Annotated in this window: 34 protein-coding genes and 2 pseudogenes (1 of these 36 running past the window's edge); 12 read left to right on the top strand and 24 right to left on the bottom strand. The window is 70.1% G+C overall.

Annotated features, from left to right (window positions below):
* The 4 genes from CU044_RS13725 to CU044_RS13710 form a co-directional block, all read left to right on the top strand.
* On the top strand, window positions 1-308 hold the 3' end of the coding sequence (locus tag CU044_RS13725) for a response regulator transcription factor (RefSeq protein WP_030350743.1). It extends 352 nt beyond the left edge of the window; only the last 308 of its 660 coding nucleotides appear in the window; the start codon falls outside the window, past its left edge; the stop codon is at window positions 306-308.
* 76 nt (window positions 309-384) lie between these two features.
* Window positions 385-1683, top strand: a complete 1299-nt coding sequence (locus CU044_RS13720; RefSeq protein WP_129768837.1) for a ribonuclease D — start codon at window positions 385-387, stop codon at window positions 1681-1683.
* Between the two features lie 440 nt (window positions 1684-2123).
* The gene (locus CU044_RS13715) at window positions 2124-3344 is read left to right on the top strand and encodes an acetyl-CoA C-acyltransferase (RefSeq protein ID WP_129768836.1); all 1221 of its coding nucleotides are present in this window, start codon (window positions 2124-2126) and stop codon (window positions 3342-3344) included.
* The gene (locus CU044_RS13710) at window positions 3341-5473 is read left to right on the top strand and encodes a 3-hydroxyacyl-CoA dehydrogenase NAD-binding domain-containing protein (protein ID WP_129768835.1); all 2133 of its coding nucleotides are present in this window, start codon (window positions 3341-3343) and stop codon (window positions 5471-5473) included. Before CU044_RS13715 ends, CU044_RS13710 begins: the two co-directional genes overlap by 4 nt.
* Window positions 5474-5590: 117 nt before the next feature.
* On the opposite strand, the gene CU044_RS13705 is transcribed toward CU044_RS13710, so the two are convergent.
* Window positions 5591-6751: a hypothetical protein gene (locus tag CU044_RS13705; RefSeq protein ID WP_240045569.1), complete on the bottom strand. Its 1161-nt coding sequence runs from the start codon at window positions 6749-6751 to the stop codon at window positions 5591-5593.
* A gap of 117 nt (window positions 6752-6868) precedes the next feature.
* On the opposite strand from CU044_RS13705, the pseudogene CU044_RS13700 reads away from it, so the two are divergent.
* Window positions 6869-7231 (top strand): annotated as a pseudogene (locus CU044_RS13700) (NTP pyrophosphohydrolase); the annotation flags it as partial.
* Between the two features lie 59 nt (window positions 7232-7290).
* Here CU044_RS13700 and CU044_RS13695 read toward each other — a convergent pair.
* The 10 genes from CU044_RS13695 to ngcE all read right to left on the bottom strand — a co-directional run bounded on the left by CU044_RS13695 (window position 7291) and on the right by ngcE (window position 21221).
* A complete protein-coding gene (locus CU044_RS13695; protein ID WP_129768834.1) occupies window positions 7291-8928 on the bottom strand; it encodes a glycosyltransferase family 39 protein in 1638 nt (545 codons plus the stop codon).
* A 92-nt stretch (window positions 8929-9020) separates the two neighbouring features.
* Window positions 9021-10520 (bottom strand): amino acid permease, encoded by a 1500-nt coding sequence (locus tag CU044_RS13690; RefSeq protein ID WP_129768833.1) that lies wholly within the window; start codon window positions 10518-10520, stop codon window positions 9021-9023.
* 168 nt (window positions 10521-10688) lie between these two features.
* Window positions 10689-12602 (bottom strand): 1-deoxy-D-xylulose-5-phosphate synthase, encoded by a 1914-nt coding sequence (dxs, locus tag CU044_RS13685; RefSeq protein WP_129768832.1) that lies wholly within the window; start codon window positions 12600-12602, stop codon window positions 10689-10691.
* A gap of 215 nt (window positions 12603-12817) precedes the next feature.
* A complete protein-coding gene (locus tag CU044_RS13680; protein WP_129768831.1) occupies window positions 12818-14131 on the bottom strand; it encodes a sugar ABC transporter permease in 1314 nt (437 codons plus the stop codon).
* On the bottom strand, window positions 14128-14916 hold the full coding sequence (locus CU044_RS13675; RefSeq protein ID WP_129768830.1) for an ATP-binding cassette domain-containing protein: 789 nt from the start codon (window positions 14914-14916) through the stop codon (window positions 14128-14130). The genes CU044_RS13680 and CU044_RS13675 overlap by 4 nt, the downstream gene beginning before the upstream one ends.
* 245 nt (window positions 14917-15161) lie before the next feature.
* On the bottom strand, window positions 15162-16262 hold the full coding sequence (locus CU044_RS13670; RefSeq protein WP_193563970.1) for a substrate-binding domain-containing protein: 1101 nt from the start codon (window positions 16260-16262) through the stop codon (window positions 15162-15164).
* Window positions 16263-16395: 133 nt separating this feature from the next.
* Complete coding sequence (locus CU044_RS13665; RefSeq protein WP_129768829.1) at window positions 16396-17595, bottom strand: ROK family transcriptional regulator; 1200 nt, start codon at window positions 17593-17595, stop codon at window positions 16396-16398.
* A 215-nt stretch (window positions 17596-17810) separates the two neighbouring features.
* Entirely contained in the window at window positions 17811-18746 is a 936-nt protein-coding gene (locus CU044_RS13660; protein WP_193563963.1) for a carbohydrate ABC transporter permease, read from the bottom strand.
* Window positions 18746-19669, bottom strand: coding sequence for a sugar ABC transporter permease (locus CU044_RS13655; RefSeq protein ID WP_129768828.1), 924 nt, complete (start codon window positions 19667-19669; stop codon window positions 18746-18748). The genes CU044_RS13660 and CU044_RS13655 overlap by 1 nt, the downstream gene beginning before the upstream one ends.
* Before the next feature lie 106 nt (window positions 19670-19775).
* The gene (gene ngcE, locus CU044_RS13650) at window positions 19776-21221 is read right to left on the bottom strand and encodes an N-acetylglucosamine/diacetylchitobiose ABC transporter substrate-binding protein (protein WP_129768827.1); all 1446 of its coding nucleotides are present in this window, start codon (window positions 21219-21221) and stop codon (window positions 19776-19778) included.
* Window positions 21222-21645: 424 nt separating this feature from the next.
* Between ngcE and CU044_RS13645 the strand changes: the two genes are divergently transcribed.
* Window positions 21646-25491: a GH92 family glycosyl hydrolase gene (locus tag CU044_RS13645; protein ID WP_129768826.1), complete on the top strand. Its 3846-nt coding sequence runs from the start codon at window positions 21646-21648 to the stop codon at window positions 25489-25491.
* Between the two features lie 97 nt (window positions 25492-25588).
* On the opposite strand, the gene CU044_RS13640 is transcribed toward CU044_RS13645, so the two are convergent.
* The 6 genes from CU044_RS13640 to CU044_RS13615 form a co-directional block, all read right to left on the bottom strand.
* A complete protein-coding gene (locus tag CU044_RS13640; protein WP_240045567.1) occupies window positions 25589-27907 on the bottom strand; it encodes a tetratricopeptide repeat protein in 2319 nt (772 codons plus the stop codon).
* A 94-nt stretch (window positions 27908-28001) separates the two neighbouring features.
* Window positions 28002-28631, bottom strand: coding sequence for a DUF6879 family protein (locus CU044_RS13635; protein ID WP_129768825.1), 630 nt, complete (start codon window positions 28629-28631; stop codon window positions 28002-28004).
* The gene (locus CU044_RS13630; protein ID WP_129768824.1) at window positions 28624-28893 is read right to left on the bottom strand and encodes a hypothetical protein; all 270 of its coding nucleotides are present in this window, start codon (window positions 28891-28893) and stop codon (window positions 28624-28626) included. The genes CU044_RS13635 and CU044_RS13630 overlap by 8 nt, the downstream gene beginning before the upstream one ends.
* A 171-nt stretch (window positions 28894-29064) precedes the next feature.
* Entirely contained in the window at window positions 29065-31779 is a 2715-nt protein-coding gene (gene acnA / locus CU044_RS13625) for an aconitate hydratase AcnA (RefSeq protein ID WP_129768823.1), read from the bottom strand.
* 283 nt (window positions 31780-32062) lie between these two features.
* On the bottom strand, window positions 32063-32695 hold the full coding sequence (locus tag CU044_RS13620; protein ID WP_129768822.1) for a histidine phosphatase family protein: 633 nt from the start codon (window positions 32693-32695) through the stop codon (window positions 32063-32065).
* On the bottom strand, window positions 32692-34203 hold the full coding sequence (locus tag CU044_RS13615; RefSeq protein WP_129768935.1) for an FGGY family carbohydrate kinase: 1512 nt from the start codon (window positions 34201-34203) through the stop codon (window positions 32692-32694). Before CU044_RS13615 ends, CU044_RS13620 begins: the two co-directional genes overlap by 4 nt.
* Window positions 34204-34517: 314 nt before the next feature.
* Here CU044_RS13615 and CU044_RS13610 point away from each other — a divergent pair, with 314 nt between their 5' ends.
* From CU044_RS13610 to CU044_RS13600, 3 genes are all read left to right on the top strand, one after another.
* The gene (locus CU044_RS13610; protein WP_129768821.1) at window positions 34518-35303 is read left to right on the top strand and encodes a DeoR/GlpR family DNA-binding transcription regulator; all 786 of its coding nucleotides are present in this window, start codon (window positions 34518-34520) and stop codon (window positions 35301-35303) included.
* Between the two features lie 108 nt (window positions 35304-35411).
* Window positions 35412-36428: a 2-hydroxyacid dehydrogenase gene (locus tag CU044_RS13605; protein WP_129768820.1), complete on the top strand. Its 1017-nt coding sequence runs from the start codon at window positions 35412-35414 to the stop codon at window positions 36426-36428.
* 110 nt (window positions 36429-36538) lie between these two features.
* Window positions 36539-37990 carry an FGGY-family carbohydrate kinase gene (locus CU044_RS13600; protein ID WP_129768819.1) on the top strand — a complete coding sequence of 484 codons (1452 nt, stop codon included), beginning with the start codon at window positions 36539-36541 and terminating at the stop codon, window positions 37988-37990.
* Between the two features lie 67 nt (window positions 37991-38057).
* On the opposite strand, the gene CU044_RS13595 is transcribed toward CU044_RS13600, so the two are convergent.
* The 5 genes from CU044_RS13595 to CU044_RS13575 form a co-directional block, all read right to left on the bottom strand.
* Window positions 38058-42230, bottom strand: coding sequence for a glycosyl hydrolase (locus CU044_RS13595; RefSeq protein WP_205124072.1), 4173 nt, complete (start codon window positions 42228-42230; stop codon window positions 38058-38060).
* A 99-nt stretch (window positions 42231-42329) separates the two neighbouring features.
* Window positions 42330-43202: a carbohydrate ABC transporter permease gene (locus CU044_RS13590; RefSeq protein ID WP_240045566.1), complete on the bottom strand. Its 873-nt coding sequence runs from the start codon at window positions 43200-43202 to the stop codon at window positions 42330-42332.
* The gene (locus CU044_RS13585; RefSeq protein ID WP_240045564.1) at window positions 43199-44185 is read right to left on the bottom strand and encodes a sugar ABC transporter permease; all 987 of its coding nucleotides are present in this window, start codon (window positions 44183-44185) and stop codon (window positions 43199-43201) included. Before CU044_RS13585 ends, CU044_RS13590 begins: the two co-directional genes overlap by 4 nt.
* Window positions 44182-45492 carry an extracellular solute-binding protein gene (locus CU044_RS13580; RefSeq protein WP_129768818.1) on the bottom strand — a complete coding sequence of 437 codons (1311 nt, stop codon included), beginning with the start codon at window positions 45490-45492 and terminating at the stop codon, window positions 44182-44184. The genes CU044_RS13585 and CU044_RS13580 overlap by 4 nt, the downstream gene beginning before the upstream one ends.
* On the bottom strand, window positions 45489-48581 hold the full coding sequence (locus CU044_RS13575; protein ID WP_165371885.1) for an alpha-L-rhamnosidase: 3093 nt from the start codon (window positions 48579-48581) through the stop codon (window positions 45489-45491). Before CU044_RS13575 ends, CU044_RS13580 begins: the two co-directional genes overlap by 4 nt.
* A gap of 404 nt (window positions 48582-48985) precedes the next feature.
* Between CU044_RS13575 and CU044_RS13570 the strand changes: the two genes are divergently transcribed.
* Both CU044_RS13570 and CU044_RS13565 read left to right on the top strand, forming a co-directional pair.
* A complete protein-coding gene (locus CU044_RS13570; protein ID WP_129768816.1) occupies window positions 48986-50596 on the top strand; it encodes an alkaline phosphatase D family protein in 1611 nt (536 codons plus the stop codon).
* A gap of 251 nt (window positions 50597-50847) precedes the next feature.
* Window positions 50848-52377 (top strand): UDP-N-acetylglucosamine 1-carboxyvinyltransferase, encoded by a 1530-nt coding sequence (locus CU044_RS13565; protein ID WP_129768815.1) that lies wholly within the window; start codon window positions 50848-50850, stop codon window positions 52375-52377.
* Between the two features lie 107 nt (window positions 52378-52484).
* On the opposite strand, the gene CU044_RS13560 is transcribed toward CU044_RS13565, so the two are convergent.
* Window positions 52485-52685, bottom strand: coding sequence for a hypothetical protein (locus CU044_RS13560; protein WP_129768814.1), 201 nt, complete (start codon window positions 52683-52685; stop codon window positions 52485-52487).
* A 402-nt stretch (window positions 52686-53087) separates the two neighbouring features.
* A complete protein-coding gene (locus CU044_RS13555; RefSeq protein ID WP_240045562.1) occupies window positions 53088-56450 on the bottom strand; it encodes a S8 family peptidase in 3363 nt (1120 codons plus the stop codon).
* A 304-nt stretch (window positions 56451-56754) separates the two neighbouring features.
* On the opposite strand from CU044_RS13555, the pseudogene CU044_RS13550 reads away from it, so the two are divergent.
* Window positions 56755-57671, top strand: a pseudogene (locus tag CU044_RS13550) (hypothetical protein); the annotation flags it as partial.

The following is a 57671-nucleotide window of genomic DNA, read 5'->3' as shown; positions in this document are numbered from 1 at the left end:
CCGGTACCCGTACGAACATCGGCCACCCGGGCCGGCCCGGCGCCGCCCCCATCGGCGCCGGACAGCGGATGCACCGCCGTCCTCCGGGCGCCCCGAGCCATCCGGGCGGTTACCGGGAGCTCTCCGGCCGTGAGGTCGAGGTGCTCCGGCTGGTCGCCGAAGGCCAGTCCAACAAGGCCATCGGCGTCTCGATGGGCCTGTCCGCACTCACCGTCAAGAGCCATCTCGCCCGGATCGCGCGCAAGCTCGGCACGGGCGACCGGGCGGGGATGGTCGCCGTGGCCCTCCGTACCGGAATCATCCACTGACCACTTCTCGCCCCCACCGCCCGTCGACGGAACGTTCCGTCGACGGGCGCCTTCCGTTCACGGATACCCTTGACAGGTGACCGACGCCCAAGAGACCGCAGCAGAGCCAGCACTGCGAACCACCGGGGGCCAGCGGCGGCAGCCGCTCATGTCGCTGCCCCCGGACGACGTCGACTCGGCGCCGATTCCCTTGCTGGAGCCCCGCGAGGGCATTCCGCCGGTGGTTGCCACCGATGAGGCGCTCGCCGAGGTGATCGCGGCCTTCGCCGCGGGCACCGGCCCCGTGGCCGTCGACGCCGAGCGGGCGTCCGGTTACCGGTACGGCCAGCGCGCCTATCTCGTCCAGCTGCGCCGCGAGGGCGCGGGCTCGGCGCTGATCGATCCCGTCGGCTGCCCCGATCTCTCCGGTCTCGGCGACGCGCTCGCCGGGACCGAGTGGATCCTGCACGCGGCGACACAGGATCTCCCCTGTCTGCGCGAAATAGGCATGATGCCCACCCGGCTGTTCGACACGGAACTGGCAGGCCGGCTGGCGGGCTTCCCCCGGGTCGGCCTCGGGGCGATGGTCGAGAACGTCCTCGGCTACGCCCTGGAGAAGGGCCACTCCGCCGTCGACTGGTCGACCCGTCCGCTCCCCGAGCCGTGGCTGCGCTACGCCGCGCTCGATGTGGAGCTGCTCGTCGATCTGCGGGACGCGCTGGAGAAGGAACTGGACCGCCAGGGCAAGCTCGACTGGGCTCACCAGGAGTTCGACGCGATCGCCTCGGCCCCGCCGCCGCCCCCGCGCAAGGACCCGTGGCGCCGTACGTCGGGGATGCACAAGGTGCGCCGCCGCCGTCAGATGGCGGTCGTACGGGAGCTGTGGACCACCCGCGACCGGGTCGCGCAGCGGCGCGACGTCTCCCCCGGCAAGGTGCTGAGCGACGCCGCGATCATCGAGGCGGCACTGGCCCTGCCGGTGAACGTGCACGCGCTGACCGCGCTGCCCGGTTTCGGCCACCGGATGGGACGCCGGCAGCTGGAGCAGTGGCAGGCGGCGGTCGACCGGGCCAGGGCGCTGCCCGACACGGAGCTGCCCCAGCCGGGGCAGCAGGTGGCGGGACCGCCGCCGCCGCGCTCCTGGGCGGACAAGGACCCGGAGGCGGCGGCCCGGCTGTCGGCGGCCCGCGCGGCGGTCTCGGAGCTGGCCGAGCGGCTGAACATGCCGCAGGAGAACCTGATCACGCCGGACACGGTGCGCCGGGTCTGCTGGGAGCCGCCGCACGAGCCGACGGTGGAGAAGGTGGCGGAGGCGCTCGCGGGCCACGGGGCGCGGGCCTGGCAGGTCGAACAGGTGGCGCCGCTGCTGACGCGCGCGCTGTCGGTGTCGGACTGACCCGCCGCGTCGTCCTGACCCGCCGCGTCGTCCTGACCTGTCATGTCGTACTGACGGAGCGCCCCGCCTCCCGGCGGGCCGCCTCCCGGCGGAGGTACGGGCGGGCGGGCCCGCGGGTCCGGTGCGGGCCCCACTCGGTGGTTCGCGGCGCCTGGGACGTCCCGGGTGCCCGCGCCCGCCGGCGAGTGAGCCGAAGGGCGCGCCGCTGTCGTAAGGGAGGCTGTGCTCGTATGCGGCTCCGCGCGCGGGCGGAGGCCCCCGAGGAACGAGGGATCGAGCACGGTCGACCGTCGGCAGTGGCATAGAGCGCCCGGAGGCGAACCGAGCCCTCAAAATCGGAGGGGGACTGGGCAGCGTGGTTACCCACAAGTAGCATAGAAGTGGAAGCGCGTCCCAAGCGCGCCCCGCAGTGCCACCCCGCACCCTGGAGGAGAGCCATCGTGCCTCGTACCGTCAGGGATGTCGTCTTCGTCGACGGCGTCCGCACCCCGTTCGGCAAGGCGGGCCCGAAGGGCATGTACCACGAGACCCGTGCCGACGATCTCGTCGTGAAGGCGATCCGGGAGCTGCTGCGCCGCAACCCGGACCTCGACCCGGCCCGGATCGACGAGGTCGCCATCGCCGCCACCACCCAGATCGGTGACCAGGGCCTCACACTCGGCCGCACCGCGGGGATCCTCGCCGGGCTGCCGCAGTCCGTGCCCGGGTACTCGATCGACCGGATGTGCGCGGGCGCGCTGACCGCGGTGACCAGCACCGCGGGCTCCATCGCGTTCGGCGCGTACGACATCGTCGTGGCCGGCGGTGTCGAGCACATGGGCCGTCACCCCATGGGCGAGGGCGTCGACCCGAACCCGCGCTTCGTCTCCGAGAAGCTCGTGGACGACTCCGCGCTCTTCATGGGAATGACCGCCGAGAATCTGCACGACCGCTTCCCGCGGCTGACCAAGGCGCGTGCCGACGAGTACGCGGTGCGTTCGCAGGAGAAGGCCGCCAAGGCGTACGCGAACGGCACGATCCAGCAGGACCTGGTGCCGATCTCCATCCGCCGCACCTCCCCCGAGGCGGGAGAGACCGGCTGGGGGCTCGCGACCGCCGACGAGCCGATGCGGCCGGGGACGACGCTGGAGATGCTGGCCGGGCTGAAGACCCCGTTCCGGCCGCACGGCCGGGTCACCGCGGGCAACGCCGCGGGGCTCAACGACGGCGCGACCGCCTCGCTGATCGCCGCCGAGGACTTCGCGCGCGAGCAGGGCCTTCCGGTCAGGATGCGGCTGGTCTCGTACGCGTTCGCCGGCGTCGAGCCGGAGGTCATGGGGTACGGCCCGATCCCGTCGACGGAGAAGGCACTCGCCAAGGCGGGGCTGTCGATCTCCGACATCGGTCTGTTCGAGATCAACGAGGCCTTCGCCGTACAGGTGCTGGCCTTCCTGGAGCACTACGGCATCGCCGACGACGACGAGCGCGTCAACCAGTACGGCGGCGCCATCGCGTTCGGCCACCCGCTGGCCTCCTCCGGTGTCCGGCTGATGACGCAGCTGGCGCGGCAGTTCGAGTCGCACCCGCACGTCCGCTACGGGCTGACCACCATGTGCGTCGGCTTCGGCATGGGCGCGTCGGTCATCTGGGAGAACCCGCACTTCGACGGAGGCACCAAGTGAGCACCAGCACCGCCGAACTCCTGAAGGGCGCGGCCGAACTGTTCCCCGGCGAGGTCGTCACGCAGGCGCACGTACGCCATCTCGACCTGCCCTCGGGCGTCGGGCGCTTCGCGCTCATCACGCTGGACAACGGCCTGGACCACACCAAGCCGACCACCTTCGGCCCGCAGTCGCTGGCGAACCTCAACGCCGCCATCGACCAGGTCGAGAAGGAGGCCGCCGACGGTACGGTCGTCGGCGTCGGGATCACCGGCAAGCCGTTCATCTTCGCGGTCGGCGCCGACCTCAAGGGCGTGGAGCTGCTGGGGCGCCACGAGGACGCGCTGGCGATCGGCAGGGGCGGCCACGAGGTCTTCAAGCGGATCGCCGCGCTGGCCGTGCCGACCTTCGCGTACTACAACGGCGCGGCCATGGGCGGCGGTGTCGAGATCGGTCTGCACTGCCAGTACCGCACCGTGTCGGCCGCGCTGCCCGCGTTCTCGCTGCCGGAGGTCTTCCTCGGTCTCGTGCCCGGCTGGGGCGGCTGCACGCTGCTGCCGAACCTGATCGGCGCGGAGCGCGCGGTCTCGGTCGTCATCGAGAACTCGCTCAACCAGAACAAGCAGCTCAAGGGCGTCCAGGTGCACGAACTGGGCATCGCGGACGCGATCTTCGACGGCGCCGACTTCCTGGAGCAGTCGCTGATCTGGACCGCGTCCGTGCTGAAGGGCGAGCTGGCCGTCGTGCGCCCCGAGGTGGACCGCGGCGAGGCGTGGGACCGCGCGGTGGAGCGCGGCCGGCAGATCGCCGACTCCAAGGTGCACGGCGCGGCTCCGGCCGCCTACCGCGCGCTGGACATCATCGCCGCCGTCAAGGACGGCGACCTCCAGGCCGGCTTCGACGCCGAGGACCGGGCCCTCGCGGACCTGATCATGGGCGGCGAACTGCGCTCCGGCATCTACGCGTTCAATCTGGTGCAGCGGCGCGCCAAGCGGCCCGCCGGGGCTCCCGACAAGTCGCTGGCGCGGCCGGTCACCAAGGTCGGTGTCGTCGGCGCGGGGCTGATGGCCTCTCAGCTGGCGCTGCTCTTCCTGCGCCGTCTCGAAGTCCCGGTCGTCCTGACGGACATCGACCAGGAGCGGGTCGACAAGGGCGTCGGTTACGTCCACGGCGAGATCGACAAGCTGCTGCTGAAGTCCCGTATCAACCAGGACAAGGCCAACCGGCTCAAGGGTCTGGTCTCGGGTGTGCTGGACAAGGCCGAGGGCTTCTCGGACGCGGACTTCATCATCGAGGCCGTCTTCGAGGAGATGGGCGTCAAGCAGAAGGTGTTCGCGGAGGTCGAGGCGGTGGCCCCGGCGCACGCGATCCTCGCCACCAACACCTCGTCGCTGTCGGTCTCCGAGATGGCGTCGAAGCTGAAGCACCCCGAGCGGGTCGTCGGCTTCCACTTCTTCAACCCGGTCGCGATCCTCCCGCTGCTGGAAATCGTGCGCGGGGAGCGGACCGACGACGCGTCGCTCGCCACGGCGTTCGGGGTGGCGAAGAAGCTGAAGAAGAGCGCGGTGCTGGTGAAGGACGCCCCGGCGTTCGTCGTCAACCGCATCCTCACCCGCTTCATGGGCGAGATCCAGAACGTCATCGACGAGGGCACTCCGGTCGCGGTGGCGGAGCGCGCGGTCGAGCCGCTGGGGCTGCCGATGTCCCCGCTGGTGCTGCTCGAACTGGTCGGCCCCGCCATCGGGCTGCATGTCTCGGAGACCCTGCACGGCGCGTTCCCCGACCGCTTCACGGTCTCCGGGAACCTCGCGGCGGTCGTCAAGGCGGGCAAGCGCGGCTTCTACGTCTACGACTCCGGAAAGCCCGAGCTGGACCCGGAGGTGGCCGCGCTCCTCCAGCAGGGGGACGTCGTCCTCGCCGAGGAGCAGACGCGCGCCCGGGTGCTGGACGCGGTGGCCCAGGAGATCGGTCTGATGCTGGACGAGGGCGTCGTGGCCGAGGCGCAGGACATCGACCTCTGTCTGCTCACGGGCGCGGGCTGGCCCTTCCACCTGGGCGGCATCACGCCGTACCTGGACAGGGAAGGCGTCTCGGAGCGGGTGAACGGCAAGCGGTTCCTGGCGCCGGGCGTGGCGAGCGTCCCGGCGTAGACGAAGACGGCGGGCGCGTACGGCGACCGGGCCGGTGCGGAAGGGGACTTCCGTACCGGCCCGGTCCGTTGTGACGTCCGTGCGTGCCAGGTGCGGTACATGGCCGCCGTACACCGCTCAGATCCGGGTCCAGGCCTCCAGCGCCAGGCCGGGCTCCGCCTTCTGACGGGCCGTCCGCAGGCTGCCGTCCTCGCCGATCATCGCCAGGATCACCCGCCCCCGTCCGTCCAGCGCCAGCGCGGGCGCGCCGGCGCAGCGTTCCCCGGTCGGGGTCCAGTGGAGGCCCGCCGTCTCGTTCTCCGTCGGATAGGCGGCGATGTGCGGGCGGCCGTCGGTGCCGCGCTGGGCCAGGATCGTGCAGTCGTGGCCGTCCACGGGCGTACGCAGCAGGGCGAGCGGGCCGGTGCCGGGACCGCCCAGCCGGGCGGGTTCCGTCCCGGGGCGCCAGGCGCGTACGGTGCCGTCGCCGGCGTCGCGCCAGAAGTGGGTGAGCCGTCCGCCGCCGGTGCGGCAGGCGGTGATCGTGCCGGGCGCGACCCCGGCCTCCGGTTCGTCCTCGGCGCGCTCCAGTTTGGCGTCGGGTTTCGGGCGCAGCCAGCGCACCACGGCGGCCCCGGCCGGGACGAGGACATCGATCAGTCCGTGGTCGGTGACGGCCGCGGCGGTCTCACCGGTGAGCTCCGTGTCCTCGGCGTTGGCGCCGCCCCAGGGCTGCCAACGGCCGGTGGGCGACTGGTGCTTGGCCGAGAGTCCGCCGTTCGCGTTGCGGAGGAACAGATGCACCGAGCCGGTGGTGTCCAGGACCGCGGACGGCAGGCCGATGTCCACGGCCTTCTCGCGGTCCTTCCCGTGCGGGTTGCCCAGCGACTGCCAGTCCCTGAGCGGGCGGCCCGTCTGGTACTGGACGGCGTGGACGAGATCGGTGTCAGCGGGCCCGTCGGCGCGCGGACGTTTCCGTACCCCCACCAGATGGACGAAGCCCTCGGCGCTCTGCGCGACCGACAGATACGGCAGCAGGCCCCGGGCGGCCAGCGGCTCGGGCCCCGACCAGTCGGGGCCGCCCGGCCGCGTCTCCGTCCAGCGGAGCACGCCGTCGGCGGTCGGCGCGTACGCGGTGAGCCTGCCGTCCTTGCCGCGCAGCAGCCAGCCGGTGGTCGCGGGGACGGTGTCGTCCATGAGGGGCGCGGGGGGCGTACGGCGTGGCTTCGCACCCCGGTCGGGGGCCAGGCCCGCGCTGTCCCCCGACCGCTTCGACGTCCGTCCGGACCGCGGTGTCATGGCCCACTGCCACCTTCCCGAGCGCGGAAAACCCAGAGCCCGATAGTACTCAGGGGCGGCGGCGGGGGCTCCGGGAGGCCGTACCGGCCGGCGTTGTGCGAGGCTGCGGATGTGCTGATGCGGTTGATCGTCGACGCGGCCAATGTGGTCGGCTCCGTTCCCGACGGGTGGTGGCGGGACCGGCGCGGTGCCACCGAGCGGCTGCGCGACTCCCTGGTGCCGTACGCCGCGGTCGGCGCGGCCGGGCGTCCGGGGCCGGTCGAGGTCGTGCTCGTCGTGGAGGGCGCCGCGCGGGGCGTGGAGTCCGTCCCGGGGGTACGGGTGGAGGCGGCGGCCGGTGGCGGGGACGATCTGATCGTGGAGCTGGCCGCGCGGGCGGCGGCGGACGGCGCGGACTGTGTGGTGGTCACGGCCGACCGTGAACTGCGCCGGCGGGTGGCGGCGCACGGTGCGGAGTGCGCCGGGCCCAGGACCGTACGCCGGCCACCGGAGCGCCGGCCGGCACCACGTCGGCCGTCGGAGGCTCGGCCCCGGGAGGCTCAGCCGCCGGACGCGGGCCCGGACCAGACCGGGGACAGGACCGCGGACCGGAGCACGGACGGGCCGCCGGACGGGCCGCCCGGAGGGCTCTCGGACGGGCCCTCGGAGGGTTCGCCCGGCGAGGGGACGTAGAGCACCGCTCCGTCGACCGTCCCCGGCAGCGGTTCGTAGCCCCGGGCGAGCAGCCCGCGCAGCGTGGGCAGCCGGTCGGGGGCGAAGGGCTTGCCTCGTGAGTCGTCGACGACCAGGGCGGGCGGGCGCGCGCGCAGTTCACCGACGAGTACCGGCCAGGTGCCCGCCATCGCGTACTTCTCGCCGACCCGGGGACCGTCCCTGCCGCCGCTGTAGTTGGTCAGCAGACCGGCCGTCAGATAGCGGCTGGCCGGGGCGCGGTCGGCGAGCCAGTAGATCTCCGGGTGTATCCCCCACACGAGGACCCGGTCCGCGGGCGCCGTACGGGCCCGTACGGCGTCCGCGAGGCGCTGGGCGTGGGCGAGTTCCGGCCGGGGCGCGAGGAGGCCCCAGGTGAGGAACAGCGCGCACGCGCAGGCCGAGGTGAGCAGCGCGGAGGCGAGCCGGTCCCGGGGCAGCGGGCGCAGCGCGGCGGTCGCCAGGAGCACCAGCGGCGGCATGAGCTGCAGGAAGTAGTGGCCGAAGAAGTGGAACCCGAGCAGGACGGCGGCGGACGAGGACGCGAGCCATACCCAGAGGTCGGCGCCCGGTCCGCCGGGGCCGCCGCGGGCGCGCAAAGCGCGGACGACGGGGGGCAGCAGTCCCGCGCAGGCGAGGCAGAGCAGGGCGGTGTTCGCCAAGGCCCGGGAGAGCACATGGAGTTCGGAGCCGGTGAGGGTGGCGTACGCGCCCGATCCGGTCACCGCCCAGAAGAGGAAGCCGGACGGTGAGGTGAGCAGGGCCACGGCCAGTACGGGCAGCACGAGCCCGGCGGAGAGCCTCCCGAGGGCGGCCCGGACGAGAGGGGCGGGCGCGGTGCGCGAGTCGTTCCAGAGCAGCCACAGGACCGGGGCGAGGACGGCGCCGCCGGTCTGTTTGGTCAGCAGCGCCCCGGCGACGGCGAGCCCGGCGGCGCCCCAGCGGCCCCGGCCCGCCCATCGGACCGCCGCGACGGTGAACGGCAGTATGAAGACCTCGAAGGTGGCCGCCTGGGCGTCCTCGGGGTTGAGCCCGATGGAGACCAGCGGGTGGAGGACCCCGGCGGTACGGCCCGCCCGGTCGCCCCAGCGCTCCCGGGCGATGGCGGCGAGCAGCGCCGCGGTGGTCAGCTGGGCGAGAACGGCGAGCGCCTTCACCGCGTACAGGGATTCGTCGCCGAAGAGCGCGAACGCCGATTCGTAGAGCCAGGGCAGCAGCGGCGGTTTCCGGTCGACGACGGTGTCGTACAGCGCTCCCCCGGCGGCCAGTATCCGGGCCTGGACGGCGAGATAGCCCTCGTCGGGGCTCCACAGCGGCGGGCGGAAGGAGGGCAGCCGGGTGACGAGCGTCAGCAGCGCGAGAACGGGGAGGAGCCGGCGCCAGTAGCCGGTGGTGGGGCGGACCGGCCGGGCGGGGGCCGGTGCGGGGCGCGGTGCGGGACGCCGCGGGGGCGTGACGTACCGGAGGGCGGGCGGCTCGACGACCATGCGCGGCACAGTAACCGGCCCCGCCGCCCGTGCCGGAGCAGGACATACGGGGCCGGGCCGCGTGGCGGACCTCCCCGTGGGGTGACGGGCCGTCAGCCGTCCACGTTGAGGCGGCTGTGCGCGCGTCCGTACAGGGCGTACACGACGACGCCGATGACCATCCAGGCACCGAAGCGGAGCCAGGTCTCCGCGGGCAGGTTGAGCATCAGCCAGAGGGAGGCGAGCACGGACGCGATCGGCAGGTACGGCACCAGCGGGGTGCGGAACGAGCGCGGCAGGTCGGGGCGCTTCCTGCGCAGGATGATGACGCCGAGCGCCACCACGACGAAGGCGAACAGCGTGCCGATGTTGACCAGTTCGGCCAGTTCCTCGATGGAGGTGAAGCCGGCGACGACCGCGACGATCAGCCCGAGCAGGACGGTGGAGCGGTACGGCGTGCCGAAGCGGTGGTGGACACGGGAGAAGGTACGCGGCAGCAGTCCGTCACGGCTCATCGCGAAGAACACGCGGGTCTGGCCGAGCAGCAGGATCATGCAGACCGAGGTGAGTCCGACGGCCGCGCCGAAACTGATCACCCCTGCCCAGAAGGGGTGGCCGACCGACTTGAAGGCGTCGGCGAGCGGGGCGTCCACCGTCAGCTGACTGTAATGCTGCATTCCGGTGACGACGAGCGAGACGGCGACATAGAGCACGGTGCAGATGAAGAGGGAGCCGAGGATGCCGCGGGGGACGTCGCGCTGCGGGTTGACGGTCTCCTCGGCGGCGGTCGCGACGATGTCGAAGCCGATGAAGGCGAAGAAGACGACGGCCGCGGCGGTGAAGATGCCCAGGACGCCGAAGTTGGTGGGGGTGTAACCGGCCATCAGCTGGATGAGCGGGGCCCTGAGCCCGCCGCCGCCTGCGGCGGGCTCGGACGGCGGGATGAACGGCTGGTAGTTGGCGCCGTTGACGAAGAACGCTCCGACGATGATCACGAGCAGGACGACGGTGACCTTGACGCCGACGATGATGCTGGTGACGCGCGAGGAGAGCTTGACGCCGACGACGAGGATGCAGGTCAGGACGAGGACGAGCAGGAACGCGAGCAGATCGAAGCCGAACCTCCCATGCTGCGTGCCGGAGAGGAAGTCCGGCAGACTCGCCCCGGCGTTGCCCAGCAGCGAGCGCACATAGCCGGACCAGCCGACCGCGACGACCGCGCAGCCCAGCGCCAGTTCCAGCACGAGGTCCCAGCCGATGATCCAGGCGGGCAGTTCACCGAGCGAGGCGTACGAGAAGGTGTAGGCGGATCCGGCGACCGGCACCGTCGAGGCGAACTCGGCGTAGCAGAGGGCGGCCAGCGCGCAGACGACCCCGGCGACGACGAAGGCGATGGCGGTGGCGGGCCCGGCCGTCTGCCTGGCCACGACACCGGTCAGGACGAAGATGCCGGTGCCGATGATCACACCGACGCCGAAGACCGTCAGATCGAGCGCGGAGAGGGACTTTCTGAGCGCGAACTCGGGGTCCTCGGTGTCACGGATCGACTGCTCGACGTCCTTGGTGCGGAAGACGCCGTTTCCGGCTGGTCCCGAGTCCTGCTGCGTACTCACCGGCGTACCTCCGTGTGCGCGTTCATCCGGCCATGATCGAGAGGCGTACTCCCGCCAAGCACCCGATATAGGCGGATTTCACACGGATGGGCCGATTGGACCACCCTTACAGGGCGGCCCCACCGGCCCATCAGCCACGTCGGTACGTCAGCGCGTGGGTACGACGGTTCAGTCGCGGGCGGCCTCCGTGGGCGAGTCCACCAGCCGGCCGTCCAGCCGCGCGACCAGGCCGGTGACCTGGCGCGCGATGTCCGGCGCGGTCAGCCCGATCTCGGCCATGACCTCCTTGCGGGAGGCATGGTCGAGGAAGCGCGGCGGAATGCCGAAGTCCCGCAGCGGCACGTCGACCCCGGCGTCGCGCAGCGCCTGGGCGACCGCCGAGCCGACGCCGCCGACGCGGCTGTTGTCCTCGACGGTGACGACCACGCGGTGCTGCTCGGCGAGCGGCGCGAGCGCCTCGTCGACCGGCTTGACCCAGCGCGGGTCGACCACCGTCGTCGAGATGCCCTGTTTGTCGAGAAGGTCGGCGATGTCCAGGCACATCGGGGCGAGCGCGCCGATGGAGACCAGCAGGACGTCCGCCGTGCCCTCCTCGGTCCTGCGCAGCACGTCCATGCCGCCGACCCGGCCGACGGCGGCGACCGCCGGGCCGACCGCGCCCTTGGAGTAACGGACCACGGTCGGGGCGTTCTCCACCGCGACGGCCTCGCGCAGCTGGGCACGGACCTGGTCGGCGTCGCGGGGGGCGGCGATCCGCAGCCCCGGCACGCACTGGAGCATCGACAGATCCCACATACCGTTGTGCGAGGCGCCGTCGGTGCCGGTGACCCCGGCCCGGTCCAGGACGAACGTCACCCCGCAGCGGTGCAGGGCGACATCCATCAGCAGCTGGTCGAAGGCGCGGTTGAGGAAGGTCGCGTAGAGCGCGAACACCGGGTGCACCCCGCCGGTGGCGAGGCCCGCGGCGGAGACCGCGCCGTGCTGCTCCGCGATCCCGACGTCGTACACGCGGTCGGGGAAGGCCTTCGCGAACTTCTCCAGACCGACCGGCTGGAGCATGGCCGCCGTGATGGCGACGATGTCCTCGCGCTCGTGCCCGAGCTTGACCATCTCCTCGCCGAACACCGAGGTCCAGTCCATGCCGGCGGCGGCGATGGGCAGACCGGTGTCGGGGTGGATGGGACCGATGCCGTGGAAGTGGTCGGCCTCGTCCTGCTCGGCGGGCTTGTAGCCGCGGCCCTTCTCGGTGATGCAGTGCACGATGACCGGGCCGCCGAAGCGCTTGGCGCGCAGCAGCGCGGACTCCAGGGCCTCGATGTCATGGCCGTCGATCGGGCCCACGTACTTCAGGCCGAGGTCCTCGAACATGCCCTGCGGGGCGATGAAGTCCTTCAGGCCCTTCTTGGCGCCGTGCAGGGTGTCGTAGAGGGGCCTGCCCACGACCGGTGTGCGGTCCAGGATCTCCTTGCCGCGGGCCAGGAAGCGCTCGTAGCCGTCGGTCGTGCGCAGGGTCGCGAGATGGTTCGCGAGACCGCCGATGGTCGGCGCGTACGAACGCTCGTTGTCGTTGACGACGATGACGAGCGGACGGTCCTTGGCGGCGGCGATGTTGTTCAGCGCCTCCCAGGCCATACCACCGGTCAGCGCGCCGTCACCGATCACCGCGACCACATGGTCGTCCTTCTTCAGGACCTCGTTGGCCTTCGCGAGACCGTCGGCCCAGCCCAGCACGGTGGAGGCGTGGGAGTTCTCGATGATGTCGTGGTCGGACTCGGCACGGGACGGATAGCCGGAGAGTCCGTTCCTGCTCCTGAGCTTCGAGAAGTCCTGACGGCCGGTGAGCAGCTTGTGGACGTACGACTGGTGCCCGGTGTCGAAGAGGACCTTGTCCTTGGGGGAGTCGTAGACACGGTGCAGGGCGATGGTCAGCTCGACGACACCGAGGTTGGGACCGAGGTGGCCACCGGTCTTGGAGACCGCGTCCACGAGGAAGGACCGGATCTCTCCGGCCAGCTGCTCCAGCTGCTCCGGGCCGAGCCGGTCCAGATCGCGCGGTCCCCTGATGCGGGTCAGCAACGCCACCCGTGCCTCCTAAGCGTTTGAGCTGTCGAGCATGCCGATCTGGCGAGTCTAATGTTCCACTCGCGCGGGTGGTCGGCGGGCGGTGGGTTCTACGTCACCCGATCGACGGTACGTACGTCATATCGGCTGTCCCCGGGCCAGGGCTGTGCCCGCCCCGGAGCGCAGCCGTGCCCGGCACCCCGTGAGGGTGCCGGGCACGGCGCGCGGGACCGCGGTCAGGCGCGACCCGCGGTCTTCTGGGTCTTGCGGGTGACGGAGTCGATGACGACGGTGGCCAGCAGCACACCACCGGTGATCATGTACTGGATCGGGGTGGCGATGCCCTCCAGGGCCAGTCCGTACTGGATCGAGGTGATGACCATGACACCGAGCAGCGCGTTCCAGGTGCGGCCCCGGCCACCGAAGAGGCTGGTGCCGCCGATGACGGCCGCCGCGATCGCGTTCATCAGCAGGTCGCCGGTGCCGGCGCCCTGGTTGGCCGCGGCGATCTTGGAGGCGATGAAGAGACCGCCGATGGCCGCGAACGTACCGGCGATCGAGTAGACCGAGACCCGGATCAGGGTGACGTTGATACCGGCGCGGCGGGACGCCTCGACGCTGCCGCCGAGCGCGAAGACCTTGCGGCCGTAGGTGGTGCGGCGCAGCACGAAGTCGGTCGCCACCAGGATCAGCAGGAAGATGACCGGCGCGAGGGGCAGACCCTTGTACTGGTTGAACATGAACGCCGCGGCGAAGGCGACGACCGCCAGGACCACCGTGCGCAACGCCGTCTCGCTGACCGGCCGGGACGGGACCCCGGCCGCCTCACGGCGGCGGTTCTCCAGGAAGGACGTCAGGAAGAACGCCACGACCGCGACGAGGGCGAGACCGTAGGCGGCCGCGACATCGGTGAAGTAGTAGGTGGTGAGCTTGGCGACCAGGCCGTCGGGGTTCAGGTTGATGGTGCCGTTGTCGCCCAGGATCTGCAGCATGAAGCCGAGCCAGAACAGCAGACCGGCCAGGGTGACGGCGAACGCGGGCGCGCCCACGCGGGCGAAGAAGAACCCGTGGATCGCGCCGATGACCGCGCCGCTGACGATGGCGACCACCAGGGCCAGCCACTCGTTCATCCCGTGAGTGACGCTCAGCACGGCGACGATCGCGCCGGACACGCCGCTGACCGAGCCGACCGAGAGGTCGATCTCGCCGAGCAGCAGGACGAAGACGATACCGACGGCGATCATGCCGGTGCCGACCATGGCGACGGAGATGTTGCTGAGGTTCTCCGCGGACAGGAAGTTCGAGTTCAGGCTCTGGAAGACCACGCAGATGATGAGCAGACCGATGACGACCGGGAGGGAGCCCAGGTCACCGGCGCGTATCTTGCGCTTGAACTCGGAGAGATAGCCCGCGAACCCCTGCTCGCGCACCAGCAGCCGGGGGTCCACCGCGGTGACGGCGCCTTCCGCCGCGGCGGGGGCGTCGACCGGGGCCGGGATCTGCTCTCCCGGGGTCTTCTCAAGAGACGTGGAGGTGTTGTCCGTACTCACTTCTGAACCTCCACGGTGCGCGACGCGCGGCGGGTCACGGCATTGTCCGTGGCGCCGGTGATGGCGGCGATGATCTCTTCCTGAGAGGTGGACGCGACGTCGAAGACGCCGTTGTTGCTGCCCAGCCTGAGCACGGCCACCTTGTCGGCGACGGCCTTGACGTCGGCCATGTTGTGGCTGATGAGGAGCACGGCGAGACCGCGCTCCCGGAGCCGCTCGACGAGGTCGAGCACCTGGGCGGTCTGCTCGACGCCGAGCGCCGCCGTCGGCTCGTCGAGGATCACGAGCTTGGGGTCGCCGAGCATCGACCGGGCGATGGCCACGGTCTGCCGCTGGCCGCCGGAGAGCGAGGCGATCGGGATACGGACACTGGGTATCCGGATCGAGAGTGTGGTGAGCAGTTCGCGCGAGCGGCGCTCCATCTCGACCTCGTTGAGGACGCCCCAGCTGCGGAGCTCCCTGCCGAGGTAGAGGTTGCCGACGACGTCGATGTTGTCGCAGAGCGCCAGGTCCTGGTAGACGGTCGCGATGCCCAGGTTCTGGGCGTCGTGCGGCCGGCCGATCGAGACGGGGCCGCCCTCCCACTCGATGACGCCGTCATCGATGGGGTGTACGCCGGCGATGGTCTTCACCAGCGTTGATTTCCCGGCGCCGTTGTCGCCCACGAGGGCGACCACCTCACCGGAGTGGACCTCAAGCTCTACGTCGGTGAGCGCCTGGACGGCACCGAATCGCTTGGAGACCCCTCGCAACGCCAGCACGGGCGTAGCGGTCACGTGAACCATCTCCTTCGCCGCCTGACCGGCGGGGATGCCGCGCCGGGGGGAGGCGCGGAGGTCGAGCAGAAGAGACAAGCAAGGGGGCCGGCCGCGCGGGACCGGTCATGGACGTCGCGCGGCACGGCACGCGGGACGCACCGGATGGGCCGGAGTGGTTCCGTCCGGCACCCCGCCCCAGCCGCGGGGCATTGACGGTCGGGGTGCCGGACAGGCTTTCACCGGGGGAGGTCACCGGGCGGTCCCTGAACGGGCTACTTCAGGCCGATCGCGTCGCAGCCGGCCTTGTACTTGGCGGTGCAGATCTCACCGGCCGTGTAGATGCCCTCCTTGATGACCGTGTCGCTGATGTTGTCCTTCGTCAGCGAGACGACCGGGACGAGCACGGACGGGACACCCTTGGTGGTCGGGCTGTCCACGGTCTGCTTCGCGATGGAGTCGAGCTTCTCGCCCTTGGCGAGCGCGACGGCCATCTCGGCGGCCACGGCCGCCTCCTGCGGGTAGGACTTGTAGACGCTCATGAACTGCTCGCCCGTGACGATGCGCTGCACACCGGCGAGTTCGGCGTCCTGGCCGGTGACCGGCGGGAGCTTGCTGAACCCGGCGCCCTTGAGCGCGGTGATGATGCCGCCCGCCATGCTGTCATTGGCGGAGTAGACGCCGATGATCTTGTCCTTGCCGATGGCGGAGATGGCGCCCTCCATGTTGGCGTTGGCGTTCTCCGGCTTCCACTCCTTGGTGTCGTACTCCTTGCCGATGTTCACCTTGCCGTCGAGCTCGGAGTGCGCGCCCTTCTTGAACAGGGCGGCGTTCGGGTCGGTGACGGCACCGTTCATCATCACGATCTGACCGGACTTGGCCTTGGAGCCCAGCGCTTCGAGGAGCGCCTTGCCCTGGACCCGGCCGACCTCTTCGTTGTCGAAGGAGGTGTACGCGTCGATCGGCCCCTCGGCGAGACGGTCGTACGCCACGACCGGTATGCCCGATTCCTTGGCCTTCTTCACCGAGCTGGCGATGGCCTTGGAGTCGACCGCGTCCACGACCAGCACGTCGACCTTGTTGGTGACCATGGTGTCGACCTGCTGGTTCTGCAGCGTCGCGTCCTGCTTGGCGTTGGCGTAGACGACCTTGCCCGTGCCGTCGGTCAGCTCGCTGACCTTCTTCTCGATCAGCGGCTTGTCGAACTTCTCGTACCGCGCCGTCTGGTTCTCCGGCAGCAGCAGGCCGACCGTGATCGGGCCCTTCTTGTCCGACGTGGACGCTTCGGCCTTGTCTCCGGACTCCTTCGCACTGCCACAGGCGGCGAGGGAGACGGCCATAGCGGTAGCGGCGGTGGCCACGGCAGCACGACGCATCTTCGCGTTCACTTCAAAAACCTCCCTGACGAGGCCGCGTCGTTGCGGCCGAGGTGGCAGGAAGTCAACTCCGGCCCGGGGCCAGCGTCAAGGAGTAAATCCTTAACGAGATGACAACGGTGCCATTCGTTATCTAAGTGAAGGCAGGCGTTCCCGCCGGAAGGGCGCTCTCCAGAAGGGTCGAATCACCCATCTCGCTCAGGACGAGGGCGAGTGCGCCGAGCACCTCGGCCCGGCCGCCGAGCGCCCCCGGAAGCACCGACAACTGCCGTGCCGCGCTGGGGATCGCGTACCGGGAGACGGACTCGCGGATGGGCCCGAGCACCAGTTCCCCAGCCTCCGCCAGATCCCCGCCGAGCACCACCCGGCTGGGGTTCAGGAGATTGCACAGATTGGCCACGCCGCTGCCGATGTGCCGGCCGACATCGGCGATCACCCGGCGGCAGCCCGGATCGCCCTCCCTGGCGAGCTGGACGACGCGCTCCAGGGTGAGGTCCGCGCCATGGCTGGGCTGGAGCAGCGGCAGTACGTAGCGGGCCGCCGTGAAGGTCTCCAGGCAGCCGCGGTTGCCGCAGCGGCAGACGGGGCCCGACTCGTCGAGCGTGATGTGCCCGATCTCGCCGGCCGTACCGCCGGGACCGCGGTAGATCTGGCCGGCTATCACCAGCCCGGCGCCGACCCCGCTGGCGACCTTGATGTACGCGAGGTCCTTCACCCCGCGACCGCTCCCCCAGACCAGCTCGCCGAGGGCGCCGAGGTTGGCGTCGTTGTCGACGTACACCGGTACGCCGAGCCGCCCGGCCAGCTCGTCGCTGGGGTTGATGCCGGTCCATCCGGGGAGGATCGAGGTGGAGCCGAGCGTGCCCGATTCGACGTCTATCGGCCCGGGGACGCCGAGGCCGACTCCGATCACCTTCTGACGGCTGACGCCGGTGGTGACGATCAGCCGCTCGACGAGTTCCTCGGCCCGCCCGAAGCCCTGGGCGGACGAGGCGTCCACGTCGAGGGGCTCCGACTCCTCCGCGAGCACCTGGTGGGCGAGGTTGCCGATCGCCACCCGCAGATGCGTATGGCCGAAATCCACCCCGATGACCGTGCCCGCGTCCCCGCTGAGCGAGACGCTGCGGGCCCGGCGGCCCCCCGCCGAGGTGGGCGTGACCTGGACCGTCCCGCCGTCCTTCAGCTCACGGACGATATTGGAGACCGTGGCCGCCGACAGTCCCGTGCTTCTGGCGATCTCCGCCTGGGTGAGCGAACCGGCCATACGCACCGCGCGTACGACCCGTTCGAGGTTGGCCCGGTGCAGAGACGACTGCGACCCCGGAGTCTCCACGACTCATCCACTCCTGCCCTTGGCAGGCGGCACGACCACCGCCCCCGGCCGGGGCCGCGCCAATGAGACCCCGACGTATCTCCAACTTGTGAACCCTAAGCTCAGCCCTCGGGGCACCTCCCCGTCAAGACCTTGAGCAATGGGAACACGCCGAACCGCCCGCCGACCGGGGTCGGCGGGCGGTTCGTCCGGATCTCGGTTCCGGAACGAGCGGACTACTTGAGCGCTCCGGCCGTCAGTCCGGCCACCACCTGACGCTGGAAGATGATGTACGCGGCGAGTACGGGCAGCATCGCCATCACGAGGCCGGCGAAGAGACCGGACCAGTCCCCCTTGTACCCCTGGCTGACGGCGAGCTGCACCAGCCCCTGGGAGAGGACCTTGTTGTCCGGGTCGGTGTTGAGCACCGTGGGCAGCAGGTACTGGTTCCACTGCCCCAGGAAGTTGAAGATCCCGACGCTGATCAGACCCGGCTTGGCCATCGGCAGCATCACCTGGAAGAAGGTCCGGGTGTGCGAGGCCCCGTCGATGATCGCCGCTTCCGCCACCGAGGTCGGCAGCGTTCTGAAGAACGAGGTCAGGAAGAAGACCGTGAACGGCAGCGAGTAGGCGATGTAGACCAGGATCAGACCGTGGATCGTGTTCAGCAGGCCCATGTTGTTCATGACATAGAACAACGGGACCAGCGCGAGGATGATCGGGAAGCTCATCCCGCCGATGAACAAGTAATAGATGAACCGGTTCCCCGGGAACTCGAAGCGGGCCAGTACGTACGCGGCCATCGAGCCGAGCAGCAGCGTGCCGACCAGTGAACCCGCCACCACCAGAACGGTGTTGAGGAAGTAGTCGCTCATATGCGCCTGGGTCCAGGCACGCGACCAGTTCTCGAAGCGCAGCGTGTCCGGCAGCGACCACGGCGAGGTGAAGATCGACTTGTCGTCCTTGAAGGACGTCATGACCGCCCACAGCAGCGGCATCGCGACCAGGAAGGCCCAGATGACGAGCACGCCGTGGGAGAAGACGTTGAGGACGCCGCCGGTCCTCGACTCCTTGTCGGGCGGGGCGGCCGTCTTGGTCACGGCGGGCCGGGTCCGTACCGCGTCGGCCGGCGGAGGCGTGTCGGCGGGGGGAGGGGTCTCAGTGGTCTTCATCAGAACTCCAGCCGCTCACGTCGACCCAGCCGCATCACGATGGCGGCGAAGGCCAGCGTGACGATGAGGAGGGCGACACCGATCGTGGTCGCATAGGCCGCCTGACCGTCACGGAACGCCTTCTGGTAGACGAGCAACGTCAGCACATTGGTGGAATCGGCGGGACCGCCCGGTCCCACGGTCATGATCTGGACCACCGCGAAGGACTCCGCGCCCAGGGCGAGGATGCCCATATAGACCCAGCCGGACTGCACGGTGTCCCACAGCAGCGGCAGGGTGATCCGGAAGAAGGTGGTGAAGCGGCTCGCGCCGTCCAGCAGCGCCGCCTCGTAGAAGTCCTTCGGGATGGAGGCCATGCCCGCGGAGAAGAGGACCACGAAGAAGCCGGTCGTACTCCACACCAGGACGGCCATCACACACCACAGCGCGAGCTTCGGATCGCCCAGCCACTCCGGCTTCACACTGTCCAGGCCGACCGCGCCGAGCGCGGAGTTGATGGCGCCGCTGTTCGGGTTGTACGCGAACTGGAAGAGCAGGGCGACGATCGCGATCGAGAGCACTTGCGGGAAGAAGTAGACGATCTTGTAGAACGAGGATCCGCGGACCCCCGAGATGGCCGCCCCCTTCCGGCTGCGCCCGCCGACATTCAGCATGAAGGCGAAGAACAGCGCGAGACCGAGGACCACCACGGGCAGCAGGAGCGCGAAGGTCAGACTGTGCTGGAGGGAACTCCAGAAGGTGTCGTCATCGAGCATCCGGATGTAGTTGTCGAAGCCCACCATCGCGAAGTCGGGGCTGAGACCGGTCCAGTCCGTGAACGAGTAATAGATGGACTGGATGAATGGCCATACGACAAAGAGCGCGTATATCGCCAGGGGGAATACCAGAAACCCCACAATGAACCGGTATTTGCCGTGCTGCATGTCTCCCGACCCCGAATCTCCGGCGGGTATCGCCGTGCTGCCTTGGGGGGCCCGTGCGCCGGGCCGGAACCGGAAGCCCCGGCGGGGCCTCCGGTCACTTCCACTCCTACTGGTGCTTGTAGTGCTTGATGGAGGTGTCCTTGGCGGCCGCGTCGGCGTACTCCTGGCACTTCTTGATGGCCTCGGCGGGGGTCAGGCGTCCGGCCATCATCTCGCCGAGCGCGCCCACTCCGATCTTTTCCTTCTGGAGGGCCACGTACCAGTCCTGGAGCCGCGGGTTGAGCACGTTGGCGCCGGCCTTGGCCAGCGCGTCCACCCCGGACTGCAGCGCGGTGGAGAGGGTGAGTCCGTCGGTGCCGCCGTTGAAGGAGCTCAGCGACTTCACCTTGGACGTGAAGTTCTTCGACGACGCCTCGCTCAGCATGATGCGCAGCTGCTCCATGCCGCCGTCGGGGTTCTTGGCGTTCGCCGGTACGACGAAGGGCTCGCCGCCGGACGCCCAGAGCGTGCCGAACGGGAGCTTGTCCGAGCTGTCCAGGCTGGACGGCGCGGCCACCTTCATCTGGAAGTCCTTCGGCGTCGTCTTCGCCGCCTCGTTCTCCACCCAGGAGCCGTTCGGGATGAACAGGGCCTTGCCCTCGGTCCAGGCGGTCTGCGACTGGATGTGGTCGAGACCCGGGGTGCCCTGGAGGATGTAGCCCTTCTTGAACAGCTCGAAGTACGCCTCGAAGGCGGACTTCACGGCAGGGTGCTTCCAGGCGTTGGGCTCCAGGTTGTCAATGGCGTCGAGGACCTCGCGGCCACCGATCTTGCCGATGAACGGGTAGAGCGAGAAGGGCACGTAGTACGGGTACTTGCCGGCGTACGTCCACCCCGCGATGCCCTGCTTCTTGGCCTTCGCGCAGAGGGCCAGCATCGCGTCCCAGTCCTCGGGGTACTCCGCGTCGAGCCTGTCCAGCGCGGTCTGCGAGTACCACACGCCGTAGACGGTGTACGCGTAGTAGAGGATCCACACCGGGTCGCCGTCGAACTGGCCCATCTCCACGACGCCGGGGCGCAGCGTGTCGCGGACCTTCTTGGCCGGGTCGTCGACGGAGGGGGCGTCCAGCAGCGGGGTGAGGTCGGCGAGCTGCTTCTTGCCGACGAGAACGCCCATGTCCATCTGCTCGGCGCCCGAGTTGTCGATCAGGTCGGGCGGGGTGCCGCCGTTGAAGCGCGGCTGGAGCTCGGACTGGATCTTCTGGGTCGGGGTGAACTTCACCTCCGCGTCGGGGAAGGCCTTCTCGTACTGCTTGACGGCGTCCGTCGCGTACTCCGTACCGAATCCGCCGTCGAACAGGACGAAGTCGAGAGGCGCGCTCGCGTTCACGCCGAGCGGGTTCTTCTCGGTCGCCTTGCCCTTCTCGACCTTCTTGTCGCTCCCGCTGTCGCTGCTGGCGCACGAGGCCAGGAAGCTCATCGTCGGGACGGTGATCAGACCGATCGCGGCGGACCGCTTGATCACATCGCGACGGCCGAGGCCCTCGCTGTTCTGAGCGGAGGTGGATCCCATGCTCAAGTCCTCGCCTTCTCCAGGACTCAGGCGGTGTACCGGTCGCCCGTCCTTCTCTTCTGAGGCGAAGGGCCCCGCCACCGCGGTCAAATGTAGCTGGGTCGTGCGGAATTGCTGCGCTCGATCGTGCCCGATCGTGCTCGATCGCATCGCTTGGGGGGACGCCGACAGGTATAGTCCACTTCCCGCCGACGGGGCAAGATCGAAAGCAGGTTTGGACGGCAGTCTTTCCCGAGTTGAGACCTCGTGGATATCTGAGCCGGGTGTGTACTCATTCGACCACCTCGGTCTCTCCAGAATGAGCCATTCCGAACACGCCATCCCTGCAACACCCTTGACACCACACGACACTTGGCCCCTACTGGACCCTGCGCTCCCGTTTGACAACGTTGTCCAACTTGGTACGCAGGACGAAAGGCTCGGTATGCGGCAGAGAACCGGACCCCGGCGCAGACAATGGCATACGGCCGCCCTCGTGGCGGCGGCCTCACTGCTCGTCGTAACAGCACAGTCGGCGGCTATAGCACAACCCGCTCAACCAAAGTCGGCGGAAAGGGAATTCGCCTCCTCCTTCGAAGCGGACGAACCCCAGCCGGAGTGGCGCAACACCGTCGAAGTGGGACCCGACGGAGAGAAACGGGCATCCGGTGTCGACGGCGGCTTCACCAACGGAATTCCGGGCAATGTCACGGACCGGGTCGTCGAGCTGCGGGCCAGCGACGAGAACACCGGCGGCGGTGAGACCAAGGAGAACCTCGTCGACGTCCAGCCGGCCACGAAGTGGCTGGCGTTCGAGCCCACCGCCTGGATCGAGTTCGATCTCGACGAGCCGGTCAAGGTCGTCACGTACGCGCTGACCTCCGCGAACGACCATGCCGAGCGCGACCCCAAGGACTGGACGCTCCAGGGCTCCACCGACGGCAAGGAGTGGAAGGAGCTGGACTCCCGGAAGGGAGAGACCTTCACGGAGCGGTTCCAGACCAAGTCCTACGACGCCGCCGTCGAGGCCCCGGCCGCCTACCAGCACTTCCGGCTGGACATCACGGCGAACAACGGCGCCTCGGACGCGACCCAGCTCGCCGACGTGCAGTTCTCCGACGGCGACACGAGCACGCCCGCGCCGCAGGACATGCGCACCCAGGTGGACCGCGGCCCCTCCGGCTCCCCCACCGCCAAGGCCGGCGCCGGATTCACCGGCACACGAGCACTGAAGTACGCCGGTACGCACCAGCCGGAAGGGCGGGCGTACTCGTACAACAAGGTCTTCGACGTCCAGACGGCCGTGCGGCGCGACACCGCGCTCTCGTACCGGATCTATCCCTCCCTCCCGGAGACGGATCTGAACTATCCGGCCACGAACGTCTCGGTCGATCTCGCCTTCACCGACGGCACCTATCTGAGCGATCTGAAGGCGACCGACGCCCATGGCGGGCTGCTGACCCCGCAGGGCCAGGGCGACGCCAAGCGGCTCTATGTCAACCAGTGGAACCAGGTGGACGCCCGGATCGGCGCCGTGGCGGCCGGCAGGACCGTCGACCGGATCCTGGTGGCGTACGACTCCCGCACCGGCCCCGCGAAGTTCCAGGGCTGGATCGATGACATCAGCCTGGCGCCCAAGGCCGCCGAGAAGCGGCTCGCGCATCTGTCGGACTACGCCTCCACCACCCGGGGCACCAACTCCAGCGGCTCCTTCTCACGCGGCAACACCTTCCCCGCGACCGCCGTGCCGAACGGCTTCAACTTCTGGACGCCGGTGACCAACGCCGGTTCCACCAGCTGGCTCTACGAGTACAGCCGCGCCAACAACGCCGACAACCTGCCGACCGTGCAGGCCTTCAGCGCCAGCCATGAGCCGAGCCCCTGGATGGGCGACCGGCAGACCTTCCAGCTGATGCCGTCGGTGGCCGCCGAGACGCCCGAGGCGTCCCGTACGGCGCGGGCGCTGCCCTTCCGGCACGAGAACGAGACCGCGAGGCCGCACTACTACGGCGTGACGTTCGAGAACGGTCTCAAGACCGAGATGACCCCGACCGACCACGCGGCGATGATGCGGTTCACCTACCCCGGCGACAACGCCAGCGTGGTGTTCGACAACATCTCCAACGCGGGCGGGCTCACGCTCGATCCGGCGACCCGCTCCTTCTCCGGCTTCTCCGATGTCAAGAGCGGACTGTCGACCGGCGCGACACGGCTTTTCGTATACGGCGTCTTCGACGCGCCCGTCACCGCGAGCGGCAAGCTCACCGGCGGCGGGGGCGCCGACGTCACGGGCTATCTGCGCTTCGACGCCGGCAAGGACCGTACGGTCACCCTGCGCCTGGCGACCTCGCTGATCAGCCTCGACCAGGCGAAGAAGAACCTCTCCGACGAGATCCCCGCCACCACCCGCTTCGAGCGGGTCGAGGACCGGGCGCAGAGCGCCTGGGACGCCATCCTCGGACGGGTGGAGGTGGAGGGCGCGGACCACGACCAGCTGACGACGCTCTACTCCAGCCTCTACCGGCTGTATCTGTATCCCAACTCCGGCTTCGAGAACACCGGGACGAAGTCCCGCCCGAAGCAGCAGTACGCCAGCCCGTTCTCGCCGCAGACCGGGCCCGACACCCCGACGCACACCGGCGCGAAGATCGTCGACGGCGAGGTGTACGTCAACAACGGCTTCTGGGACACGTACCGCACGACCTGGCCCGCGTACTCCCTCCTCACCCCGAAGAAGGCGGGCGAGCTGGTGGACGGCTTCGTCCAGCAGTACAAGGACGGCGGCTGGATCTCCCGCTGGTCCTCCCCCGGCTACGCGGATCTGATGACCGGCACCAGCTCGGACGTGGCCTTCGCCGACGCCTATGTCAAGGGGGTCGACTTCGACGCGGAGGCGGCGTACGAGGCGGCGCTGAAGAACGCGACGGTGGTACCGCCCAGCTCGGGAGTGGGCCGCAAGGGCATGGAGACGTCGCCGTTCCTCGGCTATGCCTCCACGGAGACCCATGAGGGCCTGTCCTGGTCGCTGGAGGGCTACCTCAACGACTACGGCCTGTCGAAGATGGGCGAGGCGCTCTACAAGAAGACGAAGAAGGCGCGGTACAAGGAGGAGTCCGACTACTTCCGCAACCGCGCCCAGAGCTATGTCTCGCTCTTCGACTCGAAGGCCGGCTTCTTCCAGGGCCGTAACCTCAAGGGCGACTGGCGGGTCCCCTCCGGCTCGTTCGACCCGCGCGTATGGGGTTACGACTACACCGAGACGAACGCGTGGGGCTACGCCTTCACTGCGGTGCAGGACAGCCGCGGGCTCGCCAACCTCTACGGCGGACGCCCCGGTCTCGGGGACAAGCTGGACACCTACTTCTCGACCCCCGAGACGGCCGGCCCCGAGTTCGTCGGCTCGTACGGCGGCGTGATCCACGAGATGACGGAGGCGCGTGACGTACGGATGGGCATGTACGGCCACTCCAACCAGGTCGCCCACCACGCCGCGTACATGTACAACGCGGCCTCGCAGCCCTGGAAGACCCAGGAGAAGGTGCGCGAGGTCCTGGGGCGGCTGTACGTCGGCAGCGAGATCGGCCAGGGCTACCACGGCGACGAGGACAACGGCGAGCAGTCGGGGTGGTACCTCTTCTCGGCGCTCGGCTTCTATCCGCTGGTGATGGGCAGCGGGGAGTACGCGGTCGGCTCGCCGCTCTTCACCAAGGCGACCCTCCGTCTGGACAACGGCCGCACGCTGGTCGTCAAGGCGCCGAAGAACAGCGACAAGAACATCTACGTCCAGGGGCTGAAGGTCAACGGCAAGTCCTGGAACTCCACGGCGCTCCCGCACGATCTGCTGGCGCGCGGCGGGCAGCTGGAGTTCGCGATGGGCCCGAAGCCGTCGTCCTGGGGCACGGGCAAGGACGCGGCGCCTGTCTCGATCCAGCAGGACGACAAGGCCCCGTCACCGCGCACGGACGCCCTGACCGCGTCGGGCCCGCTCTCCGACAACTCCTCGGGCACCTCGGCGCCGGTCGGGTCCGTGGAGCTGCCGGTGGCATCGGCGACGAAGGCGGTCCAGTACACGCTGACGTCGTCCACGGCCGCGAAGGCCCCGGCCGGCTGGACACTGCAGGGCTCGGCGGACGGCACGAACTGGCGGACGCTGGACACGAGGACGGCGCAGTCCTTCGCCTGGGACCGGCAGACCCGGGCCTTCACCATCGCCAAGCCGGGCACGTACGCGAAGTACCGCCTGGTGAGCGACGCTCCGTCGACCCTGGCGGAGGTGGAACTGCTCCGCTAGCGGAGTGAGCCGAACAGCCGGAACGGGTCACCCGCGAGTGCGGGTGACCCGTTCCGCCGCGCCGGGGTCCAGATTCCACCGGACACGGGAACAGGCTCTAACGGCCCGACCGACGCTCGATCCGGCCCCGCACGGCGACCGCCCGGGGGTCGTCGTGGCCGGCGAGGAGCGCCAGCGCCTCCGTCCAGTGCCCGAGCGCCGCTTCCGGATCGTCGGCGAACAGCGCCTCGGCCAGACCGTCGAGGGCCATGGCCTCGTCCCAGGTGTCACCGAGTTCACGGTGGACGGCGACGGCCCGCCGGTGGAAGTGCGCCGCCTCCTCGTCCCGGCCCAGCCGCCGGTACACCTCGGCCGTGCTGTTCCAGGCGAGGGCTTCCCGGCTCTGGTTTCCCAGCCGGCGGTGGAGGGTCGCGGACCGCTGGTAGGAGGTGAGCGCGTCCGCCGGCCGGCCGTTGGCCCGCTGGGCGTCGCCCAGCGCGAGGAGCCAGTAGCCTTCGAGCCGGTGATCGCGCAGTGTGAGAGCGATGTCCACGGCGTCGCGGGCCGTGCCGAGCGCCTTCTCCGCTTCTCCCTGTTCCAGCTCCAGGTGACTGAGGAGTCGCAGGATGTTGCCCTCGCCCCGTGGGTTGTTCAGGGCGCGGTGGGACGCCAGCGCCCGCCGGGCGGCGGTGAACGCCTCGGGGAGACGGCCGGCGCGGTAGTGGGCTCCGGCGAGATTGGAGAGCACCGTCGCCTCCCAGTGGGCGGCGTCCTGCTCCCGGAAGGCCGTGATGGCCTGCTCGAAGAGGTCGGCGGCCCGGGTGAGCTCCCTCCTGTGGAGATGAACCAGTCCGATCAGGTTGAGCGAGTGTGCCTCCCCGGCCCTGTCCCCCAGCTCACGCCAGATCCGCAGGGCCGCGCTGTGGTTCTCGTGGCTCTCGCCGAGGCGGTTGTTCCGGGTGTGACTCATCCCCAGCTCGGTGAGCAGCTGAGCCTCTCCCCGGCGGTCACCCAGCCGGCGCGCCGCCGCCAGGCCGATGCGACCGACCGTCGGCCAGTCGGCGACGGGAGCGGAGGGAGAGTACGCGTTGGCCAGAACCGCTGACAGGTGCCAGGCGAGCCGGTCGTCTCCCGTATGGGCGGCGACGCGCACGGCCTGGAGCAGATTGGTGTGCTCGCGCTCCGCCCAGTCCACGGCGGCGTCGAAGTCGGCGAAGGACAGAGGCCGTACCTCCGCCGCGGGCGGGGACAGCTCCAGATGGAGTTCGGCGGGGCTGATCCAGCTCTGCGCGGCGTCCGCGGTGTGCAGATACCAGTCCAGTATCCGGCGAAGCGCCGCCGTCCGTCCCTCGGGCGGTTCCTCATGCTGCGCCTGATCGGTGGCATAGGCCCGCAACAGGTCGTGGAACTGGTAACGGTCCGGCGCGGTCTGTTCCAGGAGATGGGCGCCGACGAGTGAGTCCAGCAGCTGCCGGGCACGAGGGGCGGTCAGTCCGGCGAGAGCGGCGGCGGCATGAAGCCCGAACTCGGGACCGGGGTGCAGACCGAGCAACCGGAACAGACGGGCCGCGCTGTCGGGCAGAGCACGGTAGGACCAGGCGAAGACGGTGCGGACCGCTTCGGCCTCCTCGTCGTCCCCCGTGCTGAGGGCGTCCCAGAGGCCGCTCTCGTCCCGCAGATCCGCGATCAGGTCGTCCAATTTCATATGCGGTCGGCTGGCGGCGCGTTCGGCGGCGATCCGCAGGGCCAGTGGCAGCCGGGCGCAGAGTCCGGCCAGTTCGGTGAGCTTCTCCAGATCGTCTTCCGGCCGGTAGCCCGCGGTGACGGCCCGCAGCAGGGCCACGGCTTCCGGCTGTGGCAGCGTCCCCAGGGTCAGTCGGCGTGCCCCGTCTCTGACAGCGAGTCCGGACAACCGGCTGCGGCTGGTGACGACCACCAGACAGCCCGCGCTGCCCGGCAGCAACGGGCGGACCTGGCCGACCGTGGCAGCGTTGTCAAGGACGATCAGCATCCGGCGGTCGGCCAGAAAGGAGCGGTACAGCGCGGCGGCGGCATCGACGTCCTGTGGTACCGACCGGGGCCGTACACCGAGCGCGCCGAGAAAGCGGTGCAGAGCTTCCGGCGCCGTGACCGGCTCGCCCGGGTCGTAGCCACGCAGATTGACATAGAGCTGACCGTCGGGAAAGCGGTCCTGTACCTGATGGGCCCAGCGCAGGGCGAGCGAGGTCTTTCCCGCACCGGCGGTACCGGCGATCACGCAGACGGAGATGACGAGCGGATGACCGTCCTCATCGGCCAGAACGGCGTTCAGCTCGTCGAGTTCATGCGCGCGATTCACAAACCCCCGCACATCAGCGGGGAGTTGCCGGGGTGTGGTGTTCGTGGAACTGTCCTCGGTCTCCGCGGCGTGCTCATGGAAATGGATTCCCCCGCTCACGCTTCCGGCCTGGACAACATCGCGTGAAGTGCCCGACAGGTCGTTGTGCGACCTGCCGGGGCGCTTCTCGTCTCTGCCGTGCTCGTTGATCGTCCTACTCCGCGTTCGTCGTCGGCGGGGGAAGATGCGCTACCTCGCGAGCGAAGTAGCTCTCCACGTCCTCGCCCGCTCCGTAGATTTCCTTGATGTAGCTCTCCCAGCGTCCGACGATCCCGCTGTCGGAATAGCGGATCGCTCCTTGCGAAGCGCCGGACTCGTCATAGAGCACCTGGTAGAGCGTGCTTCCGCCGAGGATGACCACTTCCGGCAGGGGTCCTTCGCTCTCCGCCGCGGCTAACACTTCGGCACTTACCGTACGGATTCTCTCACCGTATTCCGCTCGCTGCCGCAGTGAATGCAGCTCCCATTGCAGATAGGGCGTCAGCGGCCGTTCCACTACACGCACCCGGTGGAAGACGAAGCCACGACGTTCGTCGTCACGGGCGGACTCGAGGAGATCATCGCGTCGTTCGTCGATGAGCCGCAGCGCCTCTTCCCACTCGCCTCGGGAGAGCGCGTCCCGGCTGGCACTGCCCTGTTCCCGGAAGTGCTGCCGCCGTTCGAGCTTCCAGGACTCAGCGTCGCGAATCGCCGCATCCCGTTCCCGGAAGTCCCGCTTGTAGACATCTCGTACGAGCCTCTCGCCCCGCTCGGGCGGGAGAGTCGGAGCGCGCAGGTCAAGCATCCGCGATATCCGTCTTGGCGGCGCTGAGCATGTTTCCGGGGATGACGACCAGCCGTTCGTCCGCGGCGAGAGTGACGCCCTTCGGCAGTCGCGGACCGTAAGAGGAGGTGAGGTCCCGGCCGATCACCGCGATATCACCGTTGTCGAGCTGCCAGATGTCCGGGCAATCGTCGCGTCCATCGGAATGGCCTAATTCCTCGGCCGACTTTCCGAGTCGCCGCTCGAATAACGCGGACGGATCTGCCTCCCAGGCACGTGCCATGCCTGCCTCCACTCAGGGTTGATTGAGTGCGCGACTGAGCCACAGTCTATGTGTGCCCGATTACTCAGAGCAACGTCCTGTGGGGGCGGGTTCTCGCCATAGAACGCGGCGAGGGCTGTGCCCCGTACGCGTACGTACGGGGCACAGCCCTCAACTGACCGTGATAAAGCCCTACTTGCGGATCAGGCTGCGCAGCACGTACTGCATGATGCCGCCGTTGCGGTAGTAGTCCGCCTCACCCGGGGTGTCGATACGGACGACCGCGTCGAACTCGACGCCCGTGTCCGTCGTCACCTTGACCGTGCGCGGGGTGGTGCCGTTGTTCAGCTCCGTCACGCCGGTGAAGGAGAAGGTCTCCTCGCCGGTCAGGCCCAGGGCCTGCGCCGAGGCGCCCTCCGGGTACTGGAGCGGCAGCACGCCCATGCCGATCAGGTTCGAGCGGTGGATGCGCTCGTACGACTCGGCGATGACGGCCTTCACGCCGAGCAGCGCGGTGCCCTTGGCGGCCCAGTCGCGGGACGAGCCCGAGCCGTACTCCTTGCCCGCCAGGACGACCAGCGGGGTGCCGGCGGCCTGGTAGTTCTGGGAGGCGTCGTAGATGAAGGAGACCGGGGCGCCCTCGACCGTGAAGTCGCGGGTGAAGCCGCCCTCCGTGCCCGGGGCGATCTGGTTGCGCAGCCGGATGTTGGCGAACGTACCGCGGATCATGACCTCGTGGTTGCCGCGGCGGGAACCGTACGAGTTGAAGTCGCGGCGCTCGACGCCGTGCTCCGTGAGGTACGTGCCGGCCGGGGTGTCGGCCTTGATCGCACCCGCCGGGGAGATGTGGTCGGTGGTGACCGAGTCGCCGAGCTTCGCCAGCACGCGGGCGCCGGTGATGTCCTCGACCGGGGACGTCTCCATCGTCATGCCCTCGAAGTACGGGGGCTTGCGGACGTAGGTGGACTGCGGGTCCCACTCGAAGGTGTTGCCGGTCGGGATCGGCAGCGCCTGCCACTGCGCGTCGCCCGCGAAGACGTCCGCGTAGGACTTGTTGAACATGTCCTCGCCGATGGCGTTGGCCACGACGTCGTTGACCTCGGCCTCGGTGGGCCAGATGTCCGCGAGGTGGACCGGCTTGCCGTCCTGGTCGACGCCCAGGGCGTCCTTGGTGATGTCCACCTTCATGGAGCCGGCCAGGGCGTACGCGACGACCAGCGGCGGCGACGCCAGGTAGTTCATCTTGACGTCCGGGTTGATCCGGCCCTCGAAGTTGCGGTTGCCGGAGAGCACAGAGGTGACCGCGAGGTCGTGCTCGTTGACGGCCTTGGAGACCTCCTCGGGCAGCGGGCCCGAGTTGCCGATGCAGGTGGTGCAGCCGTAACCGACGAGGTTGAAGCCGACCTTGTCGAGGTACGGGGTGAGACCCGCCTTGTCGAAGTAGTCGGTGACGACCTTCGAGCCCGGGGCGAGCGTGGTCTTGACCCACGGCTTGCGGGTCAGGCCCTTCTCGACCGCCTTCTTGGCCACCAGCGCGGCGGCGACCATGACGTACGGGTTCGAGGTGTTGGTGCAGGAGGTGATCGCGGCGACGGTGACGGCGCCGTGGTCGATCTCGTACGTCGTACCGTCGGGGGCCGTGACCAGGGTCGGCCGGGTCGGCACGCCGTTGGCGGAGGCCGGGGCGTCGGAGGCCGGGAAGGACTCCTTGCCCGCCTCCTCGTCCTCGGAGACGTAGTTGCGTACGTCCTCGGCGAACTTCTGCTTGGCCTCGGCCAGGATGATGCGGTCCTGGGGGCGCTTCGGGCCCGCGATGGACGGGACGACCGTCGCGAGGTCCAGCTCCAGCTTCTCGGAGAAGTCGGGCTCGGCGGCCGGGTCGAGCCAGAGGCCCTGCTCCTTGGCGTACGCCTCGACGAGGGCGACCTGCTGGTCGCTGCGGCCGGTCAGGCGCAGGTACTTCAGCGTCTCGTCGTCGATCGGGAAGATCGCGGCGGTCGAGCCGAACTCCGGGGACATGTTGCCGATGGTGGCGCGGTTCGCGAGGGAGGTGGCGGCGACGCCCTCACCGTAGAACTCGACGAACTTGCCGACGACGCCGTGCTTGCGCAGCATCTCGGTGATCGTCAGGACCAGGTCGGTGGCGGTGGTGCCGGCCGGCAGCTCGCCGGTCAGCTTGAAGCCGACGACGCGCGGGATGAGCATGGAGACGGGCTGGCCGAGCATCGCGGCCTCGGCCTCGATGCCGCCGACGCCCCAGCCCAGCACACCGAGGCCGTTGACCATGGTGGTGTGCGAGTCGGTGCCGACGAGGGTGTCGGGGTACGCCTGGCCGCCGCGGACCATGACCGTACGGGCCAGGTGCTCGATGTTGACCTGGTGGACGATGCCGGTGCCCGGCGGGACGACCTTGAACTCGTCGAAGGCGGTCTGGCCCCAGCGCAGGAACTGGTACCGCTCCTTGTTGCGGCCGTACTCCAGCTCCACGTTCTGCGCGAAGGACTCCGGCGTGCCGAACTTGTCGGCGATGACGGAGTGGTCGATGACCAGCTCGGCCGGGGCCAGCGGGTTGATCTTCGCCGGGTCGCCGCCCAGCTCCTTCACGGCCTCACGCATGGTGGCGAGGTCCACGACACACGGCACACCGGTGAAGTCCTGCATGATCACGCGGGCGGGGGTGAACTGGATCTCCTGGCTCGGCTGTGCCTGCGAGTCCCAGGAGCCGATGGAGCGGATGTGGTCGGCGGTGATGTTCGCGCCGTCCTCGGTGCGGAGCAGATTCTCCAGCAGCACCTTCAGGCTGTAAGGGAGGCGTGCGGAGCCCTCGACCTTGTCCAGCCGGAAGATCTCGTACGACTCGTCGCCCACCTGCAGCGTGCTGCGGGCGTCGAAGCTGTTCGCCGACACGACAGTCTCCTTCATCAATGTGCGCGTACTACCGTCATGCTGCCGCCACGACTCCTCGCCGATCCGCTAAGGTAAGGCTTAGTTAGGTCACCCTTACCGGCTGGCGGCCGCGGTACGCCTTCGGCAGATATCTCGATGTCGAGATAACTCTAGTACATGACCGCCGCGCGGTCATGCGCGGGTACGGCGCGGCCCGTTCCCGGGGCAGTGGGCCGGGGCAGCGCGGCGGGTCGGCGGGGCAGATCAGCGGGGCAGATCGATTGCGTCTGACCCGTGAGCCCGGTCAGTGGGTCGGCACGTTGTACGACATCAGGGCGACCTGCCGCGGCCGGCCGGCCGGGGCCACGGGCACGCGCAGTTCGGTGATCGCGCAGTTGCGCATCGCCGGGAACACGCGCCGGTACTCGCTCCCGGGGATGCCCAGCAGACGGCACAGGACCAGCCGGAACAGCGTGTTGTGCGCGACCGTCAGCACGCGCTCCCCCCGGCGGGCGTCCGCGAGCCGGAGCAGGGCCCCGGCGCCGCGGGCCGCCGCGGCCGTCGGGTCCTCGCCGTCCGGCAGCGGGTGGGCGGCCGGGTCACGGCGGAACGCCGCCACCTCGCGGGGATGGGTCGCTTCGAGTTCGGCGATGGTCCGGCCCTCGGCGATTCCGAAGTCGACTTCGAGCAGGTCCGGTTCGACGACGGCCTCCAGCCCCGTCATCCGGGCGGCGGGCTCCGCCGTGCGCCGGGCACGGGAGAGAGGAGAGGTCACGATCGCGTCGAGTCCGGCGCCCGCGGCCCACACCCCGAGCGCCTCGGCCTGCACCAGGCCGCGCGGGGTCAGATCGATGTCGCTGATACCGGTGTAGCGGTTCTCGTCGTGCCAGACGGTCTCGCCGTGGCGGGCGAGGAAAAGGGTGGTGCTGGTCGTCATCCGTGCTCCCGTGCGTAGGCGGCCACGTCCGAGGGCAGCCAGCCGCGCTGTTCGAGGGCGTCGACCAGGGTCACGAAGGGCCCGTCGAAGCGCCGGCCGGCCTCCGGGCGCGGTTCCAGAATCGTACGGATACGCACCATGCGGCGGGCCGCGTCGCCGCCCGTCACCGCGTGGGCGGCGAGCACCGCCATGCCGAGGGCGGAGTCGGCCTGTTCGGGGAGGGCGGCGGGCCGGCCCAGGACATCCGCGCGCAGCTGGTTCCAGTAGCCGCTGCGGGTGGCACCGCCGGTGAATGTGACCGGTCCGTCGATCGGGGCACCCAGGAAACGTACGTACGCCAGACAGAGCCGCTCGGCGAGCGCGACGCCCTGGAGCAGCGACGCGTGGTGATCGGCGTCGTCGGAGGGGCGGCCGAGCGTGAACGCCTCGGCGTCCGGGGCCAGGAACGGGAAGCGTTCGCCGCGCGAGACCAGGGGGTACGAGACGACGCTCGCCGGCTCACGGTCCGCGGCGAGACGGTCGAGGCGCGCGAGATCGGCTCCGGGGAACGCGTGGGTCAGGGCGCCGGCGCCGACGCTGGAAGCCCCGCCGGGGAGCCAGTGCCCGTCCGGGGAGCGGTGGTTGTAGAGGACACCGGCGGGGTCGCGGAGGGGGGTGGCGGTGACGCCCTTGAGGACGAGTGTGGTGCCCAGGACGGTGTTCCACCGGCCCACCTCCCAGGCGCCCGAACCGAGTTGGGCCGCACAGCCGTCCGTCATGCCCGCGATGACCGGGGTGCCTTCGGCCAGGCCCGTGTCGGCCGCCGCCTCGGCGCACACCGTGCCGAGCGGGGTGCCGGGGGCCACCACGGCGGGGAAGTCGAGGCCGGACAGGCCGAGCCGGTCGTGGACGGCGGTGGGCCAGGAGCGGGTGTGGAGGTCGTAGCCGGCCTTGAGGGCATGGCTGGAGTCGGTCGCCACGGGCCGCCCGACCAGGCGTGCGGTGATGAAGTCCGGCTGGTGGCAGACGCGGGCGCCCCGGAGGGTGCCGGTGCCGCCGAGGCCCTGCGCGCCGACGCCCACGCGCGCGCCCGCGCCGGTGAGCCAGAGCAGTTTGGCCAGCGCCCAGCTCGGCTGGATACGGAGGCCGAGCGCGTCCCATACCTCGGCGCCGGTCTCCTGCGCGTACCGCGCCTCGGCCCCGGCCCGGCCGTCGTCGTACATCAGCGCGGGGGTCAGGGGCACCCCGCGCGCGTCGGTCAGCAGGACGGTGCCCGACGTACCGCACACCGCGACTCCCCGTACGCGCGCACGCCCCCGCGCGGAAGCGGACGCGGGAGTGGAGGCGGACAGGGCGCTCAGCGTCTGGCGGATGGCGTCACCGGCGCCCCGCCACCAGTCGGCGGGCAGTTGTTCATGGCGGTCCCCCTCACGATGACCGGTGAGGGGGGCGGAGCCGCGGCCGAGTACCCGCCCGTCGTCGGTGACAGCCAGAGCGCGTACGCTCTGCGTCCCCAGGTCGACTCCCATCCACACGTCCTGGTGGCGTACGTCCTGGTGGCGTGGGTCCGTCACGGGTTCCCGCCTTCTTGTCGTCGTCCGGTGTTCTCGCGGATGTTGATCTCACGATGCATTTCACACCCTGGATGCGGATTCCATTGAGGGCTTCGGCGCGGCTTCATGGCTCCGGACTCCACGTCTCACCTGGTAAGGAACGGGCTGACGCGGTGCCGGACGGGTTGACCAGGCCATCGACCGTGGTGAAGACTGCCGAACGGTACCTCAACAATCTATGTTATAACCTCAGGGCTTCATGTTATTCATGAGGTGAACAGGACCGGGGAATGTCACAGGACAAGAGCCAGCGGGGGCCCATAGAGCGCCGCCGGGAGATCTCCGACCATGTGCTGACCGAGGGCTCGGCATCGGCGTCGGACCTGGCGGAGCGGTTCGGCGTGAGCGTGATGACGATCTACCGCGATATCGACGAGCTGGAGAGCGAGGGCGTCCTGCGGAAGTTCCGCGGGGGTGTCACCGCGCAGCCCTCCGGGGTGTTCGAGAGCAATGTCGCCTACCGCAAGAAGTCCATGCGGCCGGAGAAGGAGGCGCTCGCCGCGAAGGCCGCGACGCTGATCGACCCGGGGATGTCGGTGATGATCGATGACTCGACCACCGTGCTGGAACTGGCCAGGCTCCTGCCCCGTATCGAACCGCTGACCGTCGTCACCAACTTCCGGGAAGCGCTCAATCTGCTCGCCGGTGAACGCGGCATCCATCTGATGGCCCTGGGCGGCGACTACGACCCCCTGCACGACTCCTTCCTCGGGGTGCCCTGTGTGGAGGCCGTCGAGGCCCTGCGGGTCGACATGTGTTTCGTCTCCACCTCGTCCGTCTACGGCGACTTCGCCTTCCACCAGGAACAGCGCATCGTCGCCGTCAAGCGCGCGATGCTCAAGGCCGCGGGCCGCAATGTGCTGATGATCGACCACTCCAAACTCGGCCGCACCGCGCTGCACCGGCTGACCCCGCTCTCGACGTTCGACCTGATACTGGTCGACGACCGCACCCCGCCCGAGGTGCTGCGCTCCCTCGACGAGAGCGGCGTCCACTACGAGGTCGCCGAGACCTGAGCCCGGCCCCGGTCGCCTCCTGCCCCTCCCGTCCCCGAGCACCGTTCGCTCCAGTACCCGGCCCACCTCCGTACCCGTCCCGCCCTGATCGTCAAGGAGACCTCAACGATGAGAATCCTCGCCGCCGGCGACCACTTCGTCGCCCCCGATCTGTTCACCCGGGAGCTGACGGCCGAGATCGGCACGGACCACACCATCGGCCAACTGCGCCTCCCCTGGCCGCTGACGCCGTTCGGGCCGGTCTCCGAGGTCGACGAGGCGTCCGGTGACGAGGACACCCTCCTCACCGCGCTGCGCGGGGCGCGGGTGTGTGTCACGCAGATGGCTCCGGTGACCCGCAAGGTGCTGGACGGCTCGCCCGATCTGCGGCTGGTCGTCGTCGGCAGGGGCGGCCCGGTCAACGTCAACCTCGACGCGGCGAAGGAGCGCGGCGTCCAGGTCTGCAACACCCCCGGCCGCAACGCGGCGGCCACCGCCGAGTACACCGTCGGGCTGCTGCTGGCCACGATGCGCCGGATCCCGGAGACCTCGGCGGCGCTCGCGGCGGGCCGCTGGGCGGGCGAGTTCTACACGTACGACAACTGCGGTCCCGGTCTGGACGGGGCGACCGTCGGACTGATCGGCTGCGGCGCGGTCGGCAGCCGGGTGGCCCGCGCGCTGACCGCCCTCGGCGCGCGGGTCCGTCTCTACGATCCGTACGCCGACCCCGACACGCTGCGCGAGTCCGGCACGCCGGTCGCCGACCTGGACGAACTGCTGCGCCGCTCCGATGTCGTCTCACTCCACGCGCGGCTCACGCCCGAGACGCGCGGGCTGCTCGGCGCCCGCGAACTCGCCCTGCTGCCCGAGGGCGCGGTGGTGGTCAACTGCGCGCGTGGCGCGCTGCTGGACGAGGACGCGCTCTGCGACGCGCTGGAGTCGGGCCGGCTCGCGGCGGCGGGGCTGGATGTGTTCGCCGTGGAGCCGCCGCCCGCGGACTCCCGGCTGCGCACCGCTCCCCGTCTGGTCATGACGCCCCATCTGGCCGGGGCGAACATCTCGGTCGCGCACAACGCGGCGCGTATCGCCGCCGCGGAGGTGGGCCGGTTCCTGCGCGGGGAACCGCTCGCCCATCGTGTGATCTGACCTCGCGCCGTTTGACAGTACGTCGCCTGGCTTCACCTGTACGTCACATGCCGTTGTGTGACGTCTCGTGAACGCTCGTCACGCTCGCCGCATCGACCGGAGGAGACAGGGTGTTCGTCGGACTGGACATGGGAACCTCGATCGTCAAGGCCGCGGCCTTCGCCGAGGACGGCACGGCACTGCGGGTGGAATCGAAGCCGATCTCGCTCGGCGGCCGGGGGGACGGTGTCGAGCAGGACGTCGAAGAGGTGGTCCTCGCCGCCACCGACGTCCTCGGCTCGGTGACCGGCGGACGCGCGCCCGCCCTGGTCGCGATCACCGGTCAGGGCGACGGCCTGTGGCTGGTCGACGCCGGGGGCCGCGCCGTACGCCCCGCCCTGTCGTGGATGGACGGCAGGGCGGGTGGACTCGTCGCCGGGTGGATGGACGACGGCACCGCGGAACAGATGTACCGGCGTACGGGGAACGTGCTCTTCCCCGGCTCCCCCGGGCCTCTGCTGGCCTGGCTCGACCGTAACGAGCCGGCGTCCCTGGACGCCGCCACGACCGCCGCCTGCTGCAAGGACGTCGTCCACCTGCGTCTCACCGGCGAGCGTGCCACCGATCTCTCGGACGCGTCCGTTCCGTTCCTCGATCCGCGCACCCGGACCTACTCCCCCGAGGCGCTCGCGGCCCTCGGGGTGGAGCACCGCGCGGGGCTGCTGCCGCCCATCGCGGCGACCCTGCCGTACGGCGAGGCCCATGGCCGCACCCCGGGCCTGTCGCGCGGTACCCCCGTCACCTCCGGTCCCTACGACCTTCCCGCGAGCGCGATCGGCGCGGGCGTGACCGAGCCCGGCGACGGGCTCCTGATCGTCGGTACCACCCTGGCGTGCCAAGTCGTGGTCGAGCGGGTCGCGTTCGACGAGGACCCCGTCGGATTCCATCTCGCGCTGGCCCGGCCCGACCGCCATATGCGGGCACTGCCCGCGATGACCGGTACGGTCGCGCTCGACTGGGTGCTCGATCTCACCGGCACCACCCACGACCAGGTCTCCGGCATCTTGGACGCGACCCCGCGCGGCGCCCGGGGGGTCGCCGCGCTGCCCTATCTGTCACCGTCGGGCGAACGCGCGCCGTTCGTCGACCCCACGGCGCGCGCGGAGTTCACCGGTCTCGATCTGCGGGCCTCCCGCGAGGACCTGGTGCGGGGCATGTGCGAGGCGATCGCGTTCGCGGCGCGGCACTGTCTGGAGGCCGCGGGGCTCACCGGCGAGCTGGCCGTGTGCGGGGGCGGTACGCGCAGCCTCGCCTGGCTGCGGCTGTTCGCGGATGTCCTCGGCCGCCCGCTGCGGGTCGCGCGGGGGCCGGAACCGGGCGCGCGCGGTGCGGTGCTGGCCGCGGTCGAGGCCCGGGGAGCGGAGCTGGGACAGAGCCTGGACGTCGCGGCGTGGACCGCGCCCGACGCGGTGGTGGACCCGGATCCCGCGGGCGTCGCGTTCTACGAACAGGCCTATGCCGACTATCTGTTCAGGGTCGGAAGCGCGCGTGCCAGGTGGCGGGGGCCGGCCGCGGCCCACTGAGCGGCGCCCGGCCCGCGCGGACGCTCACGGGGGGGCGCTCACGGGGGGACGTTCACCGGGGGGACGTTCACGGGGTGGGTCCCGGCGGGCCGGTGATCAGCCGTACGGGGCCCATCAGTCCGGTGACGCGCTGCCCGGGGAAGACGAAGTGGGTCGGGCTCGTGGCGTCCAGGTACGGGGCGAGCGTGCCGAACACGGTGATCTCGACCGTACGCTCCCCCGGCCCGGCCAGTCCCGTCAGATCGAAGACGTACGGAGAGCACACCCGCACCCCGGCGGTGACACCGTCGACCCGTACCTCCGCCGTGCCGCGCACGCGCCCCAGATCGAGCGAGACCTGGCCGGTACCGACGCAAGTACCGGCTTCGGCTTCGGCCGGCAGGGTCATCACGCGGCTGTAGCGCACACCGCCGCTGTATTCGGCGAGGCCGCGTGATTCCCAGTCGCCGGTGCGGATCCGCCCGGGGCCGACCTCGCACCGCACGGGGCCCGCCAGCGCGGCGCCGCCCTGGTGGCCGGGGCGGGTCTCCACCCGGAGCGTGGCGGTCCGGGTTCCGGAGGGGCCGTCGGCCGGCAGATCGACGGTCACGGTATGTGTGCCGGCCACACCGCCGCTGTCCGGTCCGCTGCCGTCCGCGGATGTCACGGTGTGTTCGCGACCGTCGAGGAACACGGCAGTCGCGCCCCTCGTGTCGACCGTCAACCGACGTGCTCCCGGCGGGAGTTCACACCGGAACCACTCCACTTCCGGCCGCGCTCCGGGAACGGCGAAGCCGACCGGTACGACCGTGCCGTCGTCGGCGTCCGGGTCCAGCCAGGCGGCGCCGGGGAGCGGATGCGGCCGACGGCGCAGATACAGCGCGGCCGGATCCCCCACCTGTTCCCGGCGCACCACGACCGGCAGCTGTTCACCGGCGCGCTCGGCCCGCCATGTGCCGTCACTGTGCACGGTCGTCACGCACCGGCCATGGACGTCGTAGAGGGCCGCGTCCACCAGGACGGCGGGGTCCTCACCTTCGTCCGTCTCCACCACCAGCTGGTTGACGCCGATCCGCAGGGCCGACGCGATGTCGTGCCGTCGTACGCGCGGCACGGCGTGTTCGGCGTACGGGTCGAATCCGCCCTGTATGCCGACCACATGACCGTTGACGCGCAGTACGCAGCGCCCCCGCGCGGCGATCTGGACGATCGCCCGGCCGGGAAGGTCCGTCACGGTGAGGGTCGTCGCCACGGAGGCGCGGCCACCGGGCGCGAGGATCCACTCGGGACGGCGGTAGCGCTCCGGATCGCGGACGAGCGCCACGTGCGCGCGCAAATCGACGTCCTGATCGGGTGTCAGGTCCAGTTCGAGGAGATGGCTGCCGGGCGCGAGCCGTACCGTCCCCATGGCGAGATGGCCGCCGTCGTCCAGTGCGACGGGGACGCCCCCGAGCCGTACCGTCTTCGCCGCCGCGGCCCCGATCGCCAGCTGTCCGTCGAAGGCGTCGTCCAGGAGCAGTTCGGTCCGGACGCGTGCCACCGTCCCGGCGGCGGTCGGGCCGATCCGTACGAACTCCTCGGGCACATGCCCCTTGGGTCCGAGGACATCACGGTGGATCGGGTCCTTGTGGATGCCCCGGGTGTCGGACCATTCGAGCACCGATCCACCGTCGCCGTCGCCGTCGCCGTCGAGCAGGAGCGCGTGGGGCCCGAAGGTGGCGTGCGCCCGCGGCCGGGCCGGGTCGCCCGCGCGGCCCCGCCGGAACGTACGGCACTCGACGACGGCATGGCCCTCGCGATCACCGGCGCCAACAGGAGCGGCAGGACCGCCGACTCCGCCGCAAGGGCCGGTCGCGGGCCGCGCGAAGTCGCCCCAGGTGTTGTCCATGGTCGGGACCAGCGTCATGTCCCACTCGGCGTCCGGCGGGACCTCGACCACCGTACGTGCCGTACGAGCCGCGCCCCCCGTGACCGGACCCGGGTCCACGCCCCCCGTGCGCTCCGCCGTCCGCGCCGGAAAGACCAGGACCACCGCGGGCCCGCGGTCGAACGGCACCACGGCCTCCACGGCCCGTTCGTCGTCCTCGACGGCCCGGACCGGTACGGTACGCGGCTCACCGCCGAAGGGATCGAGCAGTACGGCCGGTCCCTCCACATCCCGGACCCGCACCTGTGCCTGCCGCACATAGCGCTCGGGGTCGAAGTCGTAACGGGCGTCGATCCAGCCCTGGGCGGCGCCCCGTTCGTCGGGAGCGGCGACCGCCGCACGGGTCGCGCGAGGCGCGTCGAACGAGGCCGCGGTCAGGAACACCACCGTCGCGTCGTCCACCCGGCGCGCGAGCGCGGGAACCGACGCCCGTACGACCGGCTCCGCTCCGGCCCGCGCCAGGCCCTGTCCCGGATCCCGTTCCCGCCGCAGCGCCCCGCCCAGATCGTCCGCCGTGGCGACGAGGACCGCGCGGCCGTCGGCGAAGCACGCGCACAGTTCGTCCCGTACCTTGTCCGGTCCCGCGGCCCCGTCCCGGCCGATGACATGCTCGGGGAGCGCGCCGATGGCGATCAACTCCCCTCCCCCCGAGGCGAATTCGATGAGGCGGAGCGCGGTGTCCTCTTCGAGCGCCGTGCACGCGGGCAGCACGACCGTCGCGTAGCTCTCGCCCGCCACGCACAGCCGTGTCCCCTCTCCCACGTCCCTGACCTGGGCGCGGGCGAGGGAGTCGTCGTCGATCACATCGGCGTCCAGGCCCAGCCGGTCGGCCACCCCCGGCCGGGTCCTGAACCAGGTCATGTCCCCGACGAGTTCGAGATAGACCACCTGGGCCCGGCGCGCGTCGGCGGACACGCCGTCGAGTGCCGCGCCGGTCTGGGCGGTGGTGGTGGGCAGCAGGATCGCGGTGTCGCACAGATGGCTGCCGAGGCTGAGGATCGCGCAGAGCCGGGTGACGGCGTCGGCGAAGACGCGATGGTGTGTCCAGTACGGCTGACGCCAGTCGGTGCCCGGCGGCGCCCACTCCCACCAGCCGCCCTTGGTCGTGTAGTAGACGGCGTGCGGGTTGTAGAGGGTCGCGCCGGCGCGCAGCCACGGCAGGAGCCAGTCGTAGGTCTCCTCCAGCGTGCCGCCCCAGCCGGTGGAGTGGAATGCCTCGATCCAGGTACGGGGCCTGCCGTACAGATGGGCGAGGGAGGAGTGGATCCGGGCGTCCCCGTGGTGGTCGGAGCCGGGCGCGGAGAACCAGCGGTGGGTACGGGCGTAGTCGGCGTACAGCTCGACACCGGCGACCGGGTGTCCGGCGCGGGCCGGGTCCTGCTGGTCGCAGCCGACGACCAGCCCGTGCCGCTCGTGCCAGGCGGCGAGCGGCCGGAAGAAGGCCGCTTCGGCGAGTTCGGCGCGGGTCAGATGGTAGTCGTGGCGGATCCGGTGGACGTCGGGGCGGTCCGCGCCGTCCTCGTACAGGGCGTCCAGATGCGGTACGAGGTCGTAGCCGCGCTGCCGCCGGAAGGTGTCGGCGAACTCCGTCGACCAGGTGGGCAGGGAGGGCAGTTCATCCTGGAACGAGCCGACGACGACGGTCCCGAGGCGGTCGCCGAGCCGCCGCTCGAACTCGCCGTGCACCCCCGCGAGCAGCGCCGCGCAGGCGTCCGCGCCGAGGTAGTCGAAGCCGAGGGCGGTGTGGTGATGGAGCGTCAGCCGCCACCGTCCGGGGCCGGGCGCCCGTACGATCGCGGCCCGTCCGTCCGCGACGAGCGGGAGCGGGATCGCGGGACCGGTGGGGGTTCCGTCGCCGTCGACCCGTTCCGCGAGGCCCGCCAGCGGCAGCGCGTGGGCGGGGCAGCGCAGTTCGCCGGGGCCGTCGACCACCGCGCGTACGCGGTCGAGCCGGCGGCCCGCGTACCCGGGCCGCTCATCGACCAGACGGGCCTGGAGGTCGGCTCCGGAGAATCCGAGCTGATCGTAGAACCAGAGTCCGATGCCCAGGTCGCGCGCGTCGTCGCAGACCCCTTCGAGCAGCGCCCACCAGGCATCGGAGAGGAACGGCGGGTCGTCGGCGTCGGAGCCGAACAGCGGGCCTGACGGTGCGAGGTTGAGCAGGACGAGGTTGAACACCCCGCCGTCCGCGAAGCGTTCGAGCTGGTCGCGCAGGCGCGCGCGGTCGAGCCGTTCCCCGCTCCACCACCAGATGGCGGTGGGCGAGAACGCGCGCGGCGGTTCGGTCAGGACCTCCGCGATGCTCGTGGGGAGGGAGGGCCCTGCGTACGTCATGAAGTGTTCCTCAGCCTTTGGTTCTCGGCCTTCGTTCTTGGCCTTCGTTCTTGGCCTTTGGTTCTCGGCCTTTGGTTCTCGGCCTTTGGTTCTCGGCCTTCAGCCTTTGAGCCCGCCCTCGAAGCCCTTGATCACATAACGCTGGAGCAGCAGGAAGACCACGAGGATCGGCAGGGCGGCCAGCGCCAGACCGGCGAACACGAGGCCGTAGTCGGAGACGTACTGGCCCACGAACGAGAACACGCCGACGGGGACGGTCTCCTTGCCGGATCCGCCGAGGTACAGCAGCGGGGTGAAGAAGTCGTTCCAGATGAAGACCGCGTTCAGGATGATCACGGTGCCGGTGATCGGCCGCAGCAGGGGGAAGACGATCCGGGTGAACGCCTGGCGGTGGTCGCAGCCGTCGATGAGCGCGGCCTGCGCGTAGTCCTGGGGCAGGGCGCGGATGAACCCCGTGTAGAGGAAGACCGTGAACGGCAGCTGGATGCCCATGTAGAAGAGCACCATGCCGTGGTACGTGCCGAGCCAGCCGAGGTCGTCGACGAGTTTGTACAGCGGGATCATGCCGAGCTGGAAGGGCAGCACGATGCCCAGCAGGAAGAGGACGTACAGCCCGTAGCCGAGTCCGCGAGCGCACCGCGCGAGGTAGTAGGCACCGGTGGAGCCGAGGACGATCAGCAGCAGCAGGCTGGTGACGGTGATGATCGTGCTGTTGAGCAGGGCGGGTCCGAGGGAGGCGGAGGACCACGCGTTGCCGAAGTTGGCGAAGGTGGGCGGCGCGGGTGGTGACAGCGGCGACTCCGCGATCTGCGCCGGGTCCTTCATCGCCAGCGTGACGAGCGCGTACACCGGGAACAGGAACACCACCGCGGCGGCGGCCATGACCAGTTCCAGGACGTAACCGCCGTACCGGGGACGGCGCTTGCCGGGCGTGCTGCGGGCGGTCGTGGTGGCGGTGGCGGTGGCGCTCACGCGGTGACCTCCCGGGCGCGCAGATAGCGGAGTTGGACGAGGGAGACGGCGGCGACGAACAGCGCCAGGACGAGCGCGACGGCGGTGCTGTAGCCGAACTTCCCGAAGACGAAGGCCTCTTTGTACAGCACGGTCGAGAGCGTCTCGCTCGATGTGCCGGGGCCGCCGTTGGTGGCCGCGTAGACCTGGTCGAAGAGCTTGAGCCCGCCGATGGTGGACAGCATGAGGTTGATGGTCAGCGCCGGGGCCAGCAGCGGCCAGGTGACATAGCGGAAGCGCTGCCAGGTGCCCGCGCCGTCGATGCGGGCGGCCTCGTGGAGTTCGGCGGGCACGCCCTGGAGGCCGGCGAGGAAGATGACCATCGAGTATCCGGCGTACTGCCAGACGACCATGGCGGCGACGGACCAGAGGGCGAGCGAGGGGTTGCCGAGCCAGTCCTGACGGAGCCCGCCGAGGCCGAGTGCGCCGAGGATGCCGTTCAGCCCGGCGCCGTTGTCCGGGTTGTAGACGTACTTCCACAGGAAGGCGACCATGACGGGGCTGACGACGGCGGGCGCGAAGAAGATCACCCGCAGCAGCGACCTGGACTTGATGTTGGCGTTCACGCCGAGCGCGAGCAGCAGGCCGATGCCGTTCTGGACGACGACCACCGCGAGGGTGAGCAGCAGGGTGTTGCGGACGGATTCCAGGGCGCGGTCGTCGTCCAGCAGGGTACGGAAGTTGTCCAGGCCGACGAAGGCGAAGTCGCCGATGCCTGACCAGTCGGTGAAGGCGTACACCACCCCGGCGAGGCTCGGGTAGAGGACGACCACGGCGTACACGAGGAGCGCGGGGACGACGAAGGCCCAGGGCGGGACGGTGGCGTCGCGATGGCGCCCGGTCCGTCCCGCAGGAGCGGGTGCGCCGCTCTTCACGGGCCCCGCGCCGACTGCCGCGCCCGGTTTCTCGTGGCCGGAAGTGGCCGTGTCCGGAAGGGAGTTCACGACTTCTTCCCGTACGCCTGGTCCATCTTGCCCAGCGCGCCGGCGACGTCCGTCTTCCCCGCGAGCAGCTCTTGTACGGCGGCGAAGTGGGCGGGCTGGACCTCGGCGTTGGGCCAGCTCTGGTCCATGAAGGGAACGGCGCGGTTGGCATCGATGATGGGCAGGAAGTCGGCCAGGGCGGGGTCGATCTCGGTGGTGGCGTCGCGGGTGAAGGGGATCGCCGAGACGGCCGTCGCCCAGCGGTTGATGTTCTGCTGCTGTCCGAGGAATTCGATGAACGCCTTGGCCTCGGCCGGGTTCTTGGCGTGGGCGGCGACGCCGAGACCGACGACGATGCCCGCCGGGATCCACTGCTCGGCGGCGTTGTCCCCGCCGGGGAAGGGGAACATGCCGAGGTCGTCGGGGGTGGGCGTGGCCTGCCGGAAGTTGGCGAGCACCGCCGAGACCTGGACGGCCATGGCCGCCTTACCGCTCGCGACCAGCGAGGTCTGCTGTTCGTAGGTGGTGCCGTTGGGGTTGTCGTTGAAGAAGCCCTTGCGCTGGAGTTCCTGGTACTTGCCCATCGCGTCGGCCCATCCCGAGCCGGCGAAGGTGGCCCGGCCCGCCGCCATGTCGGCGTTGAAGCCCGGGGTCTTGGCGTAGACGGCGTTGGGGACCAGCGCGTAGCTGATGAGCTGGGTGACCCACGGGGTCTGGGCGCCGAGCGCGATCGGCACTATGCCCTTGGCCTTGAGCCGGGCGCAGACGTCGAGGAGTTCGCTCCAGGTCTTCGGCGGCTGGACGCCCGCCGTGGCGAAGGCCTTCTTGTTGTAGATGGCGCCGATGACACTGCTGCCCGCCGAGTAGAGATAGGTCTTGCCGTCGTGGCGGTAGGCGGGGTCGAAGTTCTTCGGGATGCTCCGGGTCCACTTCTGCCCGCCGAGGTCGGTGAGCAGGCCTGCCTTGGCGAGTTCGACCATGGACATCGCGCTGCCGCTGCCGGGGTACAGCACGTGCACATCGGGGGCGTTGCCGCCGGCGAGCTGGGTGCGTACGACCGTCTGCACCTGGTCGGTGGGGGCGAAGGAGGTGGAGAAGGCGGGGTCGGGGTGGCTCTTGCGGTAGAGCGCGAGCAGTTCCTCTATGGGCTTCTGCTGGTCGGCGACTCCGACGACACGCACCTTGTCCGAGCCGCCGGAGCCGGAGCACGCGGTGAGCAGCGGGGGGAGCGCGGCCAGGGCGGCGACCCCGCCGCCGGCGCGGAGGAACCCCCGGCGGCTGACCGTGCCCGGGACAGGCGCTGGCAGGCTGCGGGAACCCGTGGTCATGGTGTGTCCTCCTCGTGGGATCCGGCGAGCGACGCCGCCGGGCTTGGAGCACGTCGGGGCGCGGCGCTCGCGACGGGCGCCGTGGGGTACCCGCCCGTGGGACGCGGGGGGTACGTGGGACGCGAGGGGTACGACGCGGTGAAGCGGTAGACGCCCGAGCCGACGCGGTAGACGGAGTGTCCGGAGGCGGTGTGGGGGGCGCTGTCGGTGGCGGCGCTGTCGGTGATGGCGGCGGTGGCGCTGTCGGTGCCGGTGCCGGTGCCGGTGCCGGGGATGGTGCCGGGGATGGTCGCGAGGAGCGTGAGGTGCTCGCCGTCCACCGGGACCGCGCCCGATTCCCGGACGGAGCCGTGGTCGTCGGTCGGTACGTGCACCTCGGCGCTCGCGCCCGGCGGGACCTGGACGCGCAGGCCGATGGTGTGGTCGTGGCGTTCCCAGCGCACCGCGACGGTGCCCCGGGCCGATTCGTAGCCCGCGCTCGCGTGGCCGAGTCCGCCGGGCCGTGGCCGGATCAGCAGCCGCCGGTATCCGGTGGAGTCCGGGCTCTGGTCGAGTCCGGCGACGCCCCGGTAGAGCCATTCACCGATCGAGCCGAGCGCGTAGTGGTTGAAGGAGTTCATCGAAGGGGCGCGGAACCCCGTATCGGGTGTCCAGCCGTCCCAGCGTTCCCAGATGGTGGTGGCGCCGTGGCGCAGCGGGAACAGCCATGAGGGAACGTCGGTACGGCGCAGCAGGGCGTGTGCCAGGTCGGCGCGGCCGTACGCGTCCAGGACGGGCGCGGCGAGCGCGACGCCGAGGAAGCCGGTCTGGAGCGCGGGCCCGGCCGTCTCGATGAGTTCGGCGAGCCGCTGGGCGGCGGGTCCGGTCGCGTCCTCGGGCAGTAGGCCGAAGGCGAGGGCGACGAGATAGCCGGTCTGGGTGTCGCCCGCGATCCGTACGGTGGGGTCGCCTTCCGCGTTCTTGTCGGTCGTCACGAACCGTTCGGTGAAGGCGGTACGGATGTCCGCGGCCAGCCGGTGGTGGTCGCGCGCCACCTCCGGGAGTCCCAGCACCTCGGCGGCGCTCGCGGTGAGGTGGGTGCTGTGCGCGAAGTAGGCGGTGGCGATGACCTCGCGCGGGGTCGGAACTCCGGGGGCGAGCCAGTCGGAGAAGTGCGGACCGACCTGCCGACGCCAGATCAGGTCCGGGTTGTGACGGTGGATCAGATCGATCCAGGCGCGCATGGCGGGCAGCGCGCGGGAGAGGAAGCGTGGGTCGTCGTAGGTGCGGTACAGATGCCAGGGGATGATCACGCCCGCGTCGCCCCAGCCGGGGGCGCCCTCGTCGGCGACACCGGTGAGGCGCGGGGCCACATTGGTGAAGCCGCCCTCGGGGGTGCGGGCGTCCTCGATGTCGCGCAGCCACTTGGTGAAGAACGCGGCGACATCGGCGTTGAGCGCGGCGGTCGGCAGGAAGACCTGCGCGTCGGCGAGCCAGCCGAGCCGTTCGTCGCGCTGCGGGCAGTCCGTGGGCACACTGACGAAGTTCGAGCGCTGTCCCCAGACCACACAGTCGTGGAGCCGGCGAATCTCGGGGTCGGAGCAGTCGAACGCACCGGACCATGGTGTGTCGCTGTGCAGCGCCACAGCGACGACATCGGAGTCGTACAGTCGCGGGACTCCGCTGATCTCCACGAAACGGAACCCGTGGTACGTGAAGCGCGGTTCGAAGACGAGGTGTTCACGGCCGTCACCGATCAGTACGTCGGTGGCGGCGGCGGTGCGCAGGTTCGCGGTGTAGAGGCGGCCCGTCTCGTCCAGCGCCTCGGCGTGGCGTAAGACCACCCGCGCGCCGGGGGCGAGTCCGGCGACGCGGAGGCGTACCCGGCCGGCGAGGTTCTGGCCGAAGTCGACGATATGGGTGTCGTGCCGGCTGTCGTGAGGGGTGCCGTGTCCACCGTCGGCCGCGGCACCGTCGTCGTGGGGGACGCGGGTGATGGAGCGGGGGCGCAGGGCCGTCGTGGCCCGTACCGGTTCGTCGACGGACGCCACGAGGAGGTGGTGGCCGGTGTCCGTGATCAGCGCCGGTGACCACTCCGTGTCGTCGAAGCCGGGCAGATCCCAGCCGTCGGCCGCGTGCCGCAGATCGTGGCACTCCCCCATGAGCAGGTCGGCGTGGCGGATCTCGCCGGTGCGGGTGCGCCAGGTGTCGTCGGTGACGATCGTGGTGGTACGGCCGTCGGCGTGGTCGATATGAAGCTCCGCCAGGAACTGCGGGAACGCGCCGTAGTGGGCGCCCGCTCTGCGGGGCTCGAAGCCGACGAACCCGCTCCACCAGCCGTCGGCGAGGGTCGCGGCGAGGACGTTCTCGCCGTCGCGGACCAGTTCGGTCACGTCGTACGTCTGGTACTGGACGCGGCGGGTGTAGTCGGTCCAGCCGGGCGCGAGTTCCGCGTCGCCGACCCGGGTGCCGTTGAGGCGGACCTCGTACAGGCCGCGCGCGCTGACATAGAGCCGGGCGCGGAGGGCGGCGGAGCCGGTGAAGGCGCGCCGCAGCATGGGGCAGGGGGCGAGACCGTGGTCGTCCAGGGCGCGTTCGCCCTCGGTCGGCGCGTCCATGACCGGGATCGGGCGGGGATCGTGGCCGATCCATGAGGCACGCCACTCGTCCGCGCCGCGGAACGCGGTCTCGAACCAGGACGTCTCCTCGACGGGAGCGCCCGGATCTCTCCCGGCCGGATCTCTCCCGCCCTGACCCGTCGCGTCCGGGCCTCTGCCGGCCGGGTCGGTCTCGGCCTGGCCGCCGTCACCCGGATCGGTCGCGGCCGGCCAGACGGCGACCCGCCAGTGGTAGCGCGTACGGGACGTGAGCGCGGGTCCCGTGTAGACGGCCCCGATCGCGTCCGGGTCCTCGACCCGGCCGGTGTCCCACAGGGGCTGACCGCCCTCGTCCAGGTCCTCGGCCCGGTCGGCGACCCGCACGCGGTACGCGAGGGGCGCGTCGCCCCGGCGCGCGGACGCGAGCCGCCAGGAGAGCAGGGGCGCGGCCTCGTCGATGCCGAGCGGGGTGGCGCGGTGGTCGCATCGCAGGGCGTAGGGCCGCAGGGACACGAGCACGTCCTTCCTTCGCGCCGGGAGCGGCGCGTCGACGTCGACTGTTCGTCAGTTCGTCTGCTCGTCGTCACGTGTACGGCGTGAAGACGACCATCTTCGAATGTGAAATCTAACGTGAATTCTGTGGCGTGGAGACTATGAGCCCCTCGCAAGAGGTGTCAAGAGTGTTACCGAGGTGCGCATTAGCCATCTCATGCCGCAATCGATCTTCGCTCGGGAGGCCCTTACAGTCGCCTACGACAAGCGCTGTAGCCCCACAGCGAGGGCTCTTGTCCCCCGTTATTCTCATGTGATATTCACCGTGTGATTACAACACGAACGGACGTTAAATCAAGCGTCGATACCCCTTCGAGTACCTCGGCTCGGGCGGGGATCCCGCACGACGGAACGGACCAGCATCCATGCCACTGAACAGTGGGATCGACAGATCCAGAGGGTTGGGGCGACGCGCGATGCTCGGCGCCTCGGGAACGCTCGCGTTGGCGTTCGCCGCCGGCACCCTGTCGGGCGGCCGGGCCGGAGCCGCCGAGCGGTTCACTGAGGACCCCTTCACCCTGGGGGTCGCGTCCGGCGACCCCTGGCCGGACGGATTCGTCCTGTGGACCCGCCTCGCGCCTCACCCCCTCGCCCCCGATGGCCACGGCGGCATGCCGCCCCACGCGGTCACGGTCCTCTGGGAGGTCGCCGAGGACGAACGCTTCCGGCGTGTCGTACGCCGGGGACGGACCAAGGCGGTGGCGGAGCTCGCCCACTCGGTCCATGTCGAACTGACGGGCCTTCAGTCCGGCCGGCAGTACTACTACCGCTTCAGCGCCGGCGGTGCGATCAGCCCCGTCGGCCGCACCCGTACCGCGCCCTCGCCGCACAGCCGGCCCAGGGAGCTGAACTTCGCCTTCGTCTCCTGCCAGGCGTGGTTCGAGGGCTTCTACACCGCCTATCGCCATCTCGCGCAGGAGGACGTCGATCTCATCCTGCATCTCGGCGACTACATCTACGAGAACCCCATCGACGCGATGGGCGGCGTACGCCAGGTCCCCGTCGCCGCCGAGCTGCGTCCCGAGCCGATGGACCTCGCCCAGTACCGGAACCGGCACGCGCTGCACCGCTTCGACCAGGACCTGATCGCCGCTCACCAGGCCCACCCGTTCGCCGTCGTCTGGGACGACCACGAGGTGGAGGACAACTGGGCGGGCGACATCTCCAAGCTCGACAACGAGCCGGACCAGGACCCGGCGGTGTTCCGGCAGCGCGCCGCCGCCGCGTTCCAGGCGTACTACGAGCATCTGCCGCTGCGCCTGCCCAACAAGCCGAGGGGCTTCGAGGCCCGGCTGTACCGCAAGCTGGGATACGGGCGGATGGCCTCGTTCCATATCCTTGACACCCGGCTGTTCCGCGATGACCAGCCCTGTGGTGACGGCACGAAGAGCGGCTGCGACGAGCGCCTCGAACCCAACCGCAGCATCCTCGGCGCCGAGCAGGAGAGCTGGCTCTACAACAGCCTCGGCCGCTCGGGAACGACCTGGAACTTCATCCCGCAGCAGATCCCGATGAACCAGGTCGACACCGACCCCGGCGCCGGCCAGGCGTTCGTGATGGACTTCTGGGACGGATACGCGGCCTCGCGGCAGCGGCTGTTCGACGAGATCGCCGCGCGCCGGGTGAGCAACCCCGTCGTGCTCACCGGCGATATGCACCGCCATCTCGCCGCCAACCTCAAGCGGGACTTCGACGACCCGGACTCCCCCACCGTCGGCGTCGAATTCGTCGGCACCTCCATCTCCACCAAGATGGACGGCATGGATCTGGACCCCTCGGGGGCGAGCCTGCTCGCGGCCAACTCGCACATCGAGTTCACCAACTACCAGCGCGGCTATGTCCGCTGCACGGCCACGCGGGAGTCGTGCCGCGCCGACTTCAAGGTGCTGCCCTACGTCACCCGGCCCGGCGCGCCCGTGTCGACCCGGATCTCCTATCTCACCGAGGCCGGACGGCCGGGGCTCCAGCGCGCCTGACGGCACGTCAGCCGTACTGACCCGTACGGCGGCGCTGCGGTTGCCGGGGCGGCCCCCGGCTCCCACCATCGGAGCGTGGGTGGCCGCCCTCGGCCCGTCCCGCGGGGATCCGTCCCGGATCGGTCCCCGGAGATTCCGTCCCCGGGGTTCCGTCCCCGGGGATCAGCCTCCGGAGATCCGCCCGGGTGGTCGTCACCCGGGCAGCTCACCCCCGCAGGGCACTTATCTCACACCTGAGATAATCTTCCCCTATGGCAGACGACTACCTCGTACGCATCGGCAAGCTCATCCGTGACGCACGTCAGCATCGTGGCTGGACACAGAGTCAGCTCGCCGAGGCTCTGGCCACCAGCCAGAGCGCCGTGAACCGCATCGAGCGCGGTAACCAGAACATCAGCCTTGAGATGATCGCGCGCATCGGTGAGGCGCTCGACAGTGAGATCGTGTCCCTCGGCTACGCCGGGCCCATGCATCTGCGGGTGGTCGGCGGACGCCGGCTCTCCGGCTCCATCGACGTCAAGACGAGCAAGAACGCGTGCGTGGCACTGCTCTGCGGTTCGCTGCTCAACAAGGGGCGCACGGTGCTGCGCCGGGTCGCGCGCATCGAGGAGGTCTTCCGGCTCCTGGAGGTGCTCAACTCCATCGGCGTACGCACCCGCTGGATCAACGACGGCGTCGACCTGGAGATCTCGCCCCCCGCCGAGCTGGACATGGAGGCGATCGACGCGGAGGCGGCCCGCCGTACCCGCTCCATCATCATGTTCCTCGGCCCGCTGCTGCACCGGATGGACACCTTCCGGCTGCCGTACGCGGGCGGCTGCGACCTCGGTACGCGCACGATCGAGCCGCACATGATCGCGCTGCGCCGGTTCGGTCTGGACATCGCCGCGACCGAGGGCCTCTACCACGCCCAGGTGGACCACTCGATCTCGCCGGACCGCCCGATCGTACTGACCGAGCGCGGGGACACCGTCACCGAGAACGCGCTGCTGGCCGCCGCACGCCACGACGGCACGACCGTCATCCGCAACGCCTCGTCCAACTACATGGTCCAGGACCTGTGCTTCTTCCTCGAAGCGCTGGGCGTCCGGGTCGACGGCATCGGCTCGACCACCCTGACCGTGCACGGTGTGCCGTCCATCGACGTGGACGTCGACTACTCCCCCTCCGAGGACCCGGTCGAGGCGATGAGCCTGATCGCCGCCGCCGTGGTCACCGAGTCCAAGCTGACGATCCGCCGGGTCCCGATCGAGTTCCTGGAGATCGAGCTCGCGGTGCTGGAGGAGATGGGGCTCGACCACGACCGCACCACCGAGTACTCCGCCGACAACGGCCGTACCCGGCTGGTGGACCTGACCGTACGGCCGTCCAAGCTGGAAGCGCCGATCGACAAGATCCACCCGATGCCGTTCCCCGGGCTGAACATCGACAATGTGCCGTTCTTCGCGGCCATCGCGGCGGTGGCGCAGGGCCAGACCCTGATCCACGACTGGGTCTATGACAACCGCGCCATCTACCTCACGGACCTCAACCGCCTCGGCGGCCGGCTCCAGCTCCTCGACCCCCATCGCGTCCTGGTCGAGGGCCCGACCCGCTGGCGCGCGGCCGAGATGATGTGTCCGCCGGCCCTGCGGCCCGCCGTGGTCGTCCTGCTGGCGATGATGGCGGCGGAGGGTACGTCCGTACTCCGCAATGTGTATGTCATCAACCGCGGTTACGAGGATCTGGCGGAGCGGCTGAATTCCGTGGGCGCGCAGATCGAGATCTTCCGCGACATTTAATCGGAATGCGCGGACTCATACGGACCCCGCCGGCCCCGGAATCATCTCCGGTCCGGCGGGGTTTCTCGCATTGATGCGGATCGCTTTCGCTGCCGCTATCGCTATCGCTATCGGATCAGGCCGGTGGGCTGAGCGGCACCCACGACCTTGCCGAGGGCGTAGGCACCCGTGACGAGAGCCGCGCCTCCGGTGAAGGCGAGGGCCGGCGTGGCCAGAACCGGCGACGCCTCGTGCGCCAGCCAGCCGGGGGTCTCCTCGGTGAGCCCGCCGAGACTCTCCATCTGCGCGTTGAACTTGTCTTCGATCATGTGTCCCTCCCCATGAGGAATGTGCGGTGGACATGCGGAAGGCGGCCGGGGAAAGGGATGGATGCGCAGCCCTTTACGACCCGGACTCACCTGGGGAGAGATACAAGCATCTATTCGAACTGAGAGAGTATGACGCGGATCACACTTTAAATGGAGCGGGGAATTCCGACGCTATTCCAGCACCATGACATTTATCAGCTATATCCATGACATCCGTCAGCCGATGCCATGAGAAACCTCATCGCCGGCACCGGCCGTACGGTGATGCCGTATACACGCATCCCCCCACCCATGTGACCGAGGTCACACCTCCTGGGCGGGGGTGGCACGCGCGACGCCGCGCCCGGGGAAGGACGTTCATCCCCCGGGCGCGGCCGACTACGGGTCACACAGCTGGGCGCGCTACTTCAGCAGGTACGCCTTCACGATGGTCGTCTCGTAGGTGTTGCCGTCCTTGTCGGTGAGCTTCGCCTTGAAGGAGACCGACGTGGCCGTCTTCGGGTGGCTCAGCGACAGGCTCTTCTTGCCGTCCTTGCCGGTGGTCACCGGGGCCTTCGCCCACTTGGTCCCGCCGTCGTAGGAGACCTCCACGGACAGGGACTTGAAGCCCTTGCCCGAAGCCGGGCCCTGAAGGGTCAGCGGGACAGTGAGCTTCTTGCCCGCCGCCGCGGTGCTGCCCAGGTCCAGCTTCGGGGCGAAGCGGACGGTGGAGAGCGGAAGGTTGACGATGGTGTCATCGGCGGGCTTCTTCGAGGCGAACGTCCACGCCGCGGTGACACGGGTGCTGACACCGGCGACCTTGGTGGAGCGCGACGCGTCCGTGCTGATGCGGTACGCGGCCGACTTCGCGGGCAGACCGGCGATGAACTGGCAGAGGGCGTCCTTCTCGTCGAGGACCTTCTTGCCGTCGACGGTGATCAGCGTGCGCTGCTTGGAGACCTCCGACTGGCCGAAGTGACCGGCTCCGTCGGTGAACTCCGGGATGCAGACGGCCATTTCCTCACCCAGGCGCTGCGCGGTGTTGTTCGCGTTCACCTTCGGGCTGAAGACACCGACGTTGTACGTCTTGTCGTAGGTCTTCTTCGCCTGGTACGTGCGGGGCGGGTCGGACTGGAGGTACACGCCGCCCTCCTCGCTCGTGCCGTCCTGGCCGATGTTGAACTCCCACTGGAAGCCCGCGGGAGCGGTGACGTACGTCTTCGCCGTGGTGGGAAGGGCGAACGGCTGGGTGACCGTGCCGACCCCGAACGTTTCGTCCTTGCTCCAGAACGGGTTGACCGTGCCCTTGCGGCCCTTGGCCGAGGCGCCGGTCTTGATGTTCACCAGGGCCAGTTCGCTCTTGGTCGCGGTGTGGGTGAAGCCGGTGTACATCGAACCCGTGCGGTTGTAGAGCAGGTTGTAGCTGGTGCTGCCCTTCTGCCAGGTGCCGCCCAGCTGGTTGCTGAACTCCTTGGCGGGCAGTGCCGCGCCGAGCTGCGCGGTACGGAAGCCCTGGAACGAGGGCAGGAACCAGGTGCTGCCGAAGGAGCTGCTCCCCGAGTCAAGGGCGTAGTTGAGATACGTGTCGAGCTGCTTGGCGGAGTCCGGCGCCGTGATCGAGACCGGCTTCGCCTTGCGGGCGTCGAAGGTGACCGTGGCGTTCTTGGTGACGGACAACTTCGGCTGCACCATCAGCGCGATGTCCGGAGGCGTGTCGCCGCCCCTGGGGGTCTGCACCGGTGCGTCGAGCGTGTACACGCCCTTGGGGACCCGGATCTTGGCGATGCCGTCGCCGTCGGTGTCGTACGGGTTCTCCCAGAAGTCGCCGCCGAGACCGTAGACGGTGGTCTCGGCCTGCGCGGGCTTGCCCTTGGTGTCGATGAACTTCATCGTGAGGTCGTACGACTCGACCTCGCGGGTCACCGCGAACGACGTACGGGCCTGCTGGCCGCCCTCGGTCGCCTTGGCGGTGACCGTGCCGGAGTACGTGCCGTCCAGCGTGCCGACGCGGGTGTCCGCGGTGAGTGCGACATCGGCGGTGCCGCCGGCGGGGACGGTGACCTGCTTCGCGCCGAGCGCGAAGAAGCCGGCCGGGGCGGGCTTGCCCTTGGGGCCGACGGTCGCCACCGACAGGTCGAGGGTGACCGGCTTCGTTCCGCTGTTGCGGTAGGTGATCGACTTGGTCACCGGCTTGTCGTCGGTGTGCGGCCACTGCTGGGTGCCGAAGCCGAGCGAGGTCTGCTCGCTCACCACCGTCTGGGTGATCGCCCTGGCCACATCGGCGCGGCCGGTGCCCTGCTGATGGACCGTCAGTCCGGTGCCGGGCTTGGCCGAGGCGGTCAGCGTCTGCTTGATCCGCTGGCCGGTCCAGTCCGGGTGCTGCTGGGCGAGGAGCGCGGCGGCGCCCGCGACATGCGGGGTCGCCATCGAGGTGCCCGACATCGACACATAGCCGTCGGCGGCCGGATCACCGATCTGTCCCTGCGCCGCCTTCGCCGCGACGATGTCCACCCCGGGCGCGGTGATGTCCGGCTTCAGCGAGCCGTCGGCCGTCGGGCCCACGCTGGAGAAGTCGGCGATCTTGTCGGCGCGGTCGACCGCGCCGACGGTGAGCGCGGAGGCCGCGCTGCCGGGCGAACCGATCGTCGAGGCGCCGGGGCCGTCGTTGCCCGCGGCGATGACGAAGAGGACGCCCTTCTCGGCGGAGAGCTTGTCGACCGCCGCCTCCAGCGGGTCCGTCTCCGCCGTGTCCCCGCCGCCGAGGCTGAGGTTGGCCACCTTCGCGCCCTGGTCGGCGGCCCACTGCATGCCCGCGATGATGCCGGAGTCCTCGCCGAATCCGGAATCGTCCAGCACCTTGCCGTCGAGGATCTTCGCGCCGGGCGCGACACCCTTGAACTTGCCGCCGGACTTGGCACCGGAGCCCGCGGCGGTGGACGCGACATGCGTGCCGTGGCCGAAGTGGTCGACGGTGTTGCCCGCGCCGGAGAAGTCCTTCTGGGCCAGCTCCACACCCTTGAGGTCGGGATGGGTCTCGTCCACGCCGGTGTCCAGGACGGCAATCTTCACGCCCTTGCCGTCGTATCCGGCCTGCCAGGCGGCCGGCGCGCCGATCTGGGGAACGCTCTTGTCCAGGCTCGCCCGGCGCTTGCCGTCCAGCCATACGCGCTCGATGCCCTGCGCGACCGTACGCTCCTCGCCCCGCCGCTCGCCGGCCGCGGTGAGGGCCTGCCACACCTCGGCCGTACCGTTCTTGGGCGCGGTCACGGCCTCGCCCTTGACCGCGGGCAGGGCCCGGCGTACCGAGACGTCCGCGGCCGAGATGGCCGACTTCGCCCGCGCCTTGTCCCCGGCGGCCGTGGCGTACGACACGATCAGCGGGAGCGTCGCGCGGTGCGCGTCGTCGTAGCGGTCCTCGATGAGCCGGCTGACATTGAACAGCCGCCGGTCCAGCTTGCCCTGGGCCACCAGCCGGGACGCGTCGGAAGGCAGCACGTATGTGGCGCCCGCGATCCGGTTGACGGTTATTCGGATGTCCTCGCGGCCCTTCGCCGGCTCCACCCGCCCCACCCGGCCCTTGGCGTCTACATGGACGCGGTCACCGGTGATCAGCGTGACGACAGACGACTCACCCTTCGCCTGCCGCGCCTTCGCGGCGAACGTCTCCGCGTTGTCGCCGGCCGGAGCGGCGCCGGACGCGGCTCCCGTGGCGACGCCCGTCGTCAGGCCCGCGGTGAGCAGCGCCGCCACCATGGCCGCGCCCGCCCTGCTGCTGTTTCTGAGCAACTCTCCCCCAAAGGTGAGGTGTTGTGTCGAAGAACCCCCGAAGCGACGTGTACCGGGAGGGTGCTGATCAACCGGAACCGCGTCGGCACGGAAGACGGAAGGCCGCCTCGTGGGGTTCATCCGCACCATGGTCGAATTGGCGCCACTTTTGACGGCGGTGATCAGCCACGAGCGGTGTGGGTGGGCCCTCAAGTGGGCCCGGGGGCCCTGCGCTTGGGCCCGGACCCATCCCTAGGCTGCGGAGACTCCGGGGGGAAACAGAAGACGACGTGGGCGAGGAGAACTGATGAAAGGTGCCGTACGGTTGCGCAGATGGCATGCGCATGACCACATACTCGGTCCCCCGTCACGTCGCGACCGGGGGCAGAGCGGGGCCGAGTACGCGGCGATGGTCGGGGTGGTGTCCCTGGTCGTGGCGGCGATCGTCGGCCTGAGTGTGCCCACCGACGAGGCGACCGGGCTGAAGAGCGCGGTGTGCCGGATACTTCACCCGCTGAGCGGGGCCGAAGCGTGCTCCTCCGGCGACTACGAGGGCGACGGGGGCGGCGACGGGGGCGACGGGGGCGGAGGTCCCGGCGACCCGTTCGTGCCCAACGGCGACCCGTTCGAGCCCGCGAAGTGTCTGCTCTCCCAGGACCAGACCAAGACCACCGTCGTCATCCAGATCCTCTTCATCAAGATCAGCAGCTCGGAGACGGTCAAACTCCAGCAGTGGTCCGACGGCACCGTCACCCTGGAGCGCGTGACCGAGAGCGGAGCCGGCGTCACGGCGAGCATCTCCGCCGGCATCCCGGGCCTGAAGGACTGGGGCGGCAGCGCCTCGCTGAGCGGAAGCTATGTGAAGGGCAGCGGCAGCGGCGGGCAGTGGCTCTTCAACGGGAACAAGAGCGGCGATCCCCAGGCGGACCTGGCGGCCAACCTCGAAGACGCCCAGCAGTTCACCGAGTACCTCAAGGCGCAGGGCGAGTGCAACAGCAGGCCCGCCGGTCCGCGCTCCTCCGAGCTGGGGATGATCTGCGGCTACCACGCCGGCAAGAAGAAGCCCGACCTCGAACCGGAGAAGGCGCCGGACGTCGACATCACCAAGACCTCGACCGAGGCGTCCGGCGGTGTGAGCTTCGGCAAGACCTTCAAGAGCAACGGCAAGAGCGGCAAGGACACCAAGGGCGGCAAGGACGGCAAGGGCGCCGACGGCCCCAAGGACCTCGGCAACATCTCCTT

The sequence above is a fragment of the Streptomyces sp. L-9-10 genome, from assembly GCF_004151105.1.
Lineage (GTDB): Bacteria > Actinomycetota > Actinomycetes > Streptomycetales > Streptomycetaceae > Streptomyces.
This window is presented reverse-complemented; position numbering and strand designations above follow the sequence as displayed.

Bases quoted from the DNA above. Each gene is read 5' to 3' on its own strand.
- CU044_RS13615 (WP_129768935.1), bottom strand. From the start codon at position 34,203: ATGGGAGTCGACCTGGGGACGCAGAGCGTACGCGCTCTGGCTGTCACC.
- CU044_RS13565 (WP_129768815.1), top strand. From the start codon at position 50,848: ATGGCAGACGACTACCTCGTACGCATCGGCAAGCTCATCCGTGACGCA.
- CU044_RS13630 (WP_129768824.1), bottom strand. From the start codon at position 28,893: ATGGCACGTGCCTGGGAGGCAGATCCGTCCGCGTTATTCGAGCGGCGA.
- CU044_RS13620 (WP_129768822.1), bottom strand. From the start codon at position 32,695: ATGACGACCAGCACCACCCTTTTCCTCGCCCGCCACGGCGAGACCGTC.
- CU044_RS13635 (WP_129768825.1), bottom strand. From the start codon at position 28,631: ATGCTTGACCTGCGCGCTCCGACTCTCCCGCCCGAGCGGGGCGAGAGG.
- CU044_RS13645 (WP_129768826.1), top strand. From the start codon at position 21,646: ATGCGGCAGAGAACCGGACCCCGGCGCAGACAATGGCATACGGCCGCC.
- CU044_RS13660 (WP_193563963.1), bottom strand. From the start codon at position 18,746: ATGAAGACCACTGAGACCCCTCCCCCCGCCGACACGCCTCCGCCGGCC.
- CU044_RS13655 (WP_129768828.1), bottom strand. From the start codon at position 19,669: ATGCAGCACGGCAAATACCGGTTCATTGTGGGGTTTCTGGTATTCCCC.
- CU044_RS13605 (WP_129768820.1), top strand. From the start codon at position 35,412: ATGAGAATCCTCGCCGCCGGCGACCACTTCGTCGCCCCCGATCTGTTC.
- CU044_RS13560 (WP_129768814.1), bottom strand. From the start codon at position 52,685: ATGATCGAAGACAAGTTCAACGCGCAGATGGAGAGTCTCGGCGGGCTC.
- CU044_RS13610 (WP_129768821.1), top strand. From the start codon at position 34,518: ATGTCACAGGACAAGAGCCAGCGGGGGCCCATAGAGCGCCGCCGGGAG.
- CU044_RS13670 (WP_193563970.1), bottom strand. From the start codon at position 16,262: ATGCGTCGTGCTGCCGTGGCCACCGCCGCTACCGCTATGGCCGTCTCC.
- CU044_RS13695 (WP_129768834.1), bottom strand. From the start codon at position 8,928: ATGGTCGTCGAGCCGCCCGCCCTCCGGTACGTCACGCCCCCGCGGCGT.
- CU044_RS13570 (WP_129768816.1), top strand. From the start codon at position 48,986: ATGCCACTGAACAGTGGGATCGACAGATCCAGAGGGTTGGGGCGACGC.
- CU044_RS13675 (WP_129768830.1), bottom strand. From the start codon at position 14,916: ATGGTTCACGTGACCGCTACGCCCGTGCTGGCGTTGCGAGGGGTCTCC.
- CU044_RS13595 (WP_205124072.1), bottom strand. From the start codon at position 42,230: ATGACGTACGCAGGGCCCTCCCTCCCCACGAGCATCGCGGAGGTCCTG.
- CU044_RS13580 (WP_129768818.1), bottom strand. From the start codon at position 45,492: ATGACCACGGGTTCCCGCAGCCTGCCAGCGCCTGTCCCGGGCACGGTC.
- CU044_RS13705 (WP_240045569.1), bottom strand. From the start codon at position 6,751: ATGACACCGCGGTCCGGACGGACGTCGAAGCGGTCGGGGGACAGCGCG.
- ngcE (WP_129768827.1), bottom strand. From the start codon at position 21,221: ATGGGATCCACCTCCGCTCAGAACAGCGAGGGCCTCGGCCGTCGCGAT.